This window comes from Streptomyces sp. NPDC052721 (assembly GCF_040678315.1).
GTDB lineage: Bacteria > Actinomycetota > Actinomycetes > Streptomycetales > Streptomycetaceae > Streptomyces.
Window position 1 is genome coordinate 1 of record NZ_JBFATL010000021.1, and the last position, 56,117, is coordinate 56,117.

Annotated in this window: 51 protein-coding genes and 2 pseudogenes; 25 read left to right on the top strand and 28 right to left on the bottom strand. The window is 73.1% G+C overall.

Features of this window, described 5'->3' with window-relative positions:
- Positions 1–90 precede the first annotated feature (90 nt).
- Positions 91–1,509, bottom strand: coding sequence for an FAD-dependent oxidoreductase (locus AB0L21_RS20715; protein ID WP_365785534.1), 1,419 nt, complete (start codon positions 1,507–1,509; stop codon positions 91–93).
- 61 nt (positions 1,510–1,570) lie between these two features.
- Positions 1,571–2,542 (bottom strand): DUF4349 domain-containing protein, encoded by a 972-nt coding sequence (locus AB0L21_RS20720; protein WP_365785536.1) that lies wholly within the window; start codon positions 2,540–2,542, stop codon positions 1,571–1,573.
- 158 nt (positions 2,543–2,700) lie between these two features.
- On the opposite strand from AB0L21_RS20720, the gene hemG reads away from it, so the two are divergent.
- Positions 2,701–4,170: a protoporphyrinogen oxidase gene (gene hemG, locus AB0L21_RS20725; protein WP_365785538.1), complete on the top strand. Its 1,470-nt coding sequence runs from the start codon at positions 2,701–2,703 to the stop codon at positions 4,168–4,170.
- A gap of 5 nt (positions 4,171–4,175) precedes the next feature.
- Positions 4,176–4,907, top strand: coding sequence for a hydrogen peroxide-dependent heme synthase (hemQ, locus tag AB0L21_RS20730; protein WP_365704257.1), 732 nt, complete (start codon positions 4,176–4,178; stop codon positions 4,905–4,907).
- A 113-nt stretch (positions 4,908–5,020) separates the two neighbouring features.
- Here hemQ and AB0L21_RS20735 read toward each other — a convergent pair whose 3' ends face one another.
- The 5 genes from AB0L21_RS20735 to AB0L21_RS20755 form a co-directional block, all read right to left on the bottom strand.
- The gene (locus AB0L21_RS20735; RefSeq protein ID WP_365785540.1) at positions 5,021–6,679 is read right to left on the bottom strand and encodes an alpha/beta hydrolase; all 1,659 of its coding nucleotides are present in this window, start codon (positions 6,677–6,679) and stop codon (positions 5,021–5,023) included.
- A 476-nt stretch (positions 6,680–7,155) separates the two neighbouring features.
- Positions 7,156–7,935, bottom strand: coding sequence for a TIGR04222 domain-containing membrane protein (locus AB0L21_RS20740; RefSeq protein ID WP_365785542.1), 780 nt, complete (start codon positions 7,933–7,935; stop codon positions 7,156–7,158).
- Between the two features lie 97 nt (positions 7,936–8,032).
- A complete protein-coding gene (locus AB0L21_RS20745) occupies positions 8,033–8,872 on the bottom strand; it encodes a DUF4142 domain-containing protein (RefSeq protein ID WP_365785544.1) in 840 nt (279 codons plus the stop codon).
- Positions 8,873–9,135: 263 nt separating this feature from the next.
- On the bottom strand, positions 9,136–10,461 hold the full coding sequence (locus AB0L21_RS20750) for a DUF692 domain-containing protein (RefSeq protein WP_365785546.1): 1,326 nt from the start codon (positions 10,459–10,461) through the stop codon (positions 9,136–9,138).
- Positions 10,462–10,636: 175 nt separating this feature from the next.
- A complete protein-coding gene (locus AB0L21_RS20755) occupies positions 10,637–11,356 on the bottom strand; it encodes a peptidyl-tRNA hydrolase (protein ID WP_365785548.1) in 720 nt (239 codons plus the stop codon).
- 78 nt (positions 11,357–11,434) lie between these two features.
- Here AB0L21_RS20755 and AB0L21_RS20760 point away from each other — a divergent pair, with 78 nt between their 5' ends.
- Positions 11,435–11,686 carry a DUF6086 family protein gene (locus tag AB0L21_RS20760; RefSeq protein ID WP_365785550.1) on the top strand — a complete coding sequence of 84 codons (252 nt, stop codon included), beginning with the start codon at positions 11,435–11,437 and terminating at the stop codon, positions 11,684–11,686.
- On the opposite strand, the gene AB0L21_RS20765 is transcribed toward AB0L21_RS20760, so the two are convergent.
- The 9 genes from AB0L21_RS20765 to zapE form a co-directional block, all read right to left on the bottom strand.
- Complete coding sequence (locus AB0L21_RS20765; protein ID WP_103811580.1) at positions 11,628–11,810, bottom strand: hypothetical protein; 183 nt, start codon at positions 11,808–11,810, stop codon at positions 11,628–11,630. The genes AB0L21_RS20760 and AB0L21_RS20765 overlap by 59 nt on opposite strands.
- A gap of 18 nt (positions 11,811–11,828) precedes the next feature.
- Positions 11,829–12,674, bottom strand: a complete 846-nt coding sequence (locus AB0L21_RS20770) for a polysaccharide deacetylase family protein (RefSeq protein ID WP_365785552.1) — start codon at positions 12,672–12,674, stop codon at positions 11,829–11,831.
- Between the two features lie 63 nt (positions 12,675–12,737).
- Positions 12,738–14,306, bottom strand: coding sequence for an FAD-dependent oxidoreductase (locus tag AB0L21_RS20775; RefSeq protein ID WP_365785554.1), 1,569 nt, complete (start codon positions 14,304–14,306; stop codon positions 12,738–12,740).
- 432 nt (positions 14,307–14,738) lie between these two features.
- Positions 14,739–15,608 carry a PPK2 family polyphosphate kinase gene (locus AB0L21_RS20780; RefSeq protein WP_365785556.1) on the bottom strand — a complete coding sequence of 290 codons (870 nt, stop codon included), beginning with the start codon at positions 15,606–15,608 and terminating at the stop codon, positions 14,739–14,741.
- Between the two features lie 42 nt (positions 15,609–15,650).
- A complete protein-coding gene (locus AB0L21_RS20785) occupies positions 15,651–16,475 on the bottom strand; it encodes a slipin family protein (RefSeq protein WP_365704236.1) in 825 nt (274 codons plus the stop codon).
- A 104-nt stretch (positions 16,476–16,579) separates the two neighbouring features.
- Positions 16,580–18,058 carry a SulP family inorganic anion transporter gene (locus AB0L21_RS20790; protein WP_365785670.1) on the bottom strand — a complete coding sequence of 493 codons (1,479 nt, stop codon included), beginning with the start codon at positions 18,056–18,058 and terminating at the stop codon, positions 16,580–16,582.
- An 8-nt stretch (positions 18,059–18,066) separates the two neighbouring features.
- Positions 18,067–18,645, bottom strand: coding sequence for a carbonic anhydrase (locus AB0L21_RS20795; RefSeq protein ID WP_365704232.1), 579 nt, complete (start codon positions 18,643–18,645; stop codon positions 18,067–18,069).
- A 76-nt stretch (positions 18,646–18,721) separates the two neighbouring features.
- Positions 18,722–19,120: a hypothetical protein gene (locus AB0L21_RS20800; protein ID WP_365704230.1), complete on the bottom strand. Its 399-nt coding sequence runs from the start codon at positions 19,118–19,120 to the stop codon at positions 18,722–18,724.
- Between the two features lie 206 nt (positions 19,121–19,326).
- The gene (zapE, locus tag AB0L21_RS20805; protein WP_365785558.1) at positions 19,327–20,430 is read right to left on the bottom strand and encodes a cell division protein ZapE; all 1,104 of its coding nucleotides are present in this window, start codon (positions 20,428–20,430) and stop codon (positions 19,327–19,329) included.
- A gap of 37 nt (positions 20,431–20,467) precedes the next feature.
- Between zapE and AB0L21_RS20810 the strand changes: the two genes are divergently transcribed.
- From AB0L21_RS20810 to AB0L21_RS20845, 8 genes are all read left to right on the top strand, one after another.
- Entirely contained in the window at positions 20,468–21,370 is a 903-nt protein-coding gene (locus tag AB0L21_RS20810; RefSeq protein ID WP_365704226.1) for a pyrimidine reductase family protein, read from the top strand.
- Between the two features lie 165 nt (positions 21,371–21,535).
- Positions 21,536–22,009, top strand: coding sequence for an indole-3-glycerol phosphate synthase (locus tag AB0L21_RS20815; protein WP_365704224.1), 474 nt, complete (start codon positions 21,536–21,538; stop codon positions 22,007–22,009).
- 136 nt (positions 22,010–22,145) lie between these two features.
- Positions 22,146–23,537, top strand: coding sequence for a UDP-N-acetylmuramate--L-alanine ligase (murC, locus tag AB0L21_RS20820; protein ID WP_365704222.1), 1,392 nt, complete (start codon positions 22,146–22,148; stop codon positions 23,535–23,537).
- 15 nt (positions 23,538–23,552) lie between these two features.
- A complete protein-coding gene (msrB, locus tag AB0L21_RS20825; RefSeq protein WP_365785560.1) occupies positions 23,553–23,960 on the top strand; it encodes a peptide-methionine (R)-S-oxide reductase MsrB in 408 nt (135 codons plus the stop codon).
- A 212-nt stretch (positions 23,961–24,172) separates the two neighbouring features.
- On the top strand, positions 24,173–24,313 hold the full coding sequence (locus tag AB0L21_RS20830; protein ID WP_365785562.1) for a hypothetical protein: 141 nt from the start codon (positions 24,173–24,175) through the stop codon (positions 24,311–24,313).
- A 304-nt stretch (positions 24,314–24,617) separates the two neighbouring features.
- On the top strand, positions 24,618–25,751 hold the full coding sequence (locus tag AB0L21_RS20835; protein WP_365704216.1) for an ABC transporter ATP-binding protein: 1,134 nt from the start codon (positions 24,618–24,620) through the stop codon (positions 25,749–25,751).
- Entirely contained in the window at positions 25,748–26,401 is a 654-nt protein-coding gene (locus AB0L21_RS20840) for an ABC transporter permease subunit (protein WP_365704214.1), read from the top strand. The genes AB0L21_RS20835 and AB0L21_RS20840 overlap by 4 nt, the downstream gene beginning before the upstream one ends.
- Entirely contained in the window at positions 26,398–27,066 is a 669-nt protein-coding gene (locus AB0L21_RS20845; RefSeq protein WP_365704212.1) for an ABC transporter permease, read from the top strand. The genes AB0L21_RS20840 and AB0L21_RS20845 overlap by 4 nt, the downstream gene beginning before the upstream one ends.
- A gap of 3 nt (positions 27,067–27,069) precedes the next feature.
- Here the strand turns inward: AB0L21_RS20845 and AB0L21_RS20850 are convergent, their stop codons facing one another.
- Genes AB0L21_RS20850 through AB0L21_RS20865 form a run of 4 tightly spaced genes read right to left on the bottom strand, consistent with a single transcriptional unit; the run spans position 27,070 to position 31,186 of the window.
- Positions 27,070–27,672, bottom strand: a complete 603-nt coding sequence (locus AB0L21_RS20850; protein WP_030645000.1) for an ATP/GTP-binding protein — start codon at positions 27,670–27,672, stop codon at positions 27,070–27,072.
- Positions 27,659–28,075, bottom strand: coding sequence for a DUF742 domain-containing protein (locus tag AB0L21_RS20855; protein ID WP_365704274.1), 417 nt, complete (start codon positions 28,073–28,075; stop codon positions 27,659–27,661). The genes AB0L21_RS20850 and AB0L21_RS20855 overlap by 14 nt, the downstream gene beginning before the upstream one ends.
- Positions 28,076–28,103: 28 nt before the next feature.
- The gene (locus tag AB0L21_RS20860) at positions 28,104–28,580 is read right to left on the bottom strand and encodes a roadblock/LC7 domain-containing protein (protein ID WP_365704210.1); all 477 of its coding nucleotides are present in this window, start codon (positions 28,578–28,580) and stop codon (positions 28,104–28,106) included.
- Positions 28,577–31,186, bottom strand: a complete 2,610-nt coding sequence (locus AB0L21_RS20865; RefSeq protein ID WP_365785564.1) for an ATP-binding protein — start codon at positions 31,184–31,186, stop codon at positions 28,577–28,579. Before AB0L21_RS20865 ends, AB0L21_RS20860 begins: the two co-directional genes overlap by 4 nt.
- 289 nt (positions 31,187–31,475) lie before the next feature.
- On the opposite strand from AB0L21_RS20865, the gene AB0L21_RS20870 reads away from it, so the two are divergent.
- Positions 31,476–32,438 carry an ABC transporter substrate-binding protein gene (locus tag AB0L21_RS20870; RefSeq protein WP_365785566.1) on the top strand — a complete coding sequence of 321 codons (963 nt, stop codon included), beginning with the start codon at positions 31,476–31,478 and terminating at the stop codon, positions 32,436–32,438.
- A 194-nt stretch (positions 32,439–32,632) separates the two neighbouring features.
- Positions 32,633–34,495, top strand: coding sequence for an aromatic amino acid ammonia-lyase (locus AB0L21_RS20875; protein ID WP_365785568.1), 1,863 nt, complete (start codon positions 32,633–32,635; stop codon positions 34,493–34,495).
- Positions 34,496–34,617: 122 nt separating this feature from the next.
- Here the strand turns inward: AB0L21_RS20875 and AB0L21_RS20880 are convergent, their stop codons facing one another.
- Positions 34,618–35,073, bottom strand: a complete 456-nt coding sequence (locus AB0L21_RS20880) for a TerB family tellurite resistance protein (protein ID WP_365785570.1) — start codon at positions 35,071–35,073, stop codon at positions 34,618–34,620.
- Between the two features lie 191 nt (positions 35,074–35,264).
- On the opposite strand from AB0L21_RS20880, the gene AB0L21_RS20885 reads away from it, so the two are divergent.
- Both AB0L21_RS20885 and tatA read left to right on the top strand, forming a co-directional pair.
- Positions 35,265–35,633: a metalloregulator ArsR/SmtB family transcription factor gene (locus AB0L21_RS20885; RefSeq protein WP_365785572.1), complete on the top strand. Its 369-nt coding sequence runs from the start codon at positions 35,265–35,267 to the stop codon at positions 35,631–35,633.
- Between the two features lie 624 nt (positions 35,634–36,257).
- Positions 36,258–36,410, top strand: a pseudogene (gene tatA / locus AB0L21_RS20890) (Sec-independent protein translocase subunit TatA); the annotation flags it as partial.
- A gap of 52 nt (positions 36,411–36,462) precedes the next feature.
- Here tatA and AB0L21_RS20895 read toward each other — a convergent pair.
- From AB0L21_RS20895 to AB0L21_RS20905, 3 genes and pseudogenes are all read right to left on the bottom strand, one after another.
- A pseudogene (locus AB0L21_RS20895) lies at positions 36,463–37,453 on the bottom strand (sporulation protein).
- 445 nt (positions 37,454–37,898) lie between these two features.
- Positions 37,899–38,351, bottom strand: coding sequence for a DUF6114 domain-containing protein (locus AB0L21_RS20900; protein ID WP_365704196.1), 453 nt, complete (start codon positions 38,349–38,351; stop codon positions 37,899–37,901).
- Between the two features lie 5 nt (positions 38,352–38,356).
- Positions 38,357–39,058: a DUF6230 family protein gene (locus tag AB0L21_RS20905; RefSeq protein WP_365785574.1), complete on the bottom strand. Its 702-nt coding sequence runs from the start codon at positions 39,056–39,058 to the stop codon at positions 38,357–38,359.
- A 641-nt stretch (positions 39,059–39,699) separates the two neighbouring features.
- On the opposite strand from AB0L21_RS20905, the gene AB0L21_RS20910 reads away from it, so the two are divergent.
- Entirely contained in the window at positions 39,700–40,350 is a 651-nt protein-coding gene (locus AB0L21_RS20910; RefSeq protein WP_365704192.1) for a Tat pathway signal sequence domain protein, read from the top strand.
- 18 nt (positions 40,351–40,368) lie between these two features.
- On the opposite strand, the gene AB0L21_RS20915 is transcribed toward AB0L21_RS20910, so the two are convergent.
- Complete coding sequence (locus AB0L21_RS20915; RefSeq protein ID WP_365785672.1) at positions 40,369–41,316, bottom strand: lytic polysaccharide monooxygenase; 948 nt, start codon at positions 41,314–41,316, stop codon at positions 40,369–40,371.
- Between the two features lie 438 nt (positions 41,317–41,754).
- On the opposite strand from AB0L21_RS20915, the gene AB0L21_RS20920 reads away from it, so the two are divergent.
- Both AB0L21_RS20920 and AB0L21_RS20925 read left to right on the top strand, forming a co-directional pair.
- Positions 41,755–42,402, top strand: a complete 648-nt coding sequence (locus AB0L21_RS20920) for a ScbR family autoregulator-binding transcription factor (RefSeq protein WP_365704190.1) — start codon at positions 41,755–41,757, stop codon at positions 42,400–42,402.
- Positions 42,403–42,424: 22 nt separating this feature from the next.
- Positions 42,425–43,630, top strand: a complete 1,206-nt coding sequence (locus AB0L21_RS20925; protein ID WP_365785576.1) for a damage-control phosphatase ARMT1 family protein — start codon at positions 42,425–42,427, stop codon at positions 43,628–43,630.
- On the opposite strand, the gene AB0L21_RS20930 is transcribed toward AB0L21_RS20925, so the two are convergent.
- On the bottom strand, positions 43,623–44,888 hold the full coding sequence (locus tag AB0L21_RS20930) for a cytochrome P450 (protein WP_365785578.1): 1,266 nt from the start codon (positions 44,886–44,888) through the stop codon (positions 43,623–43,625). The two genes, AB0L21_RS20925 and AB0L21_RS20930, sit on opposite strands and share 8 nt — an antisense overlap.
- A complete protein-coding gene (locus tag AB0L21_RS20935) occupies positions 44,885–45,685 on the bottom strand; it encodes an alpha/beta hydrolase (protein WP_365785580.1) in 801 nt (266 codons plus the stop codon). The genes AB0L21_RS20930 and AB0L21_RS20935 overlap by 4 nt, the downstream gene beginning before the upstream one ends.
- Before the next feature lie 152 nt (positions 45,686–45,837).
- Between AB0L21_RS20935 and cyc2 the strand changes: the two genes are divergently transcribed.
- The 5 genes from cyc2 (at position 45,838) to AB0L21_RS20960 (ending at position 53,035) form a co-directional block, all read left to right on the top strand.
- The gene (cyc2, locus tag AB0L21_RS20940; RefSeq protein WP_365785582.1) at positions 45,838–47,994 is read left to right on the top strand and encodes a germacradienol/geosmin synthase Cyc2; all 2,157 of its coding nucleotides are present in this window, start codon (positions 45,838–45,840) and stop codon (positions 47,992–47,994) included.
- A 115-nt stretch (positions 47,995–48,109) separates the two neighbouring features.
- Positions 48,110–49,981 (top strand): O-aminophenol oxidase PhsA, encoded by a 1,872-nt coding sequence (gene phsA / locus AB0L21_RS20945; protein WP_365704181.1) that lies wholly within the window; start codon positions 48,110–48,112, stop codon positions 49,979–49,981.
- 142 nt (positions 49,982–50,123) lie between these two features.
- Positions 50,124–50,702 carry a PDZ domain-containing protein gene (locus AB0L21_RS20950; RefSeq protein WP_365704179.1) on the top strand — a complete coding sequence of 193 codons (579 nt, stop codon included), beginning with the start codon at positions 50,124–50,126 and terminating at the stop codon, positions 50,700–50,702.
- 216 nt (positions 50,703–50,918) lie between these two features.
- The gene (locus AB0L21_RS20955) at positions 50,919–52,046 is read left to right on the top strand and encodes an aminopeptidase P family protein (protein ID WP_365785584.1); all 1,128 of its coding nucleotides are present in this window, start codon (positions 50,919–50,921) and stop codon (positions 52,044–52,046) included.
- 53 nt (positions 52,047–52,099) lie between these two features.
- On the top strand, positions 52,100–53,035 hold the full coding sequence (locus tag AB0L21_RS20960; protein ID WP_365704175.1) for an aminoglycoside phosphotransferase family protein: 936 nt from the start codon (positions 52,100–52,102) through the stop codon (positions 53,033–53,035).
- 42 nt (positions 53,036–53,077) lie between these two features.
- Here AB0L21_RS20960 and treZ read toward each other — a convergent pair whose 3' ends face one another.
- Positions 53,078–54,823, bottom strand: a complete 1,746-nt coding sequence (gene treZ / locus AB0L21_RS20965) for a malto-oligosyltrehalose trehalohydrolase (protein WP_365785586.1) — start codon at positions 54,821–54,823, stop codon at positions 53,078–53,080.
- 177 nt (positions 54,824–55,000) lie between these two features.
- On the opposite strand from treZ, the gene AB0L21_RS20970 reads away from it, so the two are divergent.
- Both AB0L21_RS20970 and AB0L21_RS20975 read left to right on the top strand, forming a co-directional pair.
- Positions 55,001–55,552 (top strand): DUF1707 and FHA domain-containing protein, encoded by a 552-nt coding sequence (locus AB0L21_RS20970; protein ID WP_365704171.1) that lies wholly within the window; start codon positions 55,001–55,003, stop codon positions 55,550–55,552.
- Between the two features lie 110 nt (positions 55,553–55,662).
- Complete coding sequence (locus tag AB0L21_RS20975; protein ID WP_365785588.1) at positions 55,663–56,076, top strand: SSI family serine proteinase inhibitor; 414 nt, start codon at positions 55,663–55,665, stop codon at positions 56,074–56,076.
- The last annotated feature ends 41 nt before the right edge of the window (positions 56,077–56,117 follow it).

Genomic DNA, 56,117 nt, shown 5'->3' on the forward strand with positions numbered 1-56,117 from the left:
ACGAGGGCCCGGGCCCGGCACGCCGAGAGCACGCACCTGACGCCGCGCGGCCCGCCCTCCGGGCGGACGACGGGAGTTTGACGACAGGACCTAGGTGTCGGACAGACCCTGGGCGGCCCGTACTTTCGCCGCGGCCTTTCTCGCCGCCACCAGGACCGGGTCCCACACCGGTGAGAACGGCGGGGCGTAGCCCAGGTCCAGGGCTGTCATCTGTTCCACCGTCATCTGCGCGGTGAGCGCCACCGCCGCGATGTCGACCCGTTTCGCCGCCCCCTCCCTGCCGACGATCTGCACGCCCAGCAACCGGCCCGTGCGGCACTCGGCGAGCATCTTGACCGTCATGGGGGCGGCACCGGGGTAGTAGCCGGCGCGGCTGGTCGACTCGATGGTGACCGTCTCGAAGCGCAGGCCTACCCGGCGGGCGTCCTTCTCCCGCAGGCCGGTGCGGGCGATCTCCAGGTCGCAGACCTTGCTGACCGCCGTACCCACGACACCGGGGAAGGTGGCGTAGCCGCCGCCGGCGTTGGTGCCGATGACCTGGCCGTGCTTGTTGGCGTGGGTGCCGAGCGGGACGTACTGATCCTGCCCGGAGACCAGGTTCAGCACCTCCACGCAGTCGCCGCCCGCCCAGATGTTCTCGTGGCCGCGCACCCGCATCGCGAGGTCGGTGAGCAGGCCGCCGTGGACGCCGAGCGGGAGGCCGGCCGCCCGGGCGAGCGCGGTCTCCGGGCGGACGCCGATGCCCAGGATCACCAGGTCCGCCGGGTACTCGGCGTGCTCGGTGGCCACCGCGCGCACCCGGCCGTCGTCCCCGGTGAGGACCTTGGTGACCTCCGCGTTGTTCACCATGGTGATGCCGAGGCCCTCCATGGCCCGGTGCACCATCCGGCCCATGTCCGGGTCGAGCGTCGACATGGGCTCCTTGCCGCGGTTGACGACCGTCACCTCGAAACCCCGGCTGATCAGCGCCTCGGCCATCTCGACGCCGATGTAGCCGGCCCCGACGACCACCGCCCTGCGCCCACGCGTGCGGGCCAGCGTGTCCAGCAGTGCCTGGCCGTCGTCCAGGGTCTGCACGCCGTGCACGCCGGGGGCGTCCACGCCGGGCAGGTCCGGGCGGACCGGGCGGGCGCCGGTGGCGATGACGAGCCGGTCGTACGGCGTCCAGGACTCGGCGCCGGAATCCACGTCACGCGCGCGTACCCGCTGTCCCGGCACGTCGATCTCCGTGACCTCCGCGCGCAGCCGCAGATCGATCCCGCGCGCCCGGTGCTCCTCGGGTGTCCGGGCGATGAGGCGGTCCCGCTCGGGGACCTCGCCGCCCACCCAGTACGGGATGCCGCACGCCGAGAAGGAGGTGAAGTGCCCGCGCTCGAAGGCCACGATCTCCAGCTCCTCGGGGCCCTTCAGCCGTCGCGCCTGCGACGCCGCGGACATGCCCGCGGCGTCGCCGCCGATCACGACCAGCCGTTCCCTGCCGTCGCCGCCCCGCCCACCGCTCATGCTCATGGGACCACGCTACGGGGCGCGGCTCCTTCCGTCCCGGCCGCCCTCCCCGGCTCCGTCCGGCTCAGTCACCCTCGCCCCGCTCGGCCGTCCGGGCGGAGTCCGGTGCCGGGCGGGCCGACGGCAGCGGGCCGAGCGCGGTCGTCGCGGGCGCGGGCTCGGCGCGCCGCGGCAGCCGGGGCCGTACGACCCGCAGCCACAGCAGCGCCAGCAGCGCGGCGAGGGCCACGAACGGCAGGGCGGCACCGAGCGCCAGCGCGATCCAGCGCAGCACGTCGACGAACACGTGCCAGCCGCCCGCCAGCGCGTCCGTGAAGCCCGGCGAGTCGTCCGCCTGCCGTACCGGGGTCTCGGACAGCGACAGGGTGATGGTGGCCAGACTCGTCCGGTCCTTCAGGGACGCCTGCCGGGCCAGCAGTGCCTCCAGATCGGCCTGGCGGCCGCTCAGCTCCCCCTCCAGGGCGACGACGTCGCTCAGCTTGGTCGCCCTGTCCATCAGCGCGCGGATCCTGGCCACGCTGGCCCGCTGCGACTTCACCCGGCTGTCCACGTCCACGACCTGGTCGGTGACGTCGACCGCCTTCGCCGTGCGGTCGACCACCCGGCCCGCGCCCTGGAGGCCGGTGAGGACCTCGTCGTACTTCTCGGAGGGCACGCGCAGCACGACCCGGGTCTGCTCGTGCCCGTCGGTGTCCCGGCTCGTCGTCTCGTTGCCGACGTAACCGCCCGCGTCCTCGGCGGTCGTCCGGGCCGCTTCCAGGGCCTTGGACACGTCCTTGACCTCGACGGTGAGGGACGCGGTGCGGATGATCGCGTCCGGGGTGAGCTTCGGTGTCCCGCGTGCGGCCCTGTCGTTGCCGGCCTTGCCGTCGGCCGTGCCGCCGGGGGCGCCGGCCGCCTCGGCCCTGCTGTCCGAGGCGGCCTTCGAGGAGCCGCCCGTGTCGTCGGCGCCGGCGCACCCGGCGAGCACGAGGGAGGCGGCGAGCAGGACCCCGGCCAGGGCCCGGCGGCGACGTGCGGTGTGTGGTGTGCGCATGGGCGGTACCCCCGAGGGCTGTGGGCTGTGACGGTCCTTCGACGGCCGGCCGGGCGGGGAACGTTCGACGGCGCCGGTTCCGATGCGGTCACGGTCCGGACTCGTCCCGGACACCGCCTCCCGGCGGGAGTGTCAGTGGGGTCTGAGAGAGTGGGGGCATGAGCACAACGGGTAGCGGCGCGCCGGGCGGGAGCCCGGGGCACGTCGTCGTCATCGGGGCCGGCATCGCCGGGCTGGCCGCCGCGCACCGGCTGCTGGGGCGCGGAGCGCGGGTGACCGTGCTGGAGGCCGGCGACCGGGTCGGCGGCAAGCTGCTGCCCGGCGAGATCGCCGGCGTGCGGGTCGACCTGGGCGCCGAGTCCATGCTCGCCCGCCGCCCCGAAGCGGTGGCCCTCGCGCGCGAGGCCGGACTGGGCGAGCTGCTCCAGCCGCCCGCCACCGCGACCGCCTCGATCTGGACCCGGGGCGCCCTGCGGCCCATGCCCAAGGGCCATGTGATGGGCGTGCCCGGTACCGCCGCCGCCCTCGCCGGCGTCCTCTCGGACGAGGGCCTGGCCCGCATCGAGCGCGACGCCGACCTGCCCCGCACCGACATCGGCGACGACGTGGCCGTGGGGGAGTACGTGGCGGCCCGGCTCGGCCGGGAGGTCGTCGACCGGCTCGTCGAACCCCTGCTCGGCGGGGTGTACGCGGGCGACGCCTACCGCATCTCGATGCGCTCCGCCGTCCCGCAGCTCTTCCTGGCCGCCCGCACCCACGCCTCCCTCACGGAGGGCGTCCGGGAGATCCAGGCCAAGGCCGCCGCACAACGGCAGACCGGGCCGGTCTTCATGGGCATCGCCGGCGGGGTCGGGCGGCTGCCGCTCGCCGTCGCCGACTCGGTGCGCGCGCGGGGCGGCGAGATCCTGACCGGCACGCCCGCGCGTGCACTGCGCCGGGAGGCGGCCGGCGGCTGGCGGATCACCGCCGGGGAGCGGGTGCTGCACGCCGACGCCGTGATCGTCGCCGTACCCGCCCCGGCCGCCGCCGCCCTGCTGCGCGCCGAGTCCCCGGGCGCCGCCGCCGAGCTGGCCGCCGTCGAGTACGCCTCGATGGCCCTGGTCACCCTCGCCTACCGGCGCGCGGACCTGAGCCTGCCCGAGGGCAGCGGCTTCCTGGTGCCGCCCGTCGACGGCCGCACCATCAAGGCCTCCACCTTCGCCTCCCAGAAGTGGGGCTGGATCGCCGAGGAGGACCCGGACGTGGTCGTCCTGCGCACGTCCGTGGGCCGCCACGGCGAGACGGAGGTCCTCGGCCGGGACGACGCCGACCTGGTGGAGGTCTCCCGGCACGACCTGCGGGAGGCCACCGGCCTGGCCGCCGTCCCCCTGCGGACCCGGGTCACCCGCTGGACCGACGGCCTGCCGCAGTACCCCGTCGGGCACCACGCGCGCGTGGCCCGCGTCCGGGAGCAGATCGCCAAGCTCCCGGGGCTCGCGGTGTGCGGCGCGCAGTACGACGGCGTCGGCATCCCGGCCTGCATCGCGAGCGCGTACGCGGCGGTGGACCAGCTCGGCGGCGACCTCACCGGGGTCCGGGAGCTGACGGCCGACCCGGTGCAGAGTCTGCACGGCGGAGCGGGAGAATAGGGACCATGAGTGACGACGCCCCCACCACCGAGTCCGGCAGGATCCCGAACAAGGGCAAGCTGGCCAAGGACCTCAACGAGGTCATCCGCTACACCCTCTGGTCCGTCTTCAAGCTGAAGGACGTCCTCCCCGAGGACCGCGCGGGATACGCCGACGAGGTCCAGGAGCTGTTCGACCAGCTCGCCGCCAAGGACGTGACGATCCGCGGCACCTACGACGTCTCCGGCCTGCGCGCCGACGCCGACCTCATGATCTGGTGGCACGCCGAGACCAGCGACCAGCTCCAGGAGGCGTACAACCTCTTCCGCCGCACCAGGCTGGGCCGCGCGCTCACCCCCGTGTGGTCGAACATGGCGCTGCACCGCCCCGCCGAGTTCAACCGCTCGCACATCCCGGCGTTCCTCGCCGACGAGACGCCCCGCAACTACGTGAGCGTCTACCCGTTCGTGCGCTCCTACGACTGGTACCTGCTGCCCGACGAGGACCGGCGCCGGATGCTCGCCGACCACGGCAAGATGGCCCGCGGCTACCCGGACGTGCGCGCCAACACGGTCGCCTCGTTCTCCCTCGGCGACTACGAGTGGATCCTGGCCTTCGAGGCCGACGAGCTGTACCGCATCGTCGACCTCATGCGCCACCTGCGCGGCTCCGAGGCCCGCATGCACGTCCGCGAGGAGGTCCCGTTCTTCACGGGCCGCCGCAAGAGCATCGCGGACCTGGTGGCGGGCCTGGCCTGACAGCGCCCCTGACGGGCACGGGGCTGTGCCGATATGCGGCTCCGCGTGTGCGCGATCAGCCACGACGACGCGACAGCCACCCGCGGGCATGGAGCGGCACCCCAGTGGGCGGCCTAACGCCCGTCGGCCTTGTCCTTGAGCGCGTCCCGCCGAACCCCCTCGTCGGCCGAACCGCCGGAGGCGACCGGTTCAGGGCGCGGCGCGCACGACGCGTGCCGCGCCGGGGCGCGGCCCTCCAGCAGATACGCCTCCAGGTACCCGTTGACGCACCTGTTGGGCCCGCCCGCGACGCCGTGCGTGCCCGCGTCCCGCTCGGTCACCAGCACCGAGCCGGCCAGCCGCCGGTTCATCTCCAGCGCGCCCTGGTACGGCGCGGCGGCGTCCCGCTCGGCCGCCAGGATCAGCACCGGCGGCAGCTCACCGAGCCCCGTCCGCACGTCCACCGGCCGCTGCCGGGGCACCGGCCAGTAGGCGCACGGCAGGTTCATCCACGCGTTGTCCCAGGTCTCGAAGGGTGCCACCCGGGCGAGCCGCGTGTTGTCCCGGTCCCACACCGCCCAGTCCGTCGGCCAGGACGCGTCGTTGCACTCCACGGCCGTGTACACCGCGCTGCCGTTCTCCGCCTCGGCGGCGCTCTCCGGGCCCGGCGTGGCCAGCCGGACCAGCGGCCCGGGGTCGCCGTGCAGATACGCCGAGAGCGCTGCCGCGCGGCTCGGCCAGAAGTCGTCGTAGTACCCGGCCATCAGGAAGACGTTCTGCAACTGGCCGGGCCCGACCGTCCCGCCCGCCGCCTTCCCGGCCAGCCGTTCGCGCGCGGTGTCGTAGCTGCGCTGCACCCGCGCGGGCGTGGCACCGAGCCCGTACACGTCGTCGTGCCGGGCGATCCAGTCACGGAAGTCCGCCCAGCGCTCCTCGAACGCCGCCGACTGGTCCAGGTTGCTGCGGTACCAGATCTTCTGTGGGTCCGGGTTCACCGCCGAGTCCAGCACCATGCGCCGCACGTGGGAGGGGAACATCGTCGCGTACAGCGCGCCGAAGTAGGTGCCGTACGACGCCCCCATGAAGGTCAGCCGGTCCTCGCCCAGCGCGGCCCGCAGGACGTCCAGGTCACGGGCGTTGTTGAGCGAGTTGTAGAACCGCAGCCCGCTCCCGGACCGCTGGGCGCAGCCGCGCGCGTACGCCTGCGCCTGCGCGATGCGCTGCCGCTTGTACGCCTCCGACGGATGCGTCGGTGACGCCGTGGGCGCCTTGAAGAAGCGCTCCGGGTCCTCGCAGGACAGCGGCGCCGACCGGCCCACTCCGCGCGGAGCGTAGCCGACGAGGTCGTAGGCGGCGGCGATCCGCTGCCACTCCGGGGTCGTGCCGAGGAGCGGGAAGTACATGCCGGAGGCGCCGGGGCCGCCCGGGTTGAAGACCAGGGCGCCCTGCCGGGGAACCCTCCGCTTGCTGTTGCGCGGGTCCGTGTGGGTGGCCCGGGCGCGGCTGACGGTCAGCCGGATCTGCTTGCCGTTCGGGTGGGCGTAGTCCAGCGGGACGCTCACCGTGCCGCACCGCACGCCGGCCGGCGCCTCCGGGACGTCGGCGGCGGAGCACGCACCGAAATCGATCCCGGCCGCCCGGGCGCGGGCCACGGCCACCGCGGTGCCGCGCAGCTCGGCCGTGCCGGGGGCGCCCATCGTGTCGGGGGCACCGGGTGTGCCGCCCGCCGGGGCCGCGGCCAGGGTGGTCAGGAGCAAGGAACCGGCGGCCGAGTAGAGGGCGGCAGCTTTCATCGCGTATCCCTTCGGTGCGCGGCGGCGATGGCACGGCTGCCACGGCCCGGCGACGACAGAAGGGATATTTCGGTCGGCCGTGGGGGAAGGCAAGCACCGTCGGGCCGGTGTCGGCCCCAATGCCCCTATGCGCCCCCGGCAGCCGCCCTCGCTCCGCGGGCTTCCGCTACGTCCGCCGGGGCGGGTCGCGTGGGGGAGGGGCCCTTCGCTTCCGCCGGGGATGGGTCGCGGTGGGGGGCGCTCAGTTCCGCTGGGCGGGTCGGGTGGGGTGCGCTCAGTTCTGCTGGGCGGGTCGTGGTGGGGGGAGGGCGCTCGCTTCCGCCAGGCGGGTCGCAGTGGGGGAGGGGCTCCGTAGCCCCGGTCCGCAGCCTCGCCGGGGCAGGGGCGTGGTGGGAGAGGGGCATCACCTTGCGGGGCTGCTGGCGGTGTGCGAGAGCTTTACTCCCGGCGGGGCTGAGGGCGGTGACGGAGGGCGTTCACCGCTGCCAGGGCTGGTCGCGGTGGGTGAAGGCCGCGCGCAGCTCCGGTTCGCCTATCGCGCGGATGCCGCGTACGGCGACGGAGGTGAGGAACGACCGCTCGTCACCCGCCGGCTTCCCGGCCAGCGCGCTCAGCAGCCGCTGCCCGGCCGGGGAGGCCCAGCGCGAGTACGGATGCACCTCGAACCGGGCGATGGCCAGACAGCTCAGCGCCAGCGTGAGGGGCAGGACGAACCACAAGCCCACCAGCAGGCGGGGCGTCCCGGTCTGGACGGGCAGCAGCAGCGCGGTCACGCCCAGTGCCGCCACGGCCAGCACGGAGGCCCGCACCTGGCGGACGGCGGCCCCCACGGTCGTCCCCGTGCCCTCGGGCACCGCGAGACCCGCGCGGACCAGCCCGTCGGCCAGCCGGCGCACGGCCTCCGCGCCGGCCGCCCGCGCCCGTACCGGAGCGATCCGCGACTGCCCCTCGGGCCCTATGGCCCCTATGACGGACCGCTCCATCTCGTCGCGCCCCCGTGGATCCACGACCGTGGCCCAGCCGGTGTGCGCGAGCAGCAGCCGGCGCTGGCGGGCCATGGACACCAGGGTCACATCGGCGACCCGCGCGGGGCCGCCGGAGAGGAAGGCCGCCTCGTACAGCGTCAGATCACGCTCCCCGTCCGTCGACGTGTCAGGCACGTCCGCGGCTGCCGCCCGGACGGCCGCCAGGCACAGCCGGGTGCAGGCCGTACCGGCGAAAGCCCAGGCCAGGAGCAGGAGAAGGACCCAGAACATGACGTGTTTCTATGCCAGAGGACTGGGCGGGCGCCATGCCCTTTCCACGATCCGGACGGAGTGTTGCCGGTATGTGACGTTCCGTTTTCCGGGCTGGTCAGGGGCTGCCCGTGGCCGGCGGCGGGCTGCTCGTGGCCGGCGGCAGCGAGACGGTCTCGCCGGGCGACGTCCCGCCCTGCGACGTCCCGCCCTGCGACGTCCCGCCCTGCGACGTCTGGCCCGGTGACGGCTCGACCGGTACGGCGGCGCTCGGATCGACCTCCGGCGGGGTCGGCACCGGAGAGGCGGAGGCCGCGAGGTCCCTGGCCAGTGCGGCGAAGTCGACGTACCCGGTCGCCTCCAGGACCTTGATGTGGTCCAGCACGGTCGCGTTGGCGTCGTCGGCGAGATCGCGGACCAGGACGTTCTGGGTGCCGGCCCGGACCTGCGCGACCAGGGAGAACACCCGGCCGTGCGCGAGCCGCAGGAGGCCGGCGAACTGGCGGTCGAAGTCCTGGCCCTCGGCCGTGTCCAGCGTGGCGAGCCACTGCTTCTGCTGCTCGTTCGGCTCGTTGGGCAGGGCGATGCCGAGCTGGGTGGCAACCGTCCGGACGTGCGCGTCGAGGGAGGTGTGGCCGTCGACGAGGTGCCGGCCGGCCGTGCGGACGGCGGGCGTGGTCCCCTTCCGCTGCGCCAGCTCCCCGGCGGGCAGCTCCCACAGCCCGGCAAGCCGGACCTTTGTGACGAAGTCCCGGTCCTGCGCGGACAACGGGCCGTACGGCGTCGTCACCGTCTGCGCACTGAGCACGCTCGCGCTCGCCGGGTCGTCCTGCCGGTCGGCGTACGACCACAGCGGGACGAGCAGCGCGACGACCGTCGCCGCCAGGGCGGTGACGATGAGCCCGGTGCCGCTGAATATGCCTCGGCCGTTGATCGGGGGTCGCGGTCGCGGTCGCATGGTGCCTCCTGCGCCGCACGCCGGGGTGTGCTTGGGGGCGGGTGCGGGGTTGGCATATTACTGGGGGGTCGGCGGGGCTTTCGGGTGCGGGTGCGTCGTGGCTGGTCGCGCAGTTCCCCCTCGGGGTTGGGGCGGCGGTCGCGGTGCCACGGGGGTGGTCGCGGTCTCGTCGGCGGCTGCGGGTGCGTCGTGGCCGGTCGCGCAGTTCCCCGCGCCCATGGGGAACCGCAGTGCCGTCGGCCGTCGAGGCGCGGGGCAGCCTGTCAGACGCGGCGTCGCAGCACCCGCTCCACGAACCCCCGCTTCCGCGGTGCCGGTCCCGAGCGGTCCAGCCACCAGTCCCGCAGTTGGCGCCGCGCCCCCGCGTCCCCCGGCCGCCCCAGCTTCAGCAGATGCCCGGCGAAGTCCAGCGCGTCCAGCCGGTACCCCCCACGCATCGGCCGCTGCCGGGCGTACTCCAGGAACGCCTCCCGGTACCCCGCCCCCAGAATCACCGGCAGCTCGGGCGCCACCTTCGCCACGACCCCCGCGCGCTTCGCCGAGAGCGCCCGCGCCTGCACCCCCATCCGCACCCGGTCGAACCCCTCGGGCACCGGCGTCCCCGCCACCAGGGACGACAACACGGCGGCCTGCGCGACCCCGACCCGCTCACGCACGGCGGCCACCGGCCCCGCCACCGGCCGCGCCAGGACACCGACACCCCCGGCCGGCGCACTCCCGAGGGCCGGCGTCTCGCCGGCGCCCCCCACCGGACGCTCCGCCGCGCGCCCGACCGCCACCGCCTCCCGGATGGCGTCCAGCTCCCGCTCCAGCTCCGCCGGTTCGGGGAAGTTCTCGTCCCGCTCCAGGAGCACCCCCGGCGGCGCGACCCGGGCGGCGAGGCCGGTCAGGATGTCGAGGACCGGACGCGGCACGGGATGCGCATGGCTGTCGTGCCAGACGCCGTCGCGCTCGAAGCCGCCCGCGACATGGACGTAGGCGATCGCCTCAAGGGGCAGCGCGGCCAGCGCCTCGGCGGGGTCCTCGCCCCGGTTGACGTGGTTGGTGTGCAGGTTGGCCACGTCGATCAGCAGCCGTACGCCGGTCCGCTCGACCAGCTCGGACAGGAACTCGCCCTCGGTCAGCTCCTCACCGGGCCACGAGAACAGCGCGGCGATGTTCTCCAGGGCCAGCGGCACCGGCAGCGCGACCTGCGCGATACGGACGTTCTCGCACAGCACGTCCAGCGCGTCCCGGGTGCGCGGTACGGGCAGCAGATGGCCGGCCTCCAGGCGCGGGGAGGCGGTGAGCGCGCCGCCCGCCCGGACGAAGGCGATGTGCTCGGTGACCAGCGGCGAGCCCAGTGCCTCCACCCGCTCGGCGAGCGCCGTCAGCCGCCCCTCGTCGGGCCGGTCCGCGCCGCCCAGACCGAGGGAGACGCCGTGCGGGACCACCGTCACACCGCGCTCGCGCAGCCGCAGCAGCGGCTCCGGCAGGTGCCCGGGGCAGACGTTCTCCGCCACGACCTCCACCCAGTCGATGCCGGGCATACGCTCCACGGCGTCCGCGATCTCCGGCCGCCACCCGATCCCGGTCCCCAGTCGCCGCATGGTGCTTCCCCCTCCTCGGCCCGTGCTGCTGCGTCGAGTGACGGGGATATGGCCCCGGCGACCGCCGCCGAACCCCCCTCCTGTCGCGTTCAGAGCAACATTTGAGGTTACGACCGGCCCGCCCTGGACGGATCCCTTCCCGAGCACATGCTGCCGCGGTCGGCCCCCTCCCCGGTCAGCGCAGGGCCGGGTGTTCCGCCACCACCGTGCAGGAGCCCGGGGCGATCTCCGTGAAGCCGGCGTCGCGGACCACGGGCAGGCCGCTGGTGGTGAGGCGGGGCCAGTCGGTGGGGGTGGCCGTGCGGACGGAGAGGGGGAAGCCGGCGTCGCGCCAGGCGGTGCGGGCGGTGGCCGGCAGGGCCCACCAGGCCAGTTGGGCGCCGTGGCCGGCCTGGGCCATCGCCTTGCCGGCCGACATCTCCAGGTCCGGGTTCAGCCAGAGGACGGGCCGGTCGGCCGGGTCGGCGGGAGCCGGAGGTTCGGGGTCGTCCAGCTCGGTTCCCGAGACCTGGAGCTTCGCCAGGTCCTTCGGCCAGCCGTCCAGCGGGACCGGCGGGAAGACCCGGACCTCCGCGCAGGTGCCGGTCACCGTGATCCCGGGCAGCGCCTCGGCGCGCCGCCACTCGGCGCCCCGGGCCCGCCGGACCACCTTCCGGATCCGGGCGTCCTCCCAGCCGCGTACCGCCTCGGCCCACTCGCCGTCGCCGTGCGCCCGCTCGTCACCGAGCAGGGTCAGGACGGCCCGGGCGGCGGTCTCCAGCGCGTCGGTACGGGCCGGCGGGGCGCCCCGCTCGATCCGTACCACGAGCGGCAGGACGAACTGGGGTGCCTCGTCGCGCGGATCGCGTGCGGGCTGGACGGGACTGTCGGCGGTGGGGGCGGGAACGTGGCTCACGGGAGCCCAGCCTACGAAGCCCCGGGCGGACCGATCAACGCGCGGCCGGGTCGAGGGGCCCGCGCGGGACATTGCGCCGTGGAGGTCTCCGAGGCCGAACCGAAGCTGGCGTCCGGTATCGGACCGAGGGGGAACGACGAGTGCCAGATCGATCCGGCCGCCTGCGGGGTCTTCGCGCCCGCCCTGCTCGCCCTGCACCGGCGGACCGGCCACACCGTCGTCCAGCGGTCCGGTCATCGGCTCGCGGACCGGCCGGCTCGTCTCGCGTCGCTCACCCCGAGCAAGCCGTGCGCTGTGCCTCCTGCCATTCGCAGACGGGGCACAGCGTGATGCCCTTGTACGACTCCGGGTACTCCGTCGGCTCCCGGCACAGCACACACTCCGCGTACGGCGGACCGTCGGCCTTCGCCGGCTTCACCGTCTCGACGATCGTGCAGTAGTCCTCGTCGCTCATACCTTCAGCGTAGGACGGTCAGCGGTGTGCGCCGCTCTGGCCGATCAGCTCGGAGACCTTCACGAACCGGTAGCCGCGCTCGCGCAGCTCCGGCACGACCGTACGGACGACCCGCTCGGTCGTCGGGGCGGCGCTGCGGGTGCAGTGCATGACGACCACCGAGCCCGGCTTCACTCCGTCGAGTACCTGCTTGACCACCGCTTCGGCGTCCGTGGCGAAGGCGTCCCCGCTGACCACGTCCCACTGCACCGCGGTCACCCCGAGCCCGCTCAGCGCGCGCAGCGCCCGCTGGTCGTAACAGCCGCCGGGGAAGCGGAAGTACGGCATGGCGTGGGGCACGCCGGCCGCGCGCAGGGAGGCGTACGCCCGCTGCACATCCGCCCGCATCCCGTCGGCGTCGACGGTCGGCAGGCCGTAGCAGTCGGCGGTGAACGCGTAGTGGCTCCAGGAGTGGTTGGCCACCTCGAACTGCGGGTCATGGCCGAGGGCGCGGGCCTCGGCCGGATACTGGTCGGCCCACCGGCCGGTCATGAAGACGGTCGCCGGCACCTTCAGCGTGCGCAGGGCGTTGATCAGGCCCGGGTTGTCGAAGTGCTCGCCGGAGGCCGCGCGGGGTCCCTGGTCGGCGGTCATGTCGGCGTCGAAGGTGAGCGCGACGGTCTTGCCCCGCGTGCGCGGGCCGTGCTCGAAGACCGGGGTCAGCCCGCCGGGGCCCGGCGCGAGCACGGGCGGACGGGCGGGGGAAGGGGGCGCGGAGACGCGGGAGACGGCCGGGGCGGGCCGCTCACCGTCCGCCGTGCCGCAGGCGGTGAGCGCCGCGGCCAGGAGGCCGACGGCGGTGAGATGACGTGCTCGTGGGATCACCGTACGACCGTAGGACTGAATGACCGCTTGTATGGTGATATGTTCCGTGGCGCGGCGGTACGGTCACCCGCGCGGCGGCGACTGCTTCCCCCCGAGGTCGGTCGGAGATGGGTCCAGCTCGCGTCGCTCCAGGGGTTTGACCGCCGGGCCCTGGATCACCGTGCCGTCGACGGCGAAGCGCGAGCCGTGGCAGGGGCACTCCCAGGCCCCTTCCGCGCGGTTGAACGAGACCAGGCAGCCGAGGTGCGTGCAGCGGGCCGATACCGCGTGCAGGGCGCCCTCCTCGTCCCGGTGGACCGCGAGCCGTTCGCCGCCGGACCGGACCAGCGCGCCGTCCCCCGGCGCCAGGTCGTCCACCGAGACCGGCGGTTTCAGCCGGTCGCCGACGAAATGCCGGGCCACCTCCGCCTGGGTCTTCAGCAGCGACGGCGCCTCGCGCACCACCGACTTCAGCCGACGCGGGTCGTACAGCTCCTGCCAGGCACAGTCCCGGCCGGTGATCAGCGCGCTCAGCAGCAGCCCGGCCATGACGCCGCTGCTCAGCCCCCAGCCGCCGAAGCCGGTGGCGACATAGGCGTGCCGGGCGCCGGGATGGAGGAGGCCGACCAGCGGGACGGTGTCGGTGGACTCGTTGTCCTGCGTGGCCCAGGCGTGGTCCAGCCGCACTCCCGGGAAGTGCACCTCGGCCCAGCCGGCGAGCCGCTCGAAGCCCGCCTGCGCATCGCCGGTGCCGGGCGTGAAGTGCTCACCGGTGACGACCAGCAGCCGCTGCCCGTCCGGGCCGTACGGCGCCGTGCGCACCGAGCGGGTGTTCTCGTCGGGCGTGATGTACATGCCGTCGGGGTCCGGTCCGTCGCCCAGCGGCCCGGCGACGACCAGCTCCCGGCGCGGGGAGAGCCGGGTGAACAGCAGGGCACGGTCGAACACCGGATAGTGCGTGGCGACCACGACGTCCCGGGCCGTCACCGTGGCGCCCGCCTCCGTCGTCAGGCGGCACGGCTCACCCTCCGTCAGACCGGTGACGCGCGTCCGCTCGTACACCTCGCCGCCGCGCGCGAGCAGATCGGCGGTGACCGCCCGCAGGTACTTGATCGGGTGGAACTGCGCCTGCCCGGTCACCCGGACCGCGCCCGCCACCGGGAAGGGCAGCCCGGTCTCCGTGGTGAACACGGCCGGCAGCCCCGCCTCCCGGGCGGCCTCCGCCTCCGCGCGCACCTCGGCCACCCGTGAGCGGTCCCGGACGTAGGTGTAGGCGTCCCGGGTCTCCCACTCGCAGTCGATGCCCAGCTCGGCCGCCAGCGCCGCCGCGTGCTCGATCGCCTCCGACTGCGAACGGGCGTACAGCCGCGCCCCTCCCGCTCCCCGGGTGCGCCGGAGCCGGTCGTAGACCAGGGTGTGCTGGGCGGTCAGCTTGGCGGTGGTGTAGCCGGTGACGCCGGCCGCGACCCGCCCGGCCTCCAGCACCGCCACCCGCCGCCCGGCCCGGGCCAGCTCATGGGCGGTGCTCAGCCCGGCGATGCCCGCGCCGATGACGGCCACGTCCACGTCGAGATCCCCGTCCAGGGCGGGGTGGGACGGTCCCGGGGCGGTCCGCAGCCAGTACGAATCGGTGACCTTCCGCTGCTCGTGCATGCCCGCCGGGTACCCCGGCCGCCCACACTCACGTCTGCCTCGGCGGCCCGCCCGCTGCGGCGCTCCCGTCCGCCTGCGTCGTTGTCCGGCCCGGCTGATGTCCGGCTGCGCCGGAGCCCGCTCTGGCTGACGTCTGCCTCCGGTGGCCCGCCCACTCTGGTGTTCCCGTCCGCCTGCGCCGGATTCCGGCCGGGCCGACGTCCACCTATGTCGGCCCCCCGGTCCCGGCTGACGTCTGCCTCCGGGCCCGCCCTGTGCGGCGCTCCCGTCCGTCTGCGTCGTTGTCCGGCCCGGCTGACGTCCACCCATGCTGGCCCCCCGGTCCTGGCTGACGTCTGCCTCCGGTGGCCCGCCCGTTATGGCGTTCCCGTCCGCCTGCGCCGGAACCCCGCCCCGGCTGGCGCCCGCCTGTGCCGGTACGGTTCGCCCCGCTCACGTCTGCTTCAGCAGTCGCTGCCGGCACTCCGCCACGTCGAAGTCCGCCTGCGGATACCGCGGGTCCAGGTCCCGCAGCTGCTCCAGCAGGAGCCGGCTGATGGCCCAGTTGCGGTACCACTTGCGGTCCGCCGGGACCAGGTACCAGGGCGCGTGCGGCGCCGCGCAGCGCTCCAGGGCCAGCTCGTACGCCTTCCGGTAGTCGGGCCACAGGGCGCGTTCGTCGATGTCGCCGGGGTCGAACTTCCAGTGCTTGTCGGGGCGGTCCAGGCGGCGCAGCAGACGGCGCCGCTGCTCGTCGTAGGAGAGGTGCAGGAAGCACTTGACGAGGGTGACGCCGTCCTCGGCGAGGGAGCGCTCGAAGTCGTTGATCAGGCCGTAGCGGCTGCCGATCTCGGCCGGCCGGGCGAGATGCCGGACGCGGGCGATGAGCACGTCCTCGTAGTGCGAGCGGTCGAAGATGCCGATCTCGCCGGGCGCGGGCAGCGCCCGCCGCACCCGCCACAGGAAGTCGTGCCGCCGCTCCTCCTCGGTGGGCGCCTTGAACGCCGTGATCCGGCACCCCGACGGGTTGAGCTGGCCGATCACGTGCTTGACCGTGCCGCCCTTGCCGCTGGTGTCCATGCCCTGGAGGACCAGCAGCACCCGGCGGTGGTCGCCCGCGGTCGCCGCCGCCCACAGCCGCTCCTGAAGCCGGGCCAGCTGCTTGCCCGAGCGGTCCGCGTCCGCCCGCGCCGCCTGCTTGCCGTCCGGGGCGCCGGGGGTGGCCCGGGCGTCGTACCGGGACAGGTCGATCCGCTCACCCGGTGGCAGCCGCAGCAGTTCCTGAAGCTTCCTGGCCGGCTCGTTCCGCGGCTTGTTCCGCACACGCGCTCCTTCCGTCCGGGTCGGGGTGCCTCAGGGTGCTCGTCAGCCGGGACGCGGTCCGCCGTCGGTGTGGGCCGCAGGCTCCCGGTCCTTCTCCGGCAGCGAGGGCTGCCCGCCCCGCTCCAGGAAGTGCAGCAGCTCCACCGGGATGGGCAGGACCAGCGTCGAGTTCTTCTCGGCCGCCACCGCCATGACCGTCTGCAGCAGCCGCAGCTGGAGCGCGGCCGGTGTCTCGGACATCTGCTGGGCGGCCTCGGCGAGCTTCTTGGAGGCCTGCAGTTCGGCGTCGGCATTGATGATCCGGGCCCGGCGTTCGCGGTCCGCCTCGGCCTGGCGGGCCATCGACCGTTTCATCGTGTCCGGCAGGGACACGTCCTTGATCTCGACCCGGTCGACCTGGATGCCCCAGCCCACCGCGGGACTGTCGATCATCAGCTCCAGGCCCTGGTTGAGCTTCTCGCGGTTGGAGAGCAGGTCGTCCAGATCGCTCTTGCCGATGATCGACCTGAGGGACGTCTGCGCCATCTGCGACACCGCGAACTTGTAGTCCTCCACCTTCACCAGGGCGCTCGTCGCGTCGACCACCCGGAAGTAGACGACCGCGTCCACCCGGACGGTGACGTTGTCGCGGGTGATGCCCTCCTGGGCCGGGATCGGCATGGTCACGATCTGCATGTTGATCTTCTGCAGCCGGTCCACGAAGGGGATGATCAGGTTCAGGCCCGGCGGCCGTACGTCCCCCGTCACCCGGCCGAGCCGGAACAGCACACCGCGCTCGTACTGCTTGACCACCCGCACCGCGGCCGCCAGATACACCACACCGGCGGAGCCCGCCGCCGCCAGGGTCACCACAAGATCCTCGACCATGGTGACCTCCTCACCCAGAGGCCGGTTTGTCTGCTGTTGCCACGATAGGCCGATGGGGCCGGGATGCCGAGAGGTCTCGGCGCCCCGGCCCCACGGGCGGGCCGTCACGCGGCCGTGAGCAGCTTCACCGGCTCCGTGCCCGCGGCGCTGTGCCGCGCGGCCCAGTTCTCCAGGGCCGTACGGCAGGCGTGGTCCAGGTGGTGCAGCCCGGACAGGTCGAGCCGGACCGGGCGGTCCTGGGGCAGCGACTCCAGACTGTCGAGGATCTTCGGCAGCCGCAGGAAGGTCGCGTTCCCGGACAGGTGCGCCTCGATCGGGCCCGCGCCCTTGTCCACGATCTCCAGCTTGACGTGGGAGGCCTCCCAGGCGGTCTTCACCACCGCCAGCGCGAGGCCGATGAGCACGCCCTCGAACATGCTGACCGCCACGATGGAGACGGCCGTGGCGGCGAGGACCAGCGCCTCCCCGCGGTGCTCGCGCCACAGCACGGTCAGGGCCCGGAGCGGGACGAGCTTGGCGCCCGCGTGGATCAGGATGCCCGCGAGGGCCGGGATCGGGATGTAGGCCAGCACGTCGGGCAGCAGCGCCGCGAACAGCAGCAGCCAGACGCCGTGCATGACCCGGGAGGCCTTCGTCCGGGCACCGGCCTGCACATTGGCCGCGCTGCGCACGATCACCGCGGTCATCGGCAGCGCGCCGAGCACCCCGCACACCATGTTGCCGGCGCCCTGGGCGACGAGCTCCTTGTTGTACTGGGTGCGCGGACCCGAGTGCATCCGGTCCACGGCCGCCGCGCTGAACAGCGACTCGGCGGAGGCGATCAGGGTGAAGGCGACGACCGTGCCCAGCAGCCCGACGCCGGCCAGTTCACCGAAGGCGCTCAGCGGCGGGGGCTGGATCGAGCCGAGCAGGCCCTGCACCTCGACGGTGGCCACGGGCAGGTCCAGCGCGAACGCGGCCAGCGTGGCGAGCCCGACCGCGGCCAGCGGGCCGGGCACGGCCCGCATCTTCGCCGGGGTGTGCTTCCACAGCAGCAGCACCGCGATCGTGCCCCCGGCCACCGCGAGGGAGGCCAGGGCGGCGGTGTCGCCGAGGGCGTCCAGGAACGCGCCGGGCACCCCGGCGATCTTGCCCAGGCCGGAGTCGGGGGCCTTCGCCGCCAGCGCCGGGTACAGCTGCCCGGCGATGATCACCAGGCCGATTCCGGCCAGCATGCCCTCGACGACGGAGACGGAGATGGCGCGGAAGTAACGGCCCAGCCGCAGCAGGCCCATGGCCACCTGGAGCACTCCGGCCACGAGCACGATCACGCCGAGCACGGGCAGCCCGAACTCCTTGACCGCCTCGAAGACGAGCACGGTCATGCCGGCCGCCGGTCCCGACACCTGGAGGCTGCTGCCGCGCATCAGTCCGGTGACGATGCCGCCCACGATGCCGGTGACCAGGCCGAGTTCGGCCGGCACCCCGGAGGCGACGGCCACGCCCACGCACAGCGGCAGCGCGACCAGGAAGACGACGAGCGAGGCGGCGAAGTCCTGCCGCAGATGGGGGAAACGGGATATGAGGGTGCGGTTGTCGGTCATCTGCGCGCTCACAGGGCCTCGAAGGTGTCGGTCTGCGGGCGGTGCGTCCGTACGGCGCCGGTGTGCACCTCGTAGTACCAGGCGTGCAGGGCCAGTTGCTCCTCCTTCACCTTGCGCTCCACGCAGGGGTACGAGCGCAGTCGCAGCAGCTGGGTCAGTACGTGGCTCTGCACGCCCTCGGCGACCTCCGGGTCCTCGGCCGCACCGGCCGGGCGCGGGGTGGCGGACGCCAGCCAGTCGCGTACGGCCGGTACGGCGGTCAGGTCGTCACCGCGCACCAGCGCGCCGACGGCGCCGCAGTGCGAGTGGCCGCAGACCACGATGTCGCGGACGCCGAGCACCTCCACGGCGTACTCGATGGTGGCCGCCTCGCTGGTGGGGTGCTCGGAGGCGTAGGGCGGGACGATGTTGCCCGCGGTGCGCAGCTCGAACAGCTCGCCGGGGCGGGCGCCCGTGATCAGGGCCGGGACGACCCGGGAGTCGGAGCAGGTGATGAACAGCACCTGCGGGGACTGGCCTTCGGCGAGTCTGGCGAACTCCTCAGGGCGCTGTCCGAAGGTACGGGCGTTGTCGATGAGGGGCTGCATGTGTGGGTTCCTCCTGGCGCGCCTGCCTGGCGCGTCGGACTTGAACAACGGTTGTGGGGGGGGAGCTGACCGTCCGTCAGCAGCGGAAGACCTGGAGCGCCGCCGGGGTGTGGGCTCTGGACGCTCTCGGGGTGGGGTGGTGCGGTCCGCCGGAGGGCTCCGACGGGCCCGTTTCGGCCACCCGGCCGGATATGAGGGCGCGCTCCTGCGGGCAGCCGGAGGCCGGGCCGCGCTGCCGGTCGCGGACGTGCGGGATGCCCGCGGGGTCACCCGGGCGGCCGGGGGCGCGGACCTTGTCCGCCGCCCCTTCACGCACCGGCAGCGCGGAGGGGGTGGTTCCGGTCTCGGCCTTGGCCAGCACCTGACCGAACGTGTGCGCGGGTGCGAAGGATCCCGCGGGAGTGAAGAGCTGGAAGGCGAGCAGCGTCACGCCGAGGAGGGTGAGCAGGGCCCGAACGGTTGTACCTCGGAACATGAGCCCCCCTCCGCTGCGTTCACGTTTCTTGTCCAGACCAAGGGTTGGTCAATGGATGGTCAAGAAACACGTTAACCCTGCAAAGTCCTTTGCAGGGTTAACTGCGCGTTAAGTGCGCAAGAGAGCGTGAAAAGTGCGGGTGGCGTGGCGTGAACCCGCCCTTGACCCGCAGGCTTTGATCGACTATTAGGCGGCCGGAGTGACGGCTAGGCGCCGACCAGTCCCTTCGCGTCCCGCGCCAGCGCGGTGAGCCGGGATATCGCGCGGAAGTACTTCTTGCGGTAGCCGCCGTTCAGCATCTCCTCGCTGAACAGCCGGTCGAACGGCAGCCCCGAGGCCAGCACCGGGACCTCGCGGTCGTAGAGCCGGTCCGCGAGCACCACCAGGCGCAGCGCCGTCGACTGGTCCGGCACCGGCTTCACACCGGTCAGGCACACCGCCCGCACCCCGTCGGTCAGCGCGCCGTACCGGCTCGGGTGCACCTTGGCCAGGTGCTCCAACAGGTGGGCGAAGTCGTCCAGCGAGGCTCCCCCGGTGGCGAACGCCGTCTTCATGACCTCCTCGTCGGAGAAGGGTGCCGGGGCCTCGGGCAGGCCGCGGTGACGGTAGTCCTCGCCGTCGATGCGCAGGGTGCGGAAGTGGGCCGACAGGCCCTGGATCTCGCGCAGGAAGTCGGCGGCGGCGAACCGGCCCTCGCCCAGTTTGCCGGGCAGCGTGTTGGAGGTGGCGGCGAGCGCGACGCCCGCCTCGACCAGCTTGCCGAGCAGCGTCGACACCAGGACCGTGTCGCCGGGGTCGTCCAGCTCGAACTCGTCGATGCACAGCAGCCTGTGTTCGGAGAGCGTCCGCACGGTCTGCTGGAAGCCGAGCGCGCCGACCAGGTTGGTCAGCTCCACGAAGGTGCCGAACGCCTTGCGGGACGGCTCGGCCGGGGTGGCGTGCCACAGGGAGGCGAGCAGGTGGGTCTTGCCGACGCCGTAACCGCCGTCCAGATACACCCCGCGCGGACCGGCCGGGGCCTTGGGCGCCCTGGCCCGGCCGAAGCCGAAGAGGCCACGCCTGCCGGCGCCGGAGGCGTGCGCTCCGCCGAGCCCGGCCGCGAAGCCCTCCAGGACCCGGACGGCCTCGGTCTGGCTGGGCTGGTTCGGGTCCGGGATGTACGTGGCGAAGCGGACCGAGTCGAAGCGCGGCGGCGGCACCATCTCGGCGACCAGCCGCTCCGCGGGCACGTGCGGCTCACGGGCGCACAGGGACAGGGGGCCGGCTTCCGGCAGCGGGCTGGAACCGGGGGCGGCGGTGGAGGACGACACAGTTCTCCATGCTAAGCGCCGTGTCACACTGCACGGCATGCGACGCCTGTTCCCTGTGACCGAAGAAACAGCAGCCCAGGACCCCGCGAGGGGTGCTCACACCCCCGGGCGCGGTCCGGAGGGGGAGGTGAGCGCGGCAGGTCGGGGCGGTCCGGGCGGCGAGGTCCGCCCGCCCGCCGGGGGGCCCGCCGGTCCCGCCGCGGTCGTGGACCGGGAGTGGAGCCTCGCCGAGCTGGCCGCCGCGTACGCCTACCCGGAGCCCGCGCCGGGCGCCCCGCGGCCGTGGCTGCGGGCCAACATGGTGTCCTCGCTCGACGGCGCCGCCCAGCACGAGGGGCGCTCGCAGCCCATCTCCAGCGCCACCGACATGCGGATCTTCGGCACGCTGCGGGCGCTCGCGGACGTCGTCGTGGTCGGTGCGGAGACGGTACGGCAGGAGGGGTACCGGCCCGCCCGCGTGCGGGACGAGTTCGCCGGGGCCCGCGAGGCCGCCGGACAGACCCCGGTCCCGGCGATCGCGATCGTCACCGCGAGTCTGGAGCTGGACTTCACGCTGCCGCTGTTCACCTCGCCCCTGGTGCCCACGCTGATCCTCACCGGCGCCGCGGCCGCCCCCGACCGGATCGCCGCCGCCGAGCGGGCCGGCGCCCAGGTGGTGATCGCCGGTGAGGGCATGGGCGTGGAGCCCGCCCGCGCGGTCCAGGCCCTGGCCGGCCTCGGCCACACCCGGCTGCTCACCGAGGGCGGGCCCCGACTGCTCGGCCAGCTGATCGCCGCGGAGGTGCTGGACGAGCTGTGTCTGACCGTCTCGCCGACGCTCACCGCGGGGAACGCGCAGCGGATCGCCGGGGGGCCGTCCGTGGCCGTTCCGCACCGGTTCGCACTCGTGTCCCTGCTGGAGGAGGACGGATTCCTGTTCGGTCGTTACCGTCGGTCCTGACGTCACCGTTGGTGCTGACGTCACTGCCAGTCCTGATATCGGCGGAATTGACCGTTCCGGTTAGCTTCCGGCGGGCAGACTTGGTCCGGCAGTACCCGTGCGATCACGGGGAAGGATGGTTTCCGCAGGGGCCCTGCCGGGCCCTCCAAGGAGAAGAGGCGCCTGGTGTTCACAAGCGTTCTGATGATCGAGAAGGCGTTGACGTCCGCCGACGTGGAGTTCGTCACCACCCTGCACGGGGACGAGCCCGTAGCCTTCCACGTCCTGCTCCAGCCGCGCGGCGAGCAGGCGGACCGGCTGCTGCGGGCCATCGACGACATCGCGCTCGGCGAACTCGACGAGGCGGTGCGCGAACGGGAGACGCCGGAGGGCCAGGAGGCCCGGAGCATGGGACAGCAGGCCCTCGACGTGTCACTCCAGGCGTTGCGCTCCGCGGGAAGCCGGGCGGACGGGCGGCTGGTCGAGGACCACCCGCTGGACGCGCTGAAGTCGCTGGTGGCCGAGGTCGGCGCCGACGAGGTGATCGTCCTGACGGATCCGCACTACGTGGAGGAGTTCTTCCACCGGGACTGGGCCTCCCGGGCCCGGCACAAGGTCGGCGTGCCGGTGCTGAAACTGTTCTCGCACAGCAAGGCGTAGACGCTCCCCCGGGTCGGCCGGTGAGCGCCGTTCGGGTCGCGGTGCGTTCGCGGGGCGCGGGTGCGTGCGAGGCCCCCGGTGCCCGAGCGCATAGGCTAGGCCTGCTCTAGCCCGTACCGTCTCTGGGGAGAAACGCATGGCACCCGGCCTTCCTGACGCCATGGACCGACCGCACTTCATCGGCATCGGCGGCGCCGGGATGTCAGGGATCGCCAAGATCCTGGCCCAGCGCGGGGCCGAGGTGGCCGGCAGCGACGCCAAGGAGTCGGCGACCGCCGAGGCGCTGCGCGCGCTGGGCGCGACCGTGCACATCGGGCACGCCGCCGAGCACCTCGCCGACGACGCCAGCTGCGTCGTCGTGTCGTCGGCGATCCGGAAGGACAATCCCGAGCTGGTCCGCGCCGCCGAGCTGGGCATCCCGGTGGTGCACCGCTCCGACGCGCTGGCCGCGTTGATGGAGGGACTGCGGCCGATCGCCGTGGCCGGTACGCACGGCAAGACCACCACCACCTCCATGCTGGCCGTCTCGCTCACCGAGCTGGGCCTGAAGCCCTCGTACGCCATCGGCGGCGACCTGGACGCGCCCGGCTCCAACGCGCTGCACGGCGACGGCGACATCTTCGTCGCCGAGGCCGACGAGTCGGACCGCAGCTTCCACAAGTACGCGCCCGAGGTCGCCATCGTCCTCAACGTCGAGCTGGACCACCACGCCAACTACGCCTCGATCGACGAGATCCACGAGTCCTTCGAGACGTTCGTGGGCCGGATCACCGAGGGCGGCACGCTGGTCGTCTCCGCCGACCACGAGGGCGCCCGCGAGCTGACCCGGCGCGTCCGGGGCCGTGACGTGCGCATCGTGACCTACGGCGAGGCGGCCGACGCCGACGTCCGCGTCCTGGCGGTCGTCCCGCAGGGGCTGAAGAGCCAGGTCACCGTGGTGCTGGACGGGCAGGAGCTGACCTTCGGGGTGTCCGTGCCGGGCCGGCACTACGCCCTCAACGCGGTCGCCGCGCTCGCCGCGGGCGCCGCCCTCGGCATCCCGGCCGCGCAGCTGGCGCCCGCGCTCGCCGCCTACACCGGCGTCAAGCGGCGCCTCCAGCTCAAGGGCGAGGCGGCCGGCGTCCAGGTGATCGACTCCTACGCCCACCACCCGACCGAGATGACCGCCGACCTGGAGGCCATGCGCGCCGCCGCCGGTGACGCCCGCATCCTCGTCGTCTTCCAGCCGCACCTCTTCTCCCGCACCCAGGAGCTGGGCAAGGAGATGGGGCAGGCGCTGGCCCTCGCCGACGCCTCGCTGGTCCTCGACATCTACCCGGCCCGCGAGGACCCGATCCCCGGCGTCACCAGCGAGCTGATCGTCGAGGCCGCGCGCGCGGCCGGTGCCGACGTCACGGCCGTGTCCGGCAAGGCGGAGATCCCCGCGGCGGTCGCGGGAATGGCGAAGCCCGGTGATCTCGTTCTCACCATGGGCGCGGGCGACGTGACCGACCTGGGCCCGCTGATCCTGGACCGCCTGTCGCAGTAAAGGGGCTGAGAACTGATGTCGTACGACGTCGAGAAGCCGGACGAGCAGTGGCGAGCGGAGCTGACCCCCGCCGAGTACGCCGTACTGCGCCAGGCCGCCACCGAGCCGGCCTTCACCGGTGAGTACACGGACACCAAGACCAAGGGCGTCTACTCCTGCCGGGCCTGTGGCGCCGAGCTGTTCACCTCCGACACCAAGTTCGAGTCGCACTGCGGCTGGCCGTCCTTCTACGACCCGAAGGACACCGACGCCGTGGAGCTGGTCGAGGACCGCTCGCACGGCATGGTCCGCACCGAGGTGCGGTGCGCCCGCTGCGGCTCCCACCTCGGGCACGTCTTCGAGGGCGAGGGTTACCCGACCCCCACCGACCAGCGGTACTGCATCAACTCCATCTCCCTGCGGCTGGAGCCCCAGGGAAGCTGAGGCCGCGGTCCCGTCGCAGGCCCCTGCCCGCCGGGCGAGCCCGGCGCCGGGACGGCGGCGGCCCGGCGGGACCGAGCAGCCCGCGCGGGCCGGCGCGCGGCCGGCCTGACCTGCGGGAGCCCCTGGCCGGTATCGGTACGACCGTCGACGCGGCCACCACCCACACCGAGCCGACCAGGGCCGCCGTGCGGCCGGCCGGGGGAGCCGCCGCCGTGACGCGCCGCACCCCGGACACCGTCTCCGGGTACGACGCGATCACCGGGGACGCCGGGCTGCTGCCCGACGTCCGGTGGGCCGCCGCGGCGGCCCACGAGGCGCACGTCCCGTCCGCCGGTGCGGCGCCGGAACCCTGAGGCGACGGTCGGCTGACCGGGGTGCGGGGGTGGGGTGACGGGGGCTGCGGGCGCGCGGTGGGGCGGCGGGCCGGTGGACGCGGCGGACGCGGCCGACCGCCGCGCAGGACAGCTCGTACGGACCCGCCGGCATCATGTGACGGCACGTCACCCGTGCGGTGGCGCACCGGAGAACACCGCCCACCCGTCCCACGCGGCCCGGCCTCGCGGAGTCAACGCTGTCCCGCCAAAGTTTCGAAACACTGGCGGTCTAGACTCTCCCCGCATCAGCCCAGGATCGGTCGCCCGAAGGGTACGCGGCGTTTTGATACGGATAGACTCAGTCACGAAGCGGTATCCCGACGGCACGGTCGCGGTCGACCGGCTGTCGTTGGACATACCGGACCGCGCGATCACCGTCCTCGTCGGGCCCTCCGGCTGCGGCAAGACGACGACCCTGCGGATGATCAACCGGATGGTGGAGCCCAGCGAGGGCAGCATCCTCCTCGACGGCCAGGACATCCGGCAGCAGCCGGTCAACACCTTGCGCCGGTCGATGGGCTACGTCATCCAGAACGCCGGGCTCTTCCAGCACCGCACCATCCTCGACAACATCGCCACCGTGCCCCGCCTGCTCGGCTGGACCAAGCAGAAGGCCCGGGCCCGGGCCGCCGAGCTGATGGAACGCGTGGGCCTCGACTCCGCGCTGGCCAAGCGGTACCCGTACCAGCTCTCCGGCGGCCAGCAGCAGCGCGTCGGCGTGGCCCGCGCCCTCGCCGCCGACCCGCCGGTGCTGCTGATGGACGAGCCGTTCTCCGCCGTCGACCCCGTCGTCCGCAAGGGACTCCAGGACGAACTCCTGCGCATCCAGGACGAGCTGGGCAAGACCATCGTCTTCGTCACGCACGACATCGACGAGGCGATCAAGCTGGGCACCAAGGTCGCCGTGCTGCGCACCGGCGGCCGGCTCGCCCAGTTCGCCCCGCCCGCCGAACTGCTCAGCGCGCCCGCCGACCCCTTCGTGGAGGACTTCCTCGGCGCCGACCGCGGCATCCGCCGGCTCTCCTTCTTCCCGTCCGCCGGGCTGGAGTTGCAGTCCGCGCCCGTCGTCCCGATCGACGCCGACGCCGGCAAGCTCGCCGCCCGGGCGGCCACGGCCCCCTATCTCCTCGTCACGGACCTCGACGGCAGGCCGCTCGGCTGGAGCGAACCGGACCGGCTCACCGCCGGCGCCATCGACCGGGACCGTCTCCTGGACCACGGCCGGCCGTTCGTGCCCGGCACCGACTCGCTGCGCACCGCGCTCGACGGGGCCGTGCTCTCACCGACCGGCTGGGCCGTCGCGGTGGACGGCGAGGGACGCGCGGTCGGCGTCGTCTCCCAGCAGGTCATCGGCGAGGCGATCCGCGCCGCCCACAGCGAGGTGGCGGAGCGCGCCGACGCGAAGGCCGGGCGATGAGCGGCTTCTTCGACCTCCCCAGCGACCTCCAGCACAGCTACCTCGGCCTCATCGGGCTGCATCTGCGCGAGGCCCTGCTGCCGGTGCTCGCCGGACTGCTCGTCTCGCTGCCGATCGCCCAGCTGTGCGTGCGGTTCCGCTGGATCTACCCGCCCGTCCTCGGCATCACCACCGTCCTGTACGCCATCCCCTCGCTCGCCTTCTTCGTCGTCCTCATCGACTACTTCGGGCAGAGCGAGACGACGGTGATGATCCCGCTCGCGCTCTACAGCCTGGTGGTGCTGGTCCCGGCGATCGTGGACGGCGTCCGCTCGGTGCCGCCGGAGACCCTGGCCGCCGCCCAGGCCATGGGCTTCGGGGCCGTACGCCGCTACTTCCAGGTCCAGTTGCCCATCGCCGTACCCGCGATCATCGCCGGCCTCAGGGTGGCCACCGTCTCCAGCATCTCCCTGGTCAGCGTCGGCATGCTCATCGGCAACCAGGGCGCCCTCGGCAACATGCTCTACGACGCCCAGACCTACCACCGGCCCGCCCTGGCCGTGAACTCCGTCCTGACCATCGCGGTGCTGGGCATCCTCGCCGACGCCGTACTGGTCCTCGTCCGCCTCCTCCTCACCCCCTGGATGCCGCGGAAGGGTGCCACCCGGTGAACGTCCTGAACTTCGCGCACGCCTTCTTCAGCGACGGCGCCCACTGGCACGGCTACGACGGCATCCCCACCCGGTTCGCCGAGCACATCAAGTACTCCCTGGAAGCCCTGCTGATCGCCGCCGCGATCGGGCTGCCCGTCGGCCTGCTCACCGGCCACACCGGGCGCGGCGGCAACGCCCTCGCGCTCATCGCCACCGCCGGCCGCGCGCTGCCCAGCTTCGGCCTGCTCGTGCTGATGTTCATCTGGATCGGCTTCGGTCTGCTGCCGGTGATGATCCCGCTGGTCGTGCTCGCCGTACCGCCGATCCTGGTCACCACCTACGAGGCCATCCGTTCCGTCGACCCCTCCCCGGTGGACGCGGCCCGGGGCATGGGCATGCCCGAGGCGCGCGTGCTGCTCCAGGTGGAGGTGCCGGTCGCACTCCCGCTGATCCTCAGCGGCCTGCGCACGGCGGCCATCCAGATCGTCTCCACCGCCACCATCGCCGCCTACGTCAGCCTCGGCGGCCTCGGCCGCTACATCATCGACGGCCTCTACCAGAAGAACTACGAGAAGGTCGTCGGCGGCGCCACGCTCGTCGCCGGCCTCGCCCTCGCGACCCTGGCCGTGTTCTGGGCGGCGTCCCGGCTCACGGTGTCGCCGGGAGTACGCCGTAGCACCTGACGGTCACTGCTCGGTGCGGGCCAGCGCGAGTTCGAGTACGACGAGCAGCGCGTCCCGCACCGAGCCCCGCTCCCGGGCGTCGAACACCACGACCGGCACGCCGTCGGAGACGTCCAGCGCCCAGCGGACGTCCTCCAGCGAGTGCTCCACCCGGCCGTCGAAGGCGTTGACCGCGACGGCGAACGGGATGCCCTTGTGCTCGAAGTAGTCGACGGCCGCGTAGCAGTCGTCCAGCCGGCGGGTGTCGACGATGACGAGCCCGCCGACCGCGCCCTCCACGATGTCGTCCCACATGAACCCGAACCGCTCCTGCCCGGGCGTGCCGAACAGGTACAGCTTCAACGTCGGGTCGATGGTGATGCAGCCGAAGTCCATCGCGACGGTCGTCGTGGTCTTGCGCGGGGTGTGCGTGAGGTCGTCCACACCGGCCGCGACCTCGGTGATCGACGCCTCGGTGGTCAGCGGCTCGATCTCCGAGATCGCGCCGACGGCCGTGGTCTTGCCCACGCCGAAACCGCCCGCGATCACCATCTTCACCGGCAGCGGCGGCCGCACCGCCGCCGGCGCGGCCGGGCCCCGGGCCAGGAGCGGTTCAGTCGGTGTCACTCAGTACCCCTCGGGAGTCGGGGATGGCCCGCAGGCCATCGATAACCCTGCGCAGGACGGACGCGTCGTGGGTGGCCTCGGCGTCCGGCACGTACACCGCCAACTGGCCCGCCTCGCGCAGGTCTTCCGCCAGGACGCGGACCACGTTGAGATGCAGCCGCAGCCGGGCCGCGAGTTCCGCGAGCGACTGCGGCAGCCGGCAGGCGGCGACGATGTCGTGCTGCTCGAAGGAGAGCCGGCCGAGCGCGTCGAGACCGTCGGCGGTGGACACCACCTGGGTCTCCACGGGCAGCGCCCGGCCGGAGGCGGCGTCCGCGACCCGGCCGGCGGTGACCAGGTACGGCCGTACGGCGGGGGCGGGGCCGACCGGGTCCGGGCCCGGGGGCGGGATGCCGTCCGCCATGCCGTCCGCCATGGAAACCTTCTCCTCCTCAGCGGGCCGCCGCCGCGCTCACGCTGTTCTTCAGCTCCAGCACGAGCTGTGGGCTCAGCGCGGCACCGGCGCGGTTGGCGAACAGCGTCATCTCGTAGGCGATGTTGCCCAGCTTCGCCTCCTTGTCGGTGACGACGCCGAGCACGGCGCCGCTCCCGATCGCGGAGACGATGACGTGGCCGCCCTCCAGATCGATGATGACCTTGTTCAGTCCGCCGAGGCCGTAGTTGCCGGAGGCGCCCGCGGCCAGGCTGGTGATGCCGGACACGATCGCCGCGAGCCGCTCGGAGTCGGCGTGCTCGCGCAGCTGTGACACCGCGATCAGCAGGCCGTCGGAGGACACGGCGATGGCGTCGACGACGCCGGCGGTCTCGGTCGCGAAGCGGTTCAGCAGCCAGGTGAAGTCGGCCGCGGCTGCCTGCAGGTCGGTCGGCGTGGTGCCGCCCGTCGGGCTGTCACCTGTCGACGTGCTCACTGCTCGGCTCCTTCCGGAAGGTGGTTCGGGTCGTGCGGCGGGGTGGTCGGGGGCGTGGGGGTGGCCGCGGGCGTGGGGTGTGTGGGGTCGGTGGCCGGGGTGTCGCCGGCGTGGGGCGGGGTGTCGCCCGGGTGGGGCGAGCGCGTGGCTCCGGGGGTGCTGTCCGGGCGGGGCTGGTGCGATGCCGTCGGCACGTCGTGCCGGCGCGTTGCCGTGGCCGTGCCGCTCTCGTGAGGAGCCGTACCGGTGCTCACCGGGCGGGCGAAGCTGCCCGTGTCGCTGTCCCGTCGGGCGCGTTCGACCGCGTCCTCGAACTCCTCCAGCGCGCTGCGGACGGCCTCCGCGTCCAGCGGCCGTACGGTCTTCGGCACCGTCGGCGCGGCACCGGCGGTGGTGCGCAGCGTGGCCCCGCGGACCCGGCGGCGCAGCGGCCGCGCGGTGTGTTCGGCGCCGCCCGGGGTCTGCTCCCCCGAAGGGGCCGGTGCGTCGGTGCTGTGCGGTGCGCGGCGGGGGACCCGGCGGGGGAGCGGGCCGCCGTGTTCCGCGCGGGCGGGCTCGTCCGGGGCGGTGCCGTCGGCCGGCGCCTTCTCGTGGGCGGTGACCGGCGGCAGCGCGCCCCGCGCGGGTACCGGCCCGGACACCCCGGCCACCGGCGCGAGCAGCAGCGAGGCCGGCAGCGTCACCTCGGCCGTCACACCGCCGCCCGGCGTGCGGGTCAGCTCGACGCCGATCTCCCAGCGGCGGGCCAGCGCGCCGACCACGAACAGGCCCAGCACCTTCGTCGGCACCAGGTCCAGCCGTTCGCGGCGGATCAGCCGGGCGTTCTCCTCGGCGAGCCGCTCGGCGCTCATGCCGAGGCCGTGGTCGGTGATCACGACGTGCGTGCCCTCGGCGCCGGAGCGGACGGTGACCTCGACGGGGCTGCCCTCGGGCGAGAACGACACCGCGTTCTCCAGGAGTTCGGCCACCATCAGCGTGAGGTCACCGATGATGTCCGGCTCGACCAGGGCGTCCGACGCGGCGTACAGCCGTACCCGCCGATAGCCCTCGATCTGCCCGAGCGCGGCCCGTACGACGGTGGACAGCGCGGTCGGACCCGCGTCCAGCACCGTCTCGCGGATGCCGGCCAGCAGCATCAGGCTGTCGGCGTTGCGGCGCAGCCGTACGGCGATGTGGTCGATGGAGTACAGCCGTTCCAGCAGCGCCGGGTCGGTCTCCCCCCGCTCCACCGCGTCGATCAGCGCGAGTTGCCGGGTGGTCAGGTTGCTGACCCGGCGGCCCACGTTGCCGAACATCTCCGCGGTGTTGCGCCGGCTGAGCACCTGGCGTTCCAGCAGCGCGGCGGCGGTGGTCTGCACCCGGTTGAACGCCTCCGCCAGGTCGCCGATCTCGTCGCGGGCCGTGACCGGCATGTCCCGCAACCGGGGCGGTCCGTCGTCCTCGGCGTCGTCGTCGGCCACCCGGGCCAGCTCACGTCCGGCGACCTCGGCGACCTCCCGCGCGGCTCCGGTGAGCGCCTGCACGGGCCGGACCACCGAGCGGCGCACCAGCACCGCGAAGGCGATCCACAGCGCGAAGGCGATCAGCGCGCCGCTCAGCAGCAGGCCGGCCCGCCACCGGGCGCCGTCGGCGGCGCCGTCGGCCCGGTCGGCGATCTGGCCGATCAACGCGGTGGTGATCTTCAGCCGCGCGGCGGCCTGTTCGGGGTAGGCGGGGTAGTCGGTCAGCGCGTCCTGCACCGCCCGTCGCAGCCCCGGCTGGTCGTTCGTCTCCAGCCGGCCCACGACGACCTGTAGTTCGGCGTAGGCCTCGGCGATCTCCCGCTGTGCCTGCGTGTGTTCGATGCCGGAGAACCGCTCGGCCTGCGCCTCGGTGGCGAACCGGCCGAAGCGCTCGGCCTGGTGGGTGTACAGCTCGTACGCGCCGACCGCGCTGGTGAACTCGATCTGCGCGTTGGTGTCGCCCGTGGTGGCGGCGAACACGTTGGTCTCGAAGGCGCCGTGGGCGGCGTCCGCGCGCAGCAGGGAGTCCAGCAGGCTGCCGGTGAAGGTCTCGGCGAGGTCGGCGTCGCGGTCGAGGCCGAGGCCGTCGATCAGGCTCTGGGCGGCGCCCGCGTAGGCCGGGTCGATGTTGTCGGCGGGCAGGTACGACTGCTCCACCGAGGTACGCAGGCTGGTGAGGCCCTCGACCCCGCGCAGGGCCTGCGCCTCGCTCTCCGGCAGCCGGTCCCCGAAGGCCTCGCGCACCTTGGCCACCTGGGAGTCGACCGCGTGCTGCGCCGCGCGGTAGGCGGACGTCGACGGCTTCGCGTCCCCGGACTCGTAGCGCGTCGAGAGCAGGATGGCCTGCTGGTGCTCGGCCTCCACCCGGTCCACCAGCCGCGCCACCTGTGCGCTGTCGCGCACCAGCCGGGCCGCCGAGGCCGCGCTGGACGACTGCCGCACCAGGTCGGTGAAGAGGTACGCCAGAAGAACCGCGATGACCGCGAGGGGGATGCCGACGAGCAGATTGAGTTTGCGCCGGAAGGGCCAGCGGTCGGCGAATCCCCGTGCTCCGCCCCGGGTGGGGGCGTGCCGGGCGGGCGCGTCCACCTGGTTCGTGGACACCGGGCCTCCTTCATGGGTGTCTTGTCCGGGGGAGCCGTCACTCCCGGACCTGAGGGCTGCGTCGCCCCCGGAACGCCTGCGTCACGACACCGAAGCGGGCCCCGCGCACCGCTGTGGTCGATACCAACTCGGGTGAGACTACAGGCCTCTTGAGGTGTGGATCAGCTCACCTTTCATCAAGAATCCGTTACAAAGAGACTGCTCTATGTGCGCGAGTGACCGCAGATCGAGGCCAATCGGTGATCTGATGCCCTTGACTGACCGAGAACCGGCTGGATTGGATCAGCGCGTGACTTCCACGACCCACATCAGCAGGTCCATCCGGAGGAACCGAGGCGCGGCGGCGGTCGCCCTCGCGGCGGCGACGGCTCTGCTGGCGGGCTGTTCCTCCAACGACGGCAAAGACGGCAACCCCCTGTCGGACGACAGCAAGGCCAGCGGCGACACCGTCGTCGTCGGATCCAACAACTTCCCCGAGAGCACCCTGCTCGCCGACATCTACGGCGAGGCGCTCAAGGCCAAGGGGATCAAGGTCACGTACAAGCCGAACATCGGCAGCCGCGAGACCACCTACGGTCTGATCAAGAACGGTTCCATATCGGTCCTGCCCGAGTACAACGGCGCGCTCCTGGCCTACCTCGACCCGAAGGCCGCCCCGAAGACCCTCGCGGAGACCACGGACGCCATCAACGCCAAGCTGGACTCCAAGCTCACGCTGCTGAACCCGGCGTCGGCGCAGGACAAGGACTCGATCACGGTCAACGCGGCCACCGCGAAGAAGTACCACCTCACCGAGAAGTCCTCCATCGCCGACCTGAAGGACATCGCCGAGGACCTGGTCATCGGCGCCTCGCCGGAGTTCCAGACCCGGCAGCAGGGTCTGGTGGGCCTGAAGTCCGTCTACGGCCTGGAGTTCAAGTCCTTCAAGGCGCTGGACGCGGGCGGCCCGCTCACGCTGGCGGCGCTGAAGAAGGACGCCGTGCAGGCCGCGGACATCTTCACCACGGACCCGAACATCTCCAAGGAGAAGTTCGTCGTCCTGCAGGACCCGAAGAACCTGTTCGGCTTCGAGAACGTCCAGCCGCTCGCCTACAAGGGCGCGCTGTCCAAGGAGGGCGTCGACGCGCTCAACGCCGTCTCCGCCAAGCTCGACACCGCGACCCTGCTGGACCTGGACACCCAGGTGCAGGCCCAGAACAAGGACCCGCTGGACGTCGCGAAGGCGTGGCTGAAGTCGGCGGGGCTGGGCTGAGGCCGCACCGCCCGGAAGGGCCGGGAAAGCCGGAACCGGCGCGGGGACCGGAACGGCCAGCTGACGGGAACGGCCAGGTGACCGGAACGGCGGGAACAGCCGGGACGGCTGGAACGGCCCAGATCGACTAGATCGACTAGATCGACTAGATCGACCAGAACAACCAGAACGACCAGGAACTGTCAGGAACGACCGTGGACGTGCCGACGCGGGTGCCCCCGCAGCCAGGGGACACCCGCGTCCCGCTCGACGGCGGCGGCCTCACTCTCCCCGCCCTGATCCGGCTCGCCGACGGTACGGCCGTACCCGCCGTCGACCCCGGCGCCCTGGACCGGGTCCGCCGCGCCCGGGAGACGGCCGACCGGCTCGCCGCCACGGGGCGCTGGTACGGCCGCGGCACCGGCGTCGGCGCGCACCGCTCGGTCGCCGTCGACCCGGCCGAGGAGACCGCCCACGGCCTGCGTCTCCTGCGCAGCCACGCGGGCGGGGCCGGTCCGCTGCTGCCGGCCCGCACGGTTCGCGCGATGCTCGCCATCCGCGCCAACCAGCTTCTTTCCGGCGGCTCCGGGATCCACCCGTCCTTCGTCACCGCCCTCACCGACGCCCTCCGCCTCGGCGTGCACCCGGCGGTCAACGAGTACGGCGGCGTGGGCACCGGCGACCTGACGGCCCTGGCCCAGACAGGCCTGACCCTCCTCGGCGAACGCCCTTGGCTGGCACCGGACGACTCATCGGCCTCACCTCGCGCGGGCGGAACCGTGCCGGTGGGGGAGCGGGCGGGGGTCGGGCCGGGGCTCGGGGCCGGGGAGGTGCCGGAGTGTCCGGCGGCTGCTGGTCCGGCGGTCGGGGGTGTGGGTACCGGGGAGCGGGTGACGGTCGGGGGTGTGGGCACCGGGCCGGGGGAGGTGTCGGGTGGGGGTGTGCTCGGTGGGGAGCGGTCGCCTTCCGGCGGCGGGGCGCCCGGTGCTGTCGCCGTCGGCGCGGAGCAAGCGGCCCTGGCAGCGGCGGACCTGACCGGGACGGTCGACGGTGTGCACGTCGGCGAGGCCCGTCCCCGGGGCGTCGGCGACGGAGACCGGACCGCCGGTGAGCTGCCCGCTCCGGTCACCCTGCGGGCCGGCGACGCCCTCGCGCTGCTCAGCAGCAACGCCCTCGCCCTCGCGCAGGCCGCCCTCGCCGGGCACGAGACCGAGCTGCTGCTGCGGGCCACGCACGTGGTCGCGGCACTGTCCCTCGCCGCCGTGTCGGGCTCGCCGGAGGCGTACGCCGCGCCGGTGCACGCCCTGCGGCCCTACCCCGGCCCGGTCCGTGCCGCCGCCGAGGTACGGCGTCTGCTCGGCCTGCCCGACGACCCGGCGGCGGGCCTGGGGAACGGGCTCCCCGCAGCGGGCCGCCGGATCCAGGACCCGTACGGATTCCGCGCGTTCCCGCAGGTGCACGGCGCCGCCCTCGACGCCTCGGCCGCGCTGCGCCGGATCGTCGAGACCGAGATCAACTGCCCCTCGGAGAATCCCGTCCTGACCCCCGAGGGCCATCTCTACCACCACGGCGGCTTCTTCGCCGCTCCCCTCGCGCTGGCGCTGGACGGCCTGAACCTCGCCCTGCTGAAGACCGCGCAGCTCTCCGCCGCACGCCTGTCCGCGCTGAGCCGCCCCGACCTCACCGGCCTGCCCGCCTTCCTCGCCACCGGCCCGGCCGGCAGCTCCGGCACGATGATCCTGGAGTACACCGCCAACTCGGCGCTCGCCGAGCTGCGCTCCAGCGCTGCCGCGCCGGCCTCGGCCGGGCACGCCGTCCTCTCCCACGGCCTGGAGGAGGCCGCCGGCTTCGCCGGGCAGGCGGCCCGCCAGACGGAACGGGCCCGCGCCGCCTACGCCACCGTCCTCGCCTGCGAGCTGGTGTCCGCCGTCAGGGCCTTGCGCCTCCATCCGGAACCGCCGGCCCTCCCCGCCCTCACCCTCGCCGCCGCCACGCTCCCCACCGGCGTGGAGGACCGCCCACTGACCGGGGACATCGAGACGGCGACGGAACTGCTGCCCCGCCTCGCGGAGTTGTGAGCGAGGAAGACGAGCGTGGGAGTGGTGAGCGCGGGAGTGGTGAGCGCCGTTCAGCGCGGGCGTGGACGAGGGCACGGTCCAGGTCGTCGCGCATGCCCTCCTCCACACGCTCCACAGCCGGCTCAGAGGTCGAACTCGTGCGGCGGCAGGTCCAGCGCGTAGCACGCCTCGCGCACCACGGCCTGCTCGTCCTTGTCGAAGTCGCCGTCCGCGCCACCGATGACGATGCCGATCTGGATGACGGCCCGCGCCTCGGCGGGCTTCTTCTTCGCCTTGGCGATCTCCTGCAGCACGCTCACCTTGCCGAAGGCGAAGTCCGTCGTCAGCTTGTCCAAGTTCGCCTCGAAGCGCCGGCGGAGGTCGTCCGCGGGGAAGTTCTGCAACACCTCGTTGGTGGCGATGAGCTGGGCCACCCGCTGCCGCTCCGACGGATCCACCGTCCCGTCGGCGGCGGCCACCAGCGCGCACATCGCCATGCTCGCATCGCGGAACGCGCCGCTCTTCAGGTCGTTCTTCTTCGCCACCAACTGCGTCTGCATCTGTGACGCCGACTCCTTGATGCGGTCCCACAGGGCCATGCGCACTCCTCGTATCGGCCGCCGGGTGCTTCCGGCAGCCCGACGGTAACTTCTACAACAACGTAGAAACTGATGGGGCGGCCGGGAAGTTCCGGAGATCTACACTCAGTCCGCGGACACGGCGGACACAGCCCGAACACAGCGACGGACCCACGACGAACCCACGACGAACCCAACGGAGGAAGGCGACAGTGGCGACAGCGCCCGGTACCGGCCACCAGGACCCCTCCGCCGAGGTGCTCGCCCAGGCGGCCGCCGCCTTCGGACTGCTCGCCGCCCCCGCCCGGCTGCACATCGTGTGGGCGCTGACCCAGGGCGAGAGCGACGTGACCGGCCTCGCCGAGCGGGTCGGCGGTGCCCTGCCCGCCGTCAGCCAGCACCTGACCAAGCTCAAACTCGCCGGACTCGTCCGCTCCCGCCGCGAGGGCCGCCGTCAGGTCTACTTCGTCGACACCGCCGAACAGGCCGCCGTGGTCGACGTCGTACGCCTCCTCGTCAGCCGGCTCGCCGAGCGGGAGGCACCCGCCACCGTCCCGGCCCGCCGGCTCCGTGGCCTCTGATCCCGGGACCGGCACCGTCCTCCAGTAGCTGCGGCGCCTGGACACCGGCCCGCGCGGACTCGCCGACGCCGAGGACGCCGCCCGGCTCGCCGCCCTCGGCGACAACACCCCGCCCCGCCCGCACACCCCCTGGCCGATCCGCCGGCTGCGCGGCTTGCGCGACTCCTTCACCGCCGTGCCGCACACCCTCGGTGCGACGACCAGGCCGTGTTCCACTCGGCCTGGTTCACCGAGAACCTGATCACCCAGGCCCTGGTCATGCTGTTGCCGCGCAGCGGCCCCTCGGACGGCGGCGGCTGCGCGGCCCGGCCGGTCGGCTGGGCGGCGGCCCTGCTCGCCGCCGTCGCCCTCGCCCTGCCGGCAGGCCCGCTGGGCGCCGCACTCGGCCTGACCGCGCTGCCCGTCGCCTGCCATCTCCCGCTCGCCGCCGTCCCCGCCCTGTACGCCCTGGTCCTCAGGGCGGCGAAGGCCCGTCACGACCGGCGTGTGCCGCAGCCCGGCCCGGTACCACCGCCCGCCCCAGGCCGGGTGCGCGCTTTCCGCCCTCAGGCCGGGTTGTACAGGTGCGCAACACAGCGAGCGTTGCCGCAAGGTGAGACAAGCGAGACGAAGAAGGGGGCGGTCATGCTCCGCAACGGACTTGAGCCCTGGCATCTGCTGATCGTCGCGATCGTGTTCCTCCTGCTGTTCGGGTCCCGGAAGTTTCCCGACACCGCCCGTGCGCTGGGCACGTCCATGCGCATCCTCAAGAGCGAGGCCAAGGCGATGAAGGAGGAGGACGGTACGCAGCGCTCCGCCGGCTGAGCGGCCCCCTCCTTTCGCTCCTCTCCTAGCCTTCGTCGCCTTCGTCCTCCTCCCCCTCGAAGAAGTCCCCGACCTCGTCCACGACTTCCGCGGCCACCATGCCGCCCGCGACGCCCACGGCGAGGCCCGCCGCGCCGGCGGCCACGGCCGTGCCCAGGCCCGGGCCGGAGTGGTGGGTGCCGGGGGAGTAGTGACCGGGCTGGGGCGCGCCGCCGTGGCCGTACGCCGCATGGCTGCCGTAGGCGTCGCGGTGCTCGGTCACCTGGCGGATCCAGCCGTCCACCTCTCTCTGCCAGTCGAGGGCCGGCGCGTCCTCGTGGCGCACGGTGAAGCGGGTCAGGGCGTCGTGTCCCGATGACCACGGCCCGCCGCGCTTGTCCGCCTCCAGGACCACCTCGACGCCCATGGGGGAGGCGAGGAAGGTCAGCTCGATCTCGTTCACCGCGTGCGCGTACTGGGGGGCCGGGGTCAGCTCGATCTCCTGGTAGAACGGCAACTGCTGGCCCGTACCGCCGATGCGGCCGTACTCCAGGTCGGCCGAGCGGAAGTCGAAGCCCAGTGCGCCGAGGGCCTCCAGCACGGCCTCCTGCACCGGCAGGGGGCGGACGGTGAGCGGATCCAGGTCGCCCTTGTCCCGGGCGCCGGCCACCGCGACCTCGGTGCGCACACCCAGCACGATGCCGAGCGGCTGGCCGTGCAGTTCGGTCACCGGGGTCTCCCAGGGGAGCGGCACTGAACGGCAGCTCGCGTTCCTCCTGTTCACCGAGTCGGAAACCGCCACCGACGGTGAACCGCTCGAAGGCGACCGCGCCCTCGCTCTCGGCCTCCGCGTGCTCCGCCTCCACGCGGGCGATCAGCTCCAGGCCGATGCGCTCGACCTCCACGGCCGTCGCACCGCCCCGCAGCAGCACCCGGCCCGCCAGAGTGCCGCCGGGCAGCGCCGCGCCGCCGTCCAGCACCGTGTCCACGGAGGGGCCGCCGACCCCGAGCGCGCCCAGCAGCCTCTTGAACACCATGCCGTAACTCCTTCGTTCATCACGTCACCCGGACGGCACTCCACCGCCGTCCGACTGCCCGATGAACTCCCGGCACGGGCAAAGAAGTTCCCAAGTCACCTGTTCGGGGGACCCCTGGTTTGTGATCCGGCCCGGTTCGGCCTCCTCCGTCCCAGGGGACGAAGCAGGGGTTCGGCCCCTCGCCGCTGAGGCGACGCTCGGGTACGCCACCACTCGGCCACCGAGGCCCGGCTGGGCTCGACCCCCGCCACCGAGGGCCCGACGAGGTGTGGTCACCCGGCCACCGAGGCCGGTACGCCACGGCGCCACCGAGACCCGGTATGCCACGGCCACTCCGCCATCGACGCTCCGGCGCCGTCAACCCAGCGCCAAGGACGCCCAGCACACACCAAACCCGCACCAAGCTCCCGGCACCACTCAGGCCCCGGCTGCACCACGCCCCGGCTCAGACGGTCCCCTCCGCCCCCTCCGACGTCAGGGTGTGGGCGTCGGCCCGCTCCTGCTTGCGGCGTCCGCGGCGGCTGACGCGTGGTTCCTGGTCCGGGAGCCAGCCGAACGTGAGGCAGCTGCCGGTGGCGCCGAGGAGCAGGCCGATGAAGAAACCGCCCAGGTTGGAGGTGAGCCAGCTGCCCAGGGAGAGCAGGATGCCGGTGACGGAGTAGAAGAGCCGCTGGGAGGGGTTGAAGAGGATCAGCAGGCCCAGCAGCACCATGAGGGTCGGCAGCAGATAGCCGGCCAGGCCCTGCATGCCGATGTGCAGTACGACCTTCAGCGAGGCCTTCTCGGTGAGCAGGATCTCGCCGCCGCCGAGGGTGAGCAGCAGCCCGCCCCAGAACGGCCGGCGGGCCCGCCATCCGCGGAAGGCGAGCCTCGGTCCTGGACGTGGACGGTCCGGCACGGGGATCAGCAGCCCGAGTCGCTGAAGCGGAGCTTGAGACCCGGCAGCTTGAACACGCCAGCGGTGGTCGCGTAGTTGGTCTGCCGCAGATGGGCGATGCGCACGGTGTCGGCCTGCTGGCTGAAGACGCCGACCGGACCCTTCACGCCCGCCTTGGTCAGCGTGCTGGCGTCGTTGCCGATCTCGATGTTGTTGAACGCCGCGTCACCCGACAGCTCGGTGGAGTCGGTGGTCAGGTCGGTCGCGCTGACCTTCTCGGACCCGCCGCCCGCGGTGATCAGCAGGTTGGTGCCGCCGAGGTCGACGCTCTGGCACAGCTTGGTGAGCGTGGCGTGCTTGATCGCGGAGGTGACGACGAGCACCTGGCCGCCGGTGTCGCCAGCGTTCGGGCTGCCCTCCGCCATGTTGTCGAGCCCGCCGAACTGCTCGAACCCGGTGCCGTTGAGTTCCGTGGCGGTGACCGTGAAGGGCATGCCGGAGATGGCGAACTGCACACCCAGCGCTCCCTGTGCGGTGAGCACCGCGAGGCCGGCGGCGACCAGGGTGGCGGGTACCGCCATCACGGCGGCCCGGCGGGCCCGGACACGGCCGCGTCTCTCGCCGCCGGCGGTGGTGGTCCCGACGGTGTTCTGGGCTTCGGGCGGTGTGTCGCTTCCCGGTATGTCGGGGGTGTTGCCGGCGGACGGGACGTCCGGGGACGAGGCCATGTCTGCTCCCATGGGCGCGGATCAATGCGGGTTGGGCTTCAGTGGCGCGGTGTCCTGGCGCGGACAGCGGATGCCGCGCACGCCTCCTCGCAACTCCCGGCGGGCGCAAGGGCTTTCTCGTTACGCGGCAGTAGCCTCCGAGGAAGTTACCGCCGGTTACATTCAGGGGTCAAGGGAGATGTGGAAAAAGGGTGTCGGATGTGCGTGGACCGCAACCGGCCTGGCCCAACTACCTTTCAACCACTTGACCCTGACGGTTGGTCAGGTCTACAACTTGCCCTGTTTCCACGGATCCGTGGCGCCGGATCCGGCAAGTGGCACCAGCCGCGTCAGGCGTGGCACCCGTCGCGTCCCTCATGCGGCACCGGCCGCGTTCCCGGCCCTGTCACGGCAACCGCTCCACCTCGCAGCGCGGCTCCGGCACGGGCGCTTCCCTCCTTTCTCTCTCCGTGCCAGGCCGCCTTGTGCCCGGCCCGGCCGGAGGTTTCCCCCCGAGGCCTTCGGCCGGTGCCCGGTGTGCCGCCGGCGCGGGTCCGCCGCGTACGGAGAAGGCGTGACGGCCCCGCGCCGGCGGCATCGGCACCGATCGCCACCCCCACCTCACCTCATCTGTCCCCCCACTTCGGAAGAGAGGCACCCGCATGCGTACGCGCTCCCTCCTCGCTCTCGCCGGTACCGCCACGGCGCTCGCCCTCACATGGGCCACCCCGGCCTCCGCGGCCGGCACGGTGCTCACCACCGGCAGCGCCGGCGGCACCGCGGTCGCCGTCGGCGACACCCTCACCGCGCCGCTGGCCTCCGGCACCTCCGCCACCTTCTACTCCAGCGCGACCGCCACCAGCGGGATCAAGTGCACCGGCTCGCAGTTCACCGCCCAGGTCACCGGCAACCCGACCGCACCCGGCACGGCCACCGAGTCCGTCACCGCGCACACCTTCAACAGCAGCACCTGCACCAGCAATGTCACCGGTGTCCTCGGCGTCAACGGCATCACCATCAACAACCTGCCCTACTCGGCGACGATCACCTCGGACGGCACCCTCACCGTCTCGCCCGCGAGCGGCTCCGTCATCCAGGCCACCGTCCAGCTGCGCACCCTGCTGGGCACCGTGACCTGCGTGTACCAGGCGCCCAGCCTGACCGGTAAGGCCGACAACACCGACAGCAGCATCACCTTCACCAACCAGCAGTTCACCAGGACCTCCGGCTCGTCGCTGTGCTTCGCCAACGGCTACTTCACGGCCAAGTACGCACCCGTCACCGACGCGGGAGCCCGGGTCTACGTCAACTGACCGACCGCACCGTCCGGTTCAGCGTCGTCGTGGACGTCGTAGCCGCAGAGTCAGGGCGGCGCCCCCGGTGAGCAGCAGCACCGCGGTGGCGCCGCCCGCCAGCAGCGGCGCCGAGGGTCCCGAGCCGCCGTGCGTGGTCTCCGCGACCGGAGACCCGTCGCCGACGGCGGCCTCGGCGTGCTCATCGCCGTGACCGGACCGATCGGTTGAACTCGCCACCGGGGAACTCGGCGCCGATGATGCCGGCGCAGCCGAAGGAGCCGACGCATCCGGTGCGCTCGCCGTCGGCGCGGGCCGAGTGGACCTCGCCGCCCCGGCGGCTTTCCCGCGCTCGGGGAAGACCACGTCGGAGCACGCGTAGTACGTGTCCGGCGTGCTGCTGTTCTGCCAGATGGTGTACAGCACCTGACGCCCTGTCCGGTCCGCCGGCAGCTTCGCGTTCACGTGGTACGCCCCGTCGCGCAGCGGCGGGTCGGTGACCTCGGCGAAGGGCCGCGCGGGCAGGTCGGACCACGCCAGTGGCCGCGAGGGGTCGTAACCCTGCTTGGTCAGGTACAGCTTGAACGTGCCCGTGTGCGCGATGGTCGACGCGTAGGTCACCGTCAGACGGCCGCCCGGTGTCAGCCGCGTCGCCGGCCAGTCCCGCCGGGCCAGGTCCAGGCCCCGGTACGCCGGCAGGTTCCCGCTGCACAGCCTGCCGTCCGGAATCATCTGCCGGTCGCGGCCGGCCACCCCTGCCACACGCAGGTTGTCCCAGGCGGTGAACGGACCGCCGTTCGCCGTGATCGCCGCCCGGCAGGCCGGCGTCCGCGCGGCGTCCCCCTCGGGTGAGCAGGCGTAGACGCGGCTGACCGGGTTCGTGGGCGCTCCGTGCGCCTGGGCAGACCCCGCCGCCCACGGCAGGAGCAGGAGCGGTGCCGTCGCGGCGGCCACCCTGACGCTCAGGCGGGCGGTCATCCGGGTCATCCGAGTCATCCGGGCGTCTCCTCGGCGGGCGCGGGAACGGGGTCTGCGGCGTCCAGTACGGCCCCGCCGGCCGCCGCGTTCAGCCGGTCCGGCGCACCCGCGCGCGGGGGGCGCGAAAGCACCGACCGGTTCGGCTGTTTTGCGCCTGCTTCCACATCCTGTTGAGGAGTCGGCCGTCCGCCTCGTATCGTGGCGATCATGGGGCGGCGCCCGTCGTCCCGAGGCTGCCGGACACCGGTCGGCGACGAAGGGGAACCGATGAGGTCTCGCCCGTTGAAGGGGTGCGGAGCATCCGGCCGGCGTCGAGCGGAGCGATGACACGTGCCGTACCGCGCGCGTGGTCCGCCGGACTCCCGTTGCCGTTCGGTGAGTTATCGTATGCAACGGGTCAGAAACAAACCGCATGTCCTGTTTTTAAGCGCGAGGAGGGGGTCCAGGATGCCAAGGCAGTTACGTGCCGAACAGACCCGGACGACGATCATCACGGCCGCCGCCGATCTGATCGACCGGCACGGATACGAGTCCACCAGCCTGAGCGACATCGTCGCACACGCGAAGGTCACCAAGGGCGCCCTCTACTTCCACTTCGCCGCCAAGGAGGATCTGGCCCACGCCATCCTGGAACTCCAGGCGAAGGCAGCGCGGCGGCTCGTGGCCGACGTCGAGAGCCGCGGCTGCTCCTCGCTGGAGGCCCTGATGCGCACCACGTTCGGGATCGCCCGGCTCGCCGTGGAGGACCCCGTACCGCGCGCCGGACTCCGCCTGGCCACCGCGGACATCGCCGTACGGCCGCCGCTGCGGCACCCGTTCACCGAGTGGCTCGACTTCGCCACCCGCAAGTTCACCGGAGCCGTCCGGGAAGCCGACGTACACGGCGATCTCGACGTCGGCGTCGTCGCCCACTCCCTCGTCTGCTTCTTCATCGGCACCCGGGTCGCGGGCCGCTCGCTCGAACCGACCGGACGGCTGCCGCGCAGAGTGGCCGAGATGTGGCACCTCATGATCCGCGGGCTCGTCCCGGTGCACCGCCGCCCCCGCTATGTCACCCTCGCCACGCAGCTGGAGCGGGAGATCCGTACCGCCTGACGCCCGCGATACGGTGACGGACATGCCCGACATCCCCTTCGCACCCGTGATCCTCGGCAACGAACCCGGCTCGTTCCCGCACAGCGTGCTGGCCGAACGGCACCCCGCGATCATCCGGCAGGTACGGGACGCCTTCCCGTACGGCCCGGGGCAGCACACAGCGCTGGACGAGCTGATGAAGAGCTGCACCGAGGGGACCGTCGAACCGCTCCCCGCGGACGCCCCGGACCGGGACCGGTGGCACGACTGGGGCCTCGCCGACCACACCGGCCGGTCCTGGTACGACGTGCCCTGGCTGTGGGCCGAGAGCTACTTCTACCGCCGGCTGCTGGACGCCGTCGGCTGGTTCGGGCCGGGCGCCTGGCAGGGCATCGACCCCTTCCGCCCCTTCAAACGCGCCGAACTCGACGCCCCTCAGACCGACGAGGAACTGGCCGCCCTGGACGGCCTGCGGGACCTGCCGGAGGACGAGCGGGCGAGCGCCCTGCTGCACGGCTCCCTCTGGGGCAACCGCGCCGACCTCGGCTTCCGGCTCTCCGCCGCGGGCGCCCAGGCCGGGGAACCGGCCCCCGCGCTGGTCGCGGACGACAGCGAGACCCTGTGGGCGCTGCTGCCGTCCGCCGGAAGCGGCACGCTCGTGCTCGTCGCGGACAACGCGGGCCGCGAAATCGTCCCCGACCTCCTGCTGATCGCCCATCTCCTCGCCGAGGGCCGGACCGCGCGAGCGGTGCTGCACGTCAAGCCGTACCCGTACTACGTCTCCGACGCCACCACCGCCGACGTGGTCGACGCGCTGCACCGGCTGCGCGCGGCCCACGGTACGGCCGCCGAGTACGGGCGCCTGCTCTGGTCGGCCATGGCCGACGGCCGGTTCACCGTCCGCGCCCACCCCTTCTCCTGCGCCCCGCTGCCGTACGCCGCGATGCCGGACGACCTGCGCGCCGAGTTCGCCGCGGCCACGCTGACCATCGTCAAGGGCGACCTCAACTACCGTCGCCTGGTGGGCGACCGGCTCTGGCCGCCCACCACCCCCTTCCCGGAGACGACCGCGTACTTCCCCGGCCCGGTCGCCGCGCTGCGCACCCTCAAGTCCGATGTGATCACCGGTCTGTCCGCGGCGACCGAGGCCGAACTGGTGGCGGCCGAGGGGCAGAGCTGGCGGACGAGCGGCACGCACGCGCTGATCCAGACCGACCCGAAAGGCGACGGGGAAGAACGCGTCAGGTGATGTGCAGCGGCAGTGCCTTGATGCCGTTGATGAAGTTCGACACCAGCCGTCCGGCCGGCCCGGCGGGACGCGGCGGTGCGGGAAGGGCGCGCAGCGTCTCCTCGTGAAGCAGCCTCAGTTGCAGCCGGGCGAAGTGAGCGCCCAGGCACACGTGCGGGCCGTCCCCGAAGGAGACGTGCGGATTGGGGGAGCGGGTGAGATCGAGCCGGTCGGGAGCGGGGAAGACGCGCTCGTCGCGATTGGCCGAGGCGTGGAACACCACGACCTTGTCGCCCGCCCGGATCATGCGGCCCGCCAGCTCGGTGTCCCGTACGGCCGTCCGGCGGAAGGTCAGCACGGGCGGATGCCAGCGCAGCAACTCGTCGACGGCGGACGGTACAGCCACCGTCCCGGCGCGCAGCGGCTCGTACGCCTCCGGATGCTCCGCCAGCGCCAGCAACCCGCCCGGGGCCGCACCGCGCACGGTGTCGTTGCCCGCCACGGTGAGCAGGAAGAAGAACATCTCCAGTTCGGCGTCGGCGAGTTCGGTGTCGTGGGCGAGCGTCGTCATGATGTCGTCCGCCGGATACCGCCTCTTGTACGCGGCCAACTGCCCGGCGTAGGCGAACATGTCCGCCAGCATCGCCGGTGACCGCGGATTCACCGGCCTGCCCGCCCCGTCCCGCACCGGCGGACCGGCCTCGTCCGGGTCCTGGTAGCCGATGACCCGCTGCGTCCAGTGCAGCAGCAGCCGCCGGTCGCTCTCCGGGACGCCCAGCAGATCCGCCAGATTCAGCAGGGCGTACTCGTCGGTGACGGCGGACACCAGGTCCACCGTGCCGTCCCCCGCCCGCGCCGCCTCAAGCGCGCCCGCGAGCAGCGCGCGCGCCCGCTCCCGGGCGACCGCCGCGAACCGGTCCACGCGCCCCGGCGTGAAGGCGCGGCTCACCAGCCGCCGCAACCGCCCGTGACCGGGCGGGTCCTGGTTGAGCATCATCCGCCGGATGAACGGCAGATCCTCCGGATCCGGGTCACGGATCTGGGTCGCGCCGACATACGACGAGTACGTCCCCGAGTCCTTCAGCACACGTACGACATCCGCGTGCCGGGTCACCGCCCAGAACCCGGGGCCGGCCGGCCAGCCCAGCACCTCCGGCTCCTCCTGCCAGGCCACCGGATGGTGGTCGCGCAGCACCCGGTAGTCGTCGTAGGGCACCCCGGCGGCGTACCGGCGCGGATCGAAGACGTCCGGGACCGGCGGCGCCTCCCGCACGCTCACGTCGCCCCGCCCGCCCGGGTGTCGCCCGGGTCGTCGGCCCGCAGGAAGTCCTCGACGGTACGGACCAGGTCCAGCGGGGTCTCGTCCATCGCGTAGTGACCGGCGCCCGGCAGCACGGTCAGCTCCGCGCGTGGATACCAGGACAGCCAGGTCTGCCGCATGACCTCCGCGGACAGCGCCGGATCCAGCGCGCCGGCCACGGTCAGCGCCGGTACCTCGCTGCCCACGACGTCGGCGGCGAAGTCCTCGCCCGCCCACGAGTCGAGCCAGGCACGGAACGCCTTGGGGTCGCTGCGCTCCAGCGAGCGGGCGACCATCCGGTCCAGCCAGGCGGCGGGCCGGCGGCCTCCGGTGGTGAAGTCGATGATCGCCCGCCGGTTCTCCGCCCGGTGCGCCGCGTCCGTGAACAGCGCCGCCTGCTCGCCGGCCAGCGGCATGCCCGAGGCGGGCACGGGAGACACCCCGGCGATCCGGCGCAGCCGGTGCGGGGCCACGGTGAGCAGCCGCTGCGCCACCGCGCCCCCCATCGAGTGCCCGACCACCGAGAACCGCTCCCAGCCGAGCCGGTCCGCCAGCTCCACCAGGTCCACGGCCGCCTCGGCCGTCGTGTACGCGCCGGTGGCGTCCCGGGCCTCGCCGTAACCCCGCAGGTCCACCAGCGCATAGCTGAAGGAGGTGCGGTCAAGGTCCGGCAGGACGGCCGCGTAGGCGGACCGGTCGGCGAACCAGCCGTGCACGGCGAACACCTTGTGGGCGCCGTCGCCGTGCACCTCATGGGGCAGCACGAAGGAGGTCATGCGCCTACCGTGGCCCCCGCGCGCGGACACGGCAAGGGAACCAACGCCACATCCCCCCACCGGAGTTCCAGGTTTCGCGAGCGGTTCACGCGATGGTGTGATCATGTGCCGCCGGGTGGATGGGCGTTCGGGGCCACGGGTAGGGCCCGGCCATGACGCAGCCGTTCGAACTCCCGCACTTCTACATGCCGTACCCCGCGCGGCTCAACCCGCACCTGGACGAGGCCCGGGCCCACTCCACCCGGTGGGCACGCGACATGGGCATGCTGGAGGGCTCCGGGATCTGGGAACAGGCCGACCTGGAGGCGCACGACTACGGCCTCCTGTGCGCCTACACCCATCCCGACTGCGACGGACCCGCTCTGTCACTGATCACCGACTGGTACGTGTGGGTGTTCTTCTTCGACGACCACTTCCTGGACATGTACAAGCGCACCCAGGACCGGGCCGCCGGAAGGGTCCACCTGGACCGCCTGCCGCTGTTCATGCCGCTCGACCCCGCCGCCCCCGTGCCGGAGCCGGAGAACCCGGTGGAGGCCGGACTGAAGGACCTGTGGGCGCGGACGGTGCCGGCGATGTCCGTGGACTGGCGCCGCCGCTTCTCCGTCGCCACCGAGCATCTGCTCAACGAGTCGATGTGGGAGCTGTCCAACATCAACGAGGGGCGCGTCGCCAACCCCGTCGAGTACATCGAGATGCGCCGCAAGGTCGGCGGTGCCCCCTGGTCCGCCGGGCTCGTGGAGTACGCGACCGCCGAGGTGCCCGCCGCCGTCGCCGGCACCCGGCCGCTGCGCGTGCTCATGGAGACCTTCTCCGACGCCGTCCACCTGCGCAACGACCTGTTCTCCTACCAGCGTGAGGTCGAGGACGAGGGCGAGAACAGCAACGGCGTGCTGGTCCTGGAGAAGTTCTTCGGCTGCACCACCCAGGAGGCCGCCGACACCGTGAACGACGTCCTCACCTCCCGCCTGCACCAGTTCGAGCACACCGCGTTCACCGAAGTCCCCGCCGTCGCCCTGGAGAAGGGCCTCACCCCCGGCGAGGCCGCCGCGGTCGCCGCCTACACCAAGGGGCTCCAGGACTGGCAGTCCGGCGGCCACGAGTGGCACATGCGCTCCAGCCGCTACATGAACAAGGGCGCGCGCTCCAGCTCGCCCTGGCAGGCGCCGAGCGGCCTGGGCACCTCCGCCGCCGACATCGGCGCCGTCCTGGCCGCAGCGGGGGCCGAGCGGCTGCGCGCGTACACGCACGTGCCGTACCAGAAGGCCGGGCCGTCCATCGTGCCCGACATCCGGATGCCGTTCCCGTTGCGGCTGAGCCCGCACCTGGACGGGGCCCGGGAGCGCATCCCGGGCTGGTGCCACAGCGTGGGCATCCTGTCCGAGGGCGTGTGGGACGAGGACAAACTCGTCTCCTTCGACCTGGCGTTGGCCTCCGCCGGCATGCATCCGGAGGCCTCGCCGGAAGAGATCGACCTCATCACGCAGTGGCTGGTGTGGGGCACGTACGCCGACGACTACTACCCGGTGGTCTTCGGTTCGCGCCGCGACCTGGCCGGAGCCCGTCTGTGCACCGAGCGGCTGTCGGCGTGCATGCCACTCGACGGCGAGCCTGTGCCCCCCGCGGCCAACGGACTGGAGCGCTCACTCGCCGACCTGTGGCAGCGCAGCACCGCCGGCATGCCCCGGCAGGCCCGGGAGGTCGTACGGAGGTCGGTCGAGGTGATGACCCGAAGCTGGCTGTGGGAGCTGTCCAACCAGTTCCAGCACCGTGTCCCGGACCCGGTGGACTATCTGGAGATGCGCCGGGACACCTTCGGCGCCGACCTCACCATGAACCTCTGCCGGCTGGGCCACGGCCCGGCCATCCCGCAGGAGGTCTACCGCAGCGGCCCGGTGCGCTCGCTGGAGAACTCGGCCGCCGACTTCCTCACCATGGCCAACGACCTCGTGTCGTACCAGAAGGAGATCGAGTACGAGGGTGAACTGCACAACGCCGTCCTGGTCGTGCAGAACTTCTTCCGCTGCGACTACCCCACGGCCGCGCACGTCATCGGCGACCTGATGAACCAGCGCATGCGCCAGTTCGAGCACGTGTCCGAGCACGAACTGCCGGTGCTCTACGAGGACCTGGCACTGACGGACGAGGAACGCGCCGCCGTGGGACGGTACGTGGTGGAGCTGCAGAACTGGATGGCCGGCGTGCTCCACTGGCACCTGGAGTGCCGTCCGCGTTACGGCGCCGAGTACCTGGGCCGCCGCACCCACGGCTTCCTGCCCGACCGGGCGCCGGTCCTGTCGCTCGGCTGACAGCCCCGGAAATCTCCGCGTACGGAATCGGGCATTCAGGGAACTTCGGTGAGTCCTCGGGAGTCTTGTGGAGTAAGGGGAACAACAGAGCCAGAACACACGGGGGTGTTCGACCTTGACCGAGACCATCGAGAGGCTCACCGGACCGACCACGGGCGAGCAGGAGCAGACGCAGGAACTGACGCCGTACGTCGCGCCGCTGACCGTCCCGCCGGTCCTGCGGCCCGCCGCGGACGACGTCCTGCGCGAGACCGAGATCGCCCTGCGCCCGACCTGGGTGCGCCTGCACCCGCAACTGCCGCCGACCCTGATGTGGGGCTACGACGGACACGTGCCGGGCCCGACCATCGAGGTGCGCCGGGGACAGCGCGTCCGCATCGCCTGGACCAACCGCATCCCCAAGGACAGCGAGTACCCGGTCACCTCGGTGGAAGTGCCGCTGCGCACGGACGGCCGCCCGCAGGCCACCACCGAGCCCGGCCGCGAGGGCGTCGAGCCGGACAAGGACGTCGCCGCCCTGCCCGCCTGGTCGGTGACCCATCTGCACGGCGCACAGACCGGCGGCGGCAACGACGGCTGGGCGGACAACGCCGTCGGCCACGGCGACGCCCAGCTGTCGGAGTACCCGAACGACCACCAGGCGGTGCAGTGGTGGTACCACGACCACGCCATGAACATCACCCGGTGGAACGTGATGGCGGGCCTGTACGGCACCTACCTCGTCCGGGACGACGAGGAGGACGCCCTCCACCTGCCCTCCGGCGAGCGGGAGATCCCGCTCATCGTCGCCGACCGCAACCTCGACACCGACGAGGACGGCCGCCTCAACGGCCGGCTCCTGCACAAGACGGTGATCGTCCAGCAGCGCAACCCGGAGACGGGCAAGCCGGTCTCCATACCCTTCACCGGCCCGTACACCACGGTCAACGGCCGCATCTGGCCGTACGCCGACGTCGACCCGGCCTGGTACCGGTTCCGGCTGGTCAACGCCTCCAACGCGCGCATCTTCGAACTCGTCCTCATCGACGAGGACGACCAGCCGGTGCCGGGGATCGTCCACCAGATCGGCAGCGACGGCGGACTGCTGCCGCGCCCGGTGCCGGTCGATTTCGACGCGGAGCTGCCGGCCCTCACCGCCGCGCCGGCCGAGCGCTTCGACCTGCTGGTGGACTTCCGCGGACTCGCGGGCCGGACCCTGCGGCTGGTGAACAAGGGCCCCAACCAGCCGGCGGGGCTGCCCGACCCGGCCGGGGACGTGCCCTGTCCGGCCGTGCTGGAGTTCCGGGTCCGGGAGAGCTGCGCGGAGGACACCTTCGAACTGCCCGAGGTGCTCTCCGGCTCCTTCCGCCGCCTCACCCACGACACCCCGCACGGCCACCGGCTCGTCCTGCTCACCCCGCCCGCCACCAAGGGGGCCGGCGGCCACCCGGAGATCTGGGAGATGACCGAGGTCGAGGACCCGAGCGGCCTGACGCTCCCGGCCGAGGGCATCGTCCAGGTCACCGGACCCGACGGCACCACGAAGACGTACCGGCGCACCGCGCGGACGTTCAACGACGGGCTCGGCTTCACGATCGGCGAGGGCAGCCACGAGCAGTGGAGCTTCCTCAACCTGGCGCCCATCGTGCACCCGATGCACATCCACCTCGCCGACTTCCAGCTGCTGGGCCGGGACGCGTACGACGTCTCCGGCTTCGACCCGGCGGTGGGCGGCACCCGCACCCCGATCCGCTATGACGCCGGCCGGGAGATACCGCTCGCGCCCAACGAGCGGGGCTACAAGGACGTCTTCCGGGTGCCGGGCAACCAGATGCTGCGGGTCATGGGCCGCTTCGACGGCGCGTACGGCCGGTTCATGTACCACTGCCATCTGCTGGAGCACGAGGACATGGGCATGATGCGGCCCTTCGTCGTCATGCCGCCGGAAGCCCTGAAGTTCGACCACGGCGGGGCGCATGGCGGCCACGGCGAGGGCCACACGGGCTGAGAGGGCGGGCCGAAAGGGTGCGCTGAACGCGCCGGCGTGACGGCTATGGCTACCCTCCGTCACCCTCCGGTCAGTCTCACCCTTTCGTGTCTCGTCGCGGCCCACCGCCCCGGGTAGAGCACCAGCCGGAGGCGAGCGAACCATGGAACAGACTGTGTTGCGTCCCAAGCCGATGCCTGGCCGGGACCGGCGGGAGGACGACACCCCCGGCCCCGTCACCCCCGGCCCCGTCCACCGCCCGCACGCCGCGCCCCGGCGCGGACGGCGGCTGCGGACCCTGCTGTGCGGCCTGTGCGCAGGCACCGTGCTGGTGCTCTCCGGCGTCGGCATCGGCACGGTCGGCGCCACGGTGATCGGCATGAGCAGACTCGCCGAGCTGCCACGCCAGGCCCCGCCGCCCGCGCCGTCGGCCAGGGCCACGCCCACGGCCACGCCGACGCCCGTCCCCGACCCGCCCGGTCCGGCCCTGGGCGTGGAGGCCGTCGACGCGGAGAAGGCGGGCGCCCTGGTGGTGGGCGTGCACGTGCCCGGCCCCGGCTACGCGGCGGGCCTGGTCCGCGGGGACGTCGTACTGCAGTGGGGCGAGGCCCGTGTGGACACCGCCGCCGACCTCGCCCGAGCCGTAGGACAGGCCCGCCCCGGCAAGGCGGTACTCCTCACCGTGCGCCACGAGAGCGGCGGCTACCAGCAGTTGACGGTGACCCCAGGAGTGGTGACCTGACCCGATCCGGGCCCACCACGCCGGCGGCCCGGTCACACCAGGAAACCCCTTGGTCACCATCCGTCCCCCACGTCATGATGGACCCACGCCGACTGCCCTCTCGACGGACCGTCGGACGCCGGTCCACGGGACCGGCTCGCGTGCGTCCGTGCGGGCGGGCAGGATGCTGCCCGAGACCCCCATCGCCCCGTTTCCTCACCCGCCCCGGAGGCCCGGATGACCGGTAGTACGCCCGCGCCCTTCACCGCCGCCGACTACAGGGCCCGTATGGAGCGTGCCGTGCGCTCCGCCGTCGACGCCGGCCTCGCGGGACTGCTCGTGGCGCCGGGACCGGACCTGGTGTGGCTCACCGGCTACACACCCACCGCGGTCACGGAGCGGCTGACCCTGCTGGTCCTCGCGCCCGGCCGGGACCCCGTGCTCGTCGTGCCCACCCTGGAGGCCCCGGACGCCGACCAGGCGGCCGGTGCCGCCGCGCTGACGCTGCGCGACTGGACCGACGGCAAGGACCCCTACGCCGTCACCGCCGGTCTCCTCGACGACAGCGGCCGGTTCGGCATCAGCGACAACACCTGGGCGATGCACCTGCTCGGCCTCCAGCGGGCCCTGCCCGACACCTCCTACGCCTCCCTCACCGACGCCCTGCCCATGCTGCGCGCGGTGAAGGACGCGGCCGAACTGGAACTCCTGGCGGCCGCGGGCGCGGCTGCCGACCTGGCGTTCGAAGAGATCCGGAAGGTCCCTTTCGCCGGCCGCCGCGAGTCCGACGTCGGCCAGGACCTCGCCGGCCTGCTGCGCCGCTTCGGCCACTCCCAGGTCGACTTCACGATCGTCGGCTCCGGCCCGAACGGCGCCAACCCGCACCACGAGGTCGGCGACCGCGTCATCCGGCCCGGCGACATGGTCGTCCTCGACTTCGGCGGCCTGAAGGACGGCTACGGCTCCGACACCACCCGCACGGTCCACGTCGGCGAGCCGACCGAGGAGGAGCGGCGGGTCCACGACGTCGTGCGCGCCGCCCAGGAGGCCGGTTTCCAGGCCGTACGCCCGGGCGTGGCCTGCCAGGAGGTCGACCGCGCCGCCCGCGCGGTGATCACGGACGCCGGGTACGGCGCGTACTTCATCCACCGCACCGGGCACGGCATCGGCGTCACCACGCACGAGCCGCCGTACATGATCGAGGGCGAGGAACAGCCTCTCGTGCCCGGCATGTGCTTCTCGGTGGAGCCCGGCGTCTACCTGCCCGGCCGCTTCGGGGTGCGCATCGAGGACATCGTCACGGTCACCGACGACGGCGGCCGCCGCCTCAACAACACCACCCGTGAGATGGTCATAGTGGAGTGAGAGACCCGAGGAGACCCACTCCCGACGACACCCGGAACGGCGACGCGCGACCCATGACCCAGGCACCGACACCCACCGCGGACACCGTCCGCAGACTGGTCCGCGCGCTGCTCAAGGAGGGCGGCGACGGCACCGGGGGACCCGACGTGCGGCCCGTGACGGAGGACCGCGAGCACACCTGGTGGGTCGGCAGCCGCCACGTGCTGCGCCTCGCGCCCGACCGCGAGGCCTCCGTCCGCCGCCGCCGCGAGCTGCGCCTGCGCGAGCTGGTCCGCCCGCAGGTACCCGTCGCCGTCCCGACCAGCGTCGCGCACGGCGACTGGGCGCCCGGCCTCGCCTACACCCTCGACACCCGGGTGCCCGGCGGCACGGCCGACGAGTACGACGTCTCCGCCGTCGGCGAGGCCGACCTCGCCGGGCTGCTCAGCGGGCTGCGCACGGTCCCGGCCCGCCAGGCCGAGGCGCTCGGCGTGCCGCGCACCGCTCCGCGCTCGCTGGAGGCGCTGCGCCGGATGGCCGTGCACGCATCCGAACGGCTCGCCGCCGCCGACGAGTTCGACGCGGCCCGGCTGCACCAGCTGACCCCGCCCGGCGCGGCCCAGCTCGCCGCCCAGCCCGGTTCCGCCGTCCTCACCCACCACGGGCTGACCGGCGCGCACGTGGTGGTCAGCGCCGACGGACGGGTGCGCGGCATCCTGGACTGGACCGCGGCGTCCCTCGGCGACCCCGCCGAGGACATCGCCGGGCTCGCCGTCGCCGTCGGCTCCCCGGCGGCCGTCCGCGCCGCCACCCTCGCCGGCTACGGCGCCCGCCCCTGCCTGCGCGGCCTGTGGCTGGCCCGCTGCGACACCGTCATCCGCCTCACCGACCGCCTGGAAGGCCGGACGACCGGCTCCCTGCCCCTGCTGCGGACCCAGCTGCGGCGCGCCTGGGAGCCGATCCTGCTGGAGCGGGTGACCGACCTCCAGCAGGACGAGCCGGAGCCCTGACGGGGCCGCGAGGGCCCCTCAGGGCTGTGCCCGCAACCGCTCTCAGGGCTGCGTCAGCACCACGCAGGACTCCCCGGGCACCTGGAGCAGCCCGTCCGCGCCCGGCGCCTCGACCGGGTTCCAGGCCGCGAGGACCTCCACCCGGCCGGTGCCCAGCGGGATCGCCGCCGGCTCCTTGCCCAGGTTCACCGCCACCCGTACGTCCCCGCGCCGGAAGGCCAGCCAGCGGGCGTCCTCGTCGTACGCCACCTTCGTGTCGGCGAGGTCCGGGTCGGTGAGGTCGGGCTGGGCGTGACGCAGCGCGATCAGCTGCCGGTACCAGGCCAGCACGCGCGCGTGGGGCTCGCGTTCCGGCTCCGACCAGTCCAGGCAGGACCGCTCGCGGGTCGCCGGGTCCTGCGGGTCCGGCACCTCCTCCTCGGCCCACCCGTGCGCGGCGAACTCCCGCCGCCTGCCCTGCCGTACCGCCTCGGCCAGCTCGGGGTCGGTGTGGTCGGTGAAGAACTGCCAGGGCGTGCCCGCCGCCCACTCCTCGCCCATGAACAGCATCGGCGTGAACGGGGCGGTCAGGGTCAGCGCGGCCGCGCAGGCCAGCAGACCGGGCGAGAGGTGGGCGGAGAGCCGGTCGCCCTGGGCCCGGTTGCCGACCTGGTCGTGGGTCTGGCTGTAGCCGAGCAGCCGGTGCCCGGCCACGCGCGCGCGGTCCAGCGGCCGGCCGTGACTGCGGCCCCGGAAGCTGGAGTACGTGCCGTCGTGGAACCAGCCGCCGGTGAGCGTCTTGGCGAGCGCCGCGAAGGGATCGCGCGCGAAGTCGGCGTAATAGCCCTGGGACTCACCGGTCAGCGTGGCGTGCAGGGCGTGGTGGAAGTCGTCGTTCCACTGCGCGTGCAGTCCGAGGCCGTTCTCCGCGCGCGGGGTGATGAAACGCGGGTTGTTCATGTCCGACTCGGCGATCAGGAACAGCGGCCTGCCCACCTCCTCGGCGAGTGCGTCGACCGCCGCCGACAGCTCTTCCAGGAAGTGGCACGCGCGCGTGTCGTAGAGCGTGTGCACCGCGTCCAGCCGCAGACCGTCGATCCGGTAGTCCCGCAGCCACGCCAGCGCGCTGCCGACGAGGAACGCGCGCACCTCGTCCGAGCCGGGCGCGTCCAGGTTCACCGCCGAACCCCACGGCGTGGTGTGCGTGTCCGTGAAGTACGGTCCGAACCGCGGCAGATAGTTACCGGTGGGCCCCAAGTGGTTGTGCACGACGTCCAGGACGACGCCCAGACCGAGTTCGTGCGCCCGGTCCACGAAGCGTCGCAGGGCCTCCGGACCGCCGTACGGCTCGTGCACGGCCCACAGCGACACGCCCTCGTAACCCCAGCCGTGCCGCCCCGGGAAGGGACACAGCGGCATCAACTCCACGTGCGTCACGCCCAGTTCCACCAGGTGGTCCAGGCGGGCGGCGGCGGCGTCCAGGGTGCCCTCCCGGGTGTACGTGCCCACGTGCAGCTCGTACAGCACCGCGCCCGGCAACCCGCGTCCCGCCCACCGCGCGCGCCACTCGTACCGCCCGTGGTCCACGACCGCGCTCAACCCGTCCGGGCCGTCCGGCTGGCGGCACGAGCGCGGGTCGGGCAGCACGGGGCCGTCGTCCAGCGCGAACCCGTACCGTGCGCCGTCCCCGGCCTCCGCCTCGCCCCTCCACCACCCCGCGCGCGCGGGATCGCGCGCCAACGCGCGCGTGGTGCCCTCGCAATGGAGCGTCACTCGGTCTGCCTGCGGTGCCCACACCTCGAACTGCACGGACGGTTCCCCTTCGTCTGCTCACCGTGATGTCCCGCGTCTCCATCGTGCCGCCCCGGACGATCAATCCGCTCTCGAATCGGCCCTTTGCCGGCAGGTGTCGCGGAAGTACCCGTCGACCGGCACCGATTCCGTGATTTCTGGACACCCGGGGTCCGCTGCCCGACAATCACCAGAGTGACGTCGTCCTTCGAGTTCTCCACCTACCCCGCGCGCCTGTCCGACGCGGAGCGCGACCAGGCGCTGCGGGTGCTGCGCGACGGCGTCGCCATGGGCCGGCTCTCGCACGACACGTTCGTGCGCCGCATGGAGCTGGCGCTCGCCGCGCGCCGCTCCGACGAACTCGCCGTCCTCGTCGCCGACCTGCCCCGGGAGAACCGGTTCTCCCGCGCGGTCCTCGGCACCGTGGAGGCCGTCTCCGGGTTCACCGTACGGCTGCGGCGGGCCTGGCAGGCCGAGCGGCTGCCCAAGCTGCTGCTGCCGCACCCGACGCACACCCATCCGCTGCGCATCGGCCGCGACCCGGCGAACGGGCTGCGCCTGAACCACGAGACCGTCTCCCGCGTGCACGCCGAACTCCGCCACCAGGGCGGCCTGTGGGTCCTCAGGGACCTGGGCTCGACCAACGGCACCACCGTCAACGGCCGCCGGGTGATCGGGGCGGTCGTCGTCCGCGAGGGCGACCAGGTCGCGTTCGGCAGGATGGCGTTCCGGCTCGCGGCGAGCTGAGCCCTGCCCGGCCGGTCCTGTTCGAGCTGGCGCGCAGTCACGCGCGTGTGCGGTACCGATCGGGTGAGCCGCACTGCGGAAGGCGGACCGCCGTGCCGATGCAACGGGGCATGACGTACATCACCAGAGCGGCAGCGGCGGCCGGCGCCCTGCTGACCGCCGCCGGCCTCCTCACCGCGGGCCCGGCCCAGGCAGCCTCCCATGACGTGCCCCCGGGCAACTGGCTCTATCTCACGGTCACCAAGGGCGACGCCGGCTCCAGCGACACCCGCGGCACACTGCTGCTGTGCGACCCGCCCCAGGGACACGCGCGCGCGTCCGAGGCCTGCGCGGAACTGGCCGCCGCCGGCGGTGCCATCGACCGCATCCCGGCCAAGCAGGTCTTCTGCCCGATGATCTACGCCCCGGTGACGGCCCACGCGCGCGGGCGGTGGAACGGCCGGTCGGTCGACTTCCAGGACACGTACACCAGCGCGTGCGTCATGAGGGCACGCACGGGGTCCGTGTTCGCCCTGAACGGCTGACGCGGCCTACGAGCAGATGCGGTGGTCCGGCGCGCCCCGGG

What these genes read in the sequence shown, in the direction of transcription:
- AB0L21_RS20715 (WP_365785534.1), bottom strand. Translation starts at nt 1,509, where the DNA reads ATGAGCATGAGCGGTGGGCGGGGCGGCGACGGCAGGGAACGGCTGGTC.
- AB0L21_RS20720 (WP_365785536.1), bottom strand. Translation starts at nt 2,542, where the DNA reads ATGCGCACACCACACACCGCACGTCGCCGCCGGGCCCTGGCCGGGGTC.
- hemG (WP_365785538.1), top strand. Translation starts at nt 2,701, where the DNA reads ATGAGCACAACGGGTAGCGGCGCGCCGGGCGGGAGCCCGGGGCACGTC.
- hemQ (WP_365704257.1), top strand. Translation starts at nt 4,176, where the DNA reads ATGAGTGACGACGCCCCCACCACCGAGTCCGGCAGGATCCCGAACAAG.
- AB0L21_RS20735 (WP_365785540.1), bottom strand. Translation starts at nt 6,679, where the DNA reads ATGAAAGCTGCCGCCCTCTACTCGGCCGCCGGTTCCTTGCTCCTGACC.
- AB0L21_RS20740 (WP_365785542.1), bottom strand. Translation starts at nt 7,935, where the DNA reads ATGTTCTGGGTCCTTCTCCTGCTCCTGGCCTGGGCTTTCGCCGGTACG.
- AB0L21_RS20745 (WP_365785544.1), bottom strand. Translation starts at nt 8,872, where the DNA reads ATGCGACCGCGACCGCGACCCCCGATCAACGGCCGAGGCATATTCAGC.
- AB0L21_RS20750 (WP_365785546.1), bottom strand. Translation starts at nt 10,461, where the DNA reads ATGCGGCGACTGGGGACCGGGATCGGGTGGCGGCCGGAGATCGCGGAC.
- AB0L21_RS20765 (WP_103811580.1), bottom strand. Translation starts at nt 11,810, where the DNA reads ATGAGCGACGAGGACTACTGCACGATCGTCGAGACGGTGAAGCCGGCG.
- AB0L21_RS20775 (WP_365785554.1), bottom strand. Translation starts at nt 14,306, where the DNA reads ATGCACGAGCAGCGGAAGGTCACCGATTCGTACTGGCTGCGGACCGCC.
- AB0L21_RS20785 (WP_365704236.1), bottom strand. Translation starts at nt 16,475, where the DNA reads ATGGTCGAGGATCTTGTGGTGACCCTGGCGGCGGCGGGCTCCGCCGGT.
- AB0L21_RS20790 (WP_365785670.1), bottom strand. Translation starts at nt 18,058, where the DNA reads ATGACCGACAACCGCACCCTCATATCCCGTTTCCCCCATCTGCGGCAG.
- AB0L21_RS20795 (WP_365704232.1), bottom strand. Translation starts at nt 18,645, where the DNA reads ATGCAGCCCCTCATCGACAACGCCCGTACCTTCGGACAGCGCCCTGAG.
- AB0L21_RS20800 (WP_365704230.1), bottom strand. Translation starts at nt 19,120, where the DNA reads ATGTTCCGAGGTACAACCGTTCGGGCCCTGCTCACCCTCCTCGGCGTG.
- AB0L21_RS20810 (WP_365704226.1), top strand. Translation starts at nt 20,468, where the DNA reads ATGCGACGCCTGTTCCCTGTGACCGAAGAAACAGCAGCCCAGGACCCC.
- murC (WP_365704222.1), top strand. Translation starts at nt 22,146, where the DNA reads ATGGCACCCGGCCTTCCTGACGCCATGGACCGACCGCACTTCATCGGC.
- msrB (WP_365785560.1), top strand. Translation starts at nt 23,553, where the DNA reads ATGTCGTACGACGTCGAGAAGCCGGACGAGCAGTGGCGAGCGGAGCTG.
- AB0L21_RS20840 (WP_365704214.1), top strand. Translation starts at nt 25,748, where the DNA reads ATGAGCGGCTTCTTCGACCTCCCCAGCGACCTCCAGCACAGCTACCTC.
- AB0L21_RS20855 (WP_365704274.1), bottom strand. Translation starts at nt 28,075, where the DNA reads ATGGCGGACGGCATCCCGCCCCCGGGCCCGGACCCGGTCGGCCCCGCC.
- AB0L21_RS20880 (WP_365785570.1), bottom strand. Translation starts at nt 35,073, where the DNA reads ATGGCCCTGTGGGACCGCATCAAGGAGTCGGCGTCACAGATGCAGACG.
- AB0L21_RS20905 (WP_365785574.1), bottom strand. Translation starts at nt 39,058, where the DNA reads ATGGCCTCGTCCCCGGACGTCCCGTCCGCCGGCAACACCCCCGACATA.
- AB0L21_RS20910 (WP_365704192.1), top strand. Translation starts at nt 39,700, where the DNA reads ATGCGTACGCGCTCCCTCCTCGCTCTCGCCGGTACCGCCACGGCGCTC.
- AB0L21_RS20915 (WP_365785672.1), bottom strand. Translation starts at nt 41,316, where the DNA reads ATGACCCGGATGACCGCCCGCCTGAGCGTCAGGGTGGCCGCCGCGACG.
- AB0L21_RS20920 (WP_365704190.1), top strand. Translation starts at nt 41,755, where the DNA reads ATGCCAAGGCAGTTACGTGCCGAACAGACCCGGACGACGATCATCACG.
- AB0L21_RS20925 (WP_365785576.1), top strand. Translation starts at nt 42,425, where the DNA reads ATGCCCGACATCCCCTTCGCACCCGTGATCCTCGGCAACGAACCCGGC.
- AB0L21_RS20935 (WP_365785580.1), bottom strand. Translation starts at nt 45,685, where the DNA reads ATGACCTCCTTCGTGCTGCCCCATGAGGTGCACGGCGACGGCGCCCAC.
- cyc2 (WP_365785582.1), top strand. Translation starts at nt 45,838, where the DNA reads ATGACGCAGCCGTTCGAACTCCCGCACTTCTACATGCCGTACCCCGCG.
- AB0L21_RS20950 (WP_365704179.1), top strand. Translation starts at nt 50,124, where the DNA reads ATGGAACAGACTGTGTTGCGTCCCAAGCCGATGCCTGGCCGGGACCGG.
- AB0L21_RS20955 (WP_365785584.1), top strand. Translation starts at nt 50,919, where the DNA reads ATGACCGGTAGTACGCCCGCGCCCTTCACCGCCGCCGACTACAGGGCC.
- AB0L21_RS20960 (WP_365704175.1), top strand. Translation starts at nt 52,100, where the DNA reads ATGACCCAGGCACCGACACCCACCGCGGACACCGTCCGCAGACTGGTC.
- AB0L21_RS20975 (WP_365785588.1), top strand. Translation starts at nt 55,663, where the DNA reads ATGACGTACATCACCAGAGCGGCAGCGGCGGCCGGCGCCCTGCTGACC.